The organism is uncultured Paracoccus sp. (assembly GCF_947496875.1).
GTDB lineage: Bacteria > Pseudomonadota > Alphaproteobacteria > Rhodobacterales > Rhodobacteraceae > Paracoccus.
The window spans coordinates 1-56146 of sequence record NZ_CANMEH010000011.1 but is presented as its reverse complement, the minus strand read 5'-3'; the positions used below and the strand labels follow the sequence as shown (position 1 = coordinate 56146).

Here is a 56146-nt window from a genome sequence, read left to right as displayed (position 1 = left end):
TGATCACATCCGTTGTGTGCGATCGTATGCTGAGGTGCGACTCAGGCTCGCAAACGGAAACGGGCGCCCCTCGCGAGACGCCCGATCTTCAAACTTCCGAGCGGATCAGTTCAGGGAACTGTCGATGCCCTTGCAGGCGTCCACCAGACCCTTCACCGCGTCGACGGACTTCTGCAGCATCGCCTGCTCGTCGGCGTTCAGGTCGATCTCGATGACCTTCTCGATGCCGCCTGCACCGATCACCGTCGGCACCCCGACATACATCCCGTCCAGCCCGTAGGCGCCCTTGACCCAGGCCGCGCAGGGCAGGACCCGCTTCTGGTCCTTCAGATAGGCCTCGGCCATCTCGATGGCGCTGGTGGCGGGGGCATAGAAGGCACTGCCGGTCTTGAGCAGGGCCACGATCTCGGCGCCGCCGTCGCGGGTGCGCTGGACGATCTGGTCGAGCTTGTCTTGCGTGGTCCAGCCCATCTTGACCAGGTCGGGCAGCGGGATACCGGCGACGGTGGAATACCGGGTCAGCGGCACCATCGTGTCGCCATGCCCGCCCAGGACGAACCCGGTCACGTCGCGCATCGACACGCCGAACTCCTCGGACAGGAAGTGGCGGAACCGCGCCGAGTCCAGGATGCCGGCCATGCCCACGACCTTTTCGTGCGGCAGGCCCGAAAATTCGCGCAGGGCCCAGACCATGGCGTCCAGCGGGTTGGTGATGCAGATGACAAAGGCGTCCGGGGCGTGCGCCTTGATGCCCTCGCCAACCGACTTCATGACCTTCAGGTTGATGCCCAGCAGGTCGTCCCGGCTCATCCCCGGCTTGCGCGGCACCCCGGCGGTGACGATGCACACATCGGCGCCGGCGATGTCGGCATAGTCGTTGGTGCCCTTGAACTCGCCGTCGAACCCTGCAGCCGGACCGGATTCCGCGATGTCCAGGGCCTTGCCCTGCGGAATCCCCTCGGAAATGTCGAACAGGACGACGTCGCCCAGTTCCTTGATGGCGGCGAGATGCGCCAGTGTGCCGCCGATCTGACCGGCACCGATCAGGGCGATCTTGGGACGAGCCATGGTAACCTCCGTCTCGAGTTGATCTTGGCCTGCGGGTTAGTCCTTTGCCCCTCGCCGCGCAAGGCGGATGCCACCGCGGGCCGCAGGACGCCGAGCCAGTCGTCCGAAACGCAGATGACCCGCCGGGAAGGGCGGGTCATCACGGGTCCGGTCAGGGCATCCCGGCCGCACGGCCGACGACGCGCGTGCCGATCAGGCGTCTTCGTCGTCGTCGGCAAGGGCGTCCTCGTTGACGTGGTCCTCTGCCAGTTCGGACAGGATCTCGTCGGCGGCGATTTCCTGTTCCAGGATCCCGTTCAGCAGGTCGGACACGTCATCCATCCCCAGCAGGTCGGCATAGGTGCGCAGGCTGCCATAACGGGCGATCTCGTAATGCTCGACGGCCTGCGAGGAAAAGATGATGGCCGCGTCACCGGCCGGGGTGCCGCCGAAATCCTTCAGCAGGGAATCGCCCTCCTTCAGGATACCCTCGATGGCCTCGCACTTCTCGCCTTCGGCCTTCTTGTCCATGGCCTTGAAGCACTTCTCCAGGTCCCTGATCTGACCTTCGGTCTGCTCACGGTGCTTTTCCAGGCCGTTGCGCAGCTCTTTGTCGGTGGCGCCCTCGATCATCTTGGGCAGCGCCTTCAAAATCGCGTTCTCGGCGTAATACATGTCCTTGAGACCGTGCTCGAGCAGGTCTTCCAGTCCCTTTTGCGACTGCGCCATGATGCTGTCCTTTCGCTGTGTTGCAGGATCGGCCCCGCAGATGCGGGATCGCTACCAAACAAGAGTCGACCGGCGTCGTTGCATCCCTAAACATTTGTTGCGTGACTGCCGGGCCGCAGGGTTGCCCACCGGCCGGATTTCGGCGAGTGATGCGGGACGTTTTCTGCCGCGAAGGATGCTTGATGAGCCTGTCCCGCCCGTTCCGTTCCGTCCTGTACCTGCCGGCCGCCAATGTCCGCGCGATGGAGAAGGCCCGCAACCTGCCGGCGGATGCCATCATCTTCGACCTCGAGGATGCGGTCGCGCCGGGTGAAAAGGCGACCGCGCGCGCGGCGCTGCGCGAGGCGTTGCAGGCGGATTACGGGCAGCGCACGCGCATCGTGCGGATCAACGGGCTGGACACCGAATGGGGGCGCGACGACGCGGCGGCCTTTGCGACGGGGGCCGATGCCGTGCTGATCCCCAAGGTGAACGCACCCGCCGATCTGGATGCCGTCGCCGCGATCGTGCCGGACACGCCGCTGTGGGCGATGCTTGAAACCGCGGCGGGCATGCTGAACGCCGCCGCGATCGCGGGACATCCGCGGCTGCAGGGCATGGTGATGGGCACGAACGACCTGGCCCGCGAACTGGGCAGCCGCCACCGCCCCGACCGGCTGCCGATGCAGACCGGCCTGGGCCTGTGCCTGCTGGCCGCCAAGGCGCACGGCCGGATCATCGTGGACGGCGTCTACAACGCCTTCAAGGATGATCAGGGTCTGCGCGCCGAATGCGAACAGGGCCGCGACATGGGTTTCGATGGCAAGACGCTGATCCACCCCGCGCAGCTCGAGGTCGCGAACAGCAGCTTCGCCCCGTCCACGGACGAGGTCGCGCTGGCGCGGCGCCAGATCGAGGCGTTCGACGAGGTGATGGCGCAGGGCAAGGGGGTGGCGGTCGTCGATGGTCGCATCGTCGAGAACCTGCATGTGGAAACCGCCCGCACCACGCTGGCGCGCGCCGACGCCATCGCGGCCATGGCGCAGGGGACGTGAACCGGTGTAACCGGGCGGACCGGAGCCGCCGTGGCCCCGACCGGCCCGGCCGGGGCAGAGAAGGGAACATGTCATGGCCTTGCTGATCCTTGGCGTCGCTTTGTGGTGGGCGGCGCATCTGTTCAAGCGCGTGGCGCCGTCCGCACGGGCGAGCATGGGCGCGTCCGGAAAGGGCGCCGTCGCCGCCGCCCTGATCCTTTCGATCCTGCTGATGGTGATCGGCTACCGCGCGGCGGACCAGACGATCTGGTGGGCCGCGACGCCGATGCTGAAGGGGATCAACAACCTTCTGGTGCTGGTCGCGTTCTACCTGTTTGCGGCGTCCGGGGCCAAGTCGCGGCTGGGCGTGCGGCTGCGCCATCCGCAGCTGATCGGCTTCTCGCTGTGGGCCGGCGCGCATCTGCTGACCAATGGCGACCTGCCGTCATTCGTCCTGTTCGGGGGGCTGCTGCTCTGGGCGCTGGTCGAGATCGTGGTGATCAACCGCACGACCGGGTGGACGCAGCCGGCGCATCCGATCCCCGTCCGCAAGGAGTGGACGACCGCGCTGTCCGCCCTGGTGGTCTATCTGGTGGTCGGGCTGATCCACGGCTGGGTCGGCCCCAACCCGTTCGGAGCGTGAGATGCCGGTGATCTATCGGCTGCTGACCGACGACGACACATCGGCGTTCTGCCACAAGATCAGCCTGGCGCTGTCGCGTGGCTGGGTGCTGCACGGCGCGCCGACCATGGCCTTTGACGCGGGCCGCGGGGTGATGCGCTGCGCCCAGGCGGTCACCAAGGAGATCGCCGCGCCCTACGCCGCGGACATGAAGCTGAGCGAGCAATGAGCATGACTGGCAAGACCAACCCCGGACGCTTTTTCGAGGATTACCGCGTCGGGCAGGTCATCCGCCACGCCGTGCCGCGCACGCTGTCTGGCGGCGAACGGGCACTGTACCACGCGCTGTACCCGGCCCGCCACGCGATCAGCTCCAGCGACGAATTCGCCCGGGCCTGCGGGCTGCGCGCCGCGCCGCTCGACGAGCTGATCGCCTTCCACACGGTGTTCGGCAAGACGGTGCCCGACGTGTCGCTGAACGCCGTGGCCAATCTGGGCTATGCGCAGGGCCGCTGGCTGGCGCCGGTGTGGCCTGGTGACACCATCCGGTCCGAATCCGAGGTGATCGGGGTTAAGCAGAATTCGAACGGCACGTCCGGCAACGTCTATGTCCGGACCCGTGGGCTGAACCAGGCCGGCACCGTGGTGCTGGACTATGTCCGCTGGGTGATGGTGCGCAAGCGCGACCGCGACGCGCCGGCGCCGCAGGAGGTCGTGCCGGAACTGGCCAAGGTCGTCCCGGCCGCGGATCTGGTCGTCCCCGAGGGGCTGGATTTCCGGAACTACGACTTCGACCTGGCCGGAGAGCCGCACCGCTGGGGCGATTACGCCGTGGGCGAGATCATCGACCATGCCGATGGCGTGACCGTCGAAGAGGCCGAGCACATGCTGGCAACCCGGCTGTGGCAGAACACGGCCAAGGTCCATTTTGACGCAACCTTCCGCGACGACGGGCGCCGGTTGATCTATGGCGGCCACGTCATCAGCCTGGCGCGGGCGCTGTCGTTCAACGGCTTGGCCAACGCGCAGATGATGGTGGCGCTGAACGGTGGCGCCCACGCGAATCCGTGCTTTGCCGGCGACACGGTGCGCGCCTGGTCCGAGGTGCTGGACAAGGCCGCGACATCTGCCCCGGGCGTGGGTGCCATCCGGCTGCGGACGGTCGCCCACAAGGGTCCCGCCTGCGACAGCGCCTGGCGCGGCGAGGACGGACGCTACGCGCCGCATGTGCTGCTGGATCTGGACTACTGGGCCCTGATGCCGGTCTGAGCTGCAGTCGTGATGCGATCTTTTTCAAGCCTGCCCAGGGTGGTCGCGGCGGTCTGTCTGGCCGCCCTCGCACTCAGCTACGCCGGACCGGTCCATCCGCTGGGCGACTCCCTGGCCGTGTTTCGCCCAATCTGGGCAGGGGCCCTGCTGCTCGCGGCACTGGGCCTGCGCGGGTTATCGCGGCTGGGCGCCGTGACGCTGTCCGCCGCGGCCCTGCTGTCGATGGGTCAGTCGCTGCTGGCGTCGGAACAAGGGCCTGATCGAGGGGCTCCGATCCGAATCTACCAGAAGAACCTGCGTTATGACGTTGCAGATACAAGCCGTTTTGCCGCGGACATCCGCACCAGCGACGCCGATCTGGTGATGCTGCAGGAGGTCAGCGCCCAGAACCGGTCGCTGCCGCAGGCGCTGTCGTCCAGTCATCCCTACCAGCTGGTCTGCGTGGCCAACGCGATCATCAGCGTGGCCGTCCTGTCGCGCTGGCCGTTTGCCGAGCCACCCGTCTGCCCCGATCATCGGGGCCTCACCGCGGTCCGGGTCAGCGCGCCGGGCGGCGACCTGACGGCCGCCGCGCTGCACATGCACTGGCCCTGGCCGTTCGGGCAGGGCGCCCAGGTCCCCGATCTGCTGCCGCAGCTGAAGGCGTTGCCGCAGCCAGTGGTGCTGGGGGGTGACTTCAACATGGTGCCGTGGGGGCACGCGGCACGTGCGATCCAGGAGGCAACCGGAACCCGGCGCGTCGGCCCCGTCCGCCCCAGCTTCATGCTGCTGTCGGTGTATCCGATCGCGATCGACCACGTGCTGGTTCCCGAGGGATGGCATGGCGAGGCGAGGATGCGGCCGCGGCTTGGCTCGGACCACAGAGGCATCGCCGTCGAGGCGTGGAGAGAGTAGCACCGCGTGATCACAACCACTCCAGCGAGCGGGGAACGCGTGGCTCGGAGTATAGGCACTCGCATCTGGGCGTGATCACAAGCGTCCTCCTTGTGATCGCATTTCCTCCGTTTCGGGCAGTTTCCGCCTTTCGTCTGGCGCCCGGCCGTGACACCCGGCATAAATCCGATACAGACACCGCAACCTCAGTCCGCCCGCGCCCGCTGTCGGCCGGGCGCCAATGACAGGAGCGTCCCATGGGTGACATTCCCCGCGGCAACCGGCCGCTGTCCCCGCATCTGCAGGTCTACCGGCTGCCGATCTCTGCCGTGACGTCGATCATGAACCGCGCGACCGGTCATGCGATGGTCGCGGGGATCCTGCTGCTGGTCTGGTGGCTTGTTGCGGCCGTGGCCGGTGACCGGGCCTTCGCCACTGCCGACTGGGTGCTGCGGTCATGGTTCGGTTTCCTGGTGCTGGCCGGGTCGCTGTGGTCGCTGTGGTTCCACTTTCTGGCCGGCATCCGGCATTTCTTCTATGACGCCGGGCACATGCTGGAAATCGATGCGGGGCAGAAGACCAGCTGGGCGATCATCTGGGGATCGGTCATCATGACCGTGCTGACCCTGATCCTGTTCTTCTTCGCCTGAGATCGGAGGGTATGATGCGCTATATCACGCCGCGCAAGGCCGCCATGGGGCTGGGTGCCGCCGGACCGTCCACCGGAACCCAGCATCACTGGACCATGACCGTCACCTCGGTCGCGCTGGTGGTGCTGACCCCGGCCTTTCTGCTGGTCATCGGGCGCGCCATCGGGCTGCCGCGCGAGGGTGTTCTGGTCTATTTCAGCCAGCCCTATCCGGCCATCGTCACCGCGCTTTTCCTGATCGTGGGGATGTACCATTTCGTGAAGGGCACCCGGATCATGATCGACGACTATCTGGATCACACCGAGCGCAAGGTCGCGATCATCTTTTCGGAAATGTTCGGCTGGGCGGTCATTGCCGCAGCCGTCTACGCGCTGGCGCGCATGGCGCTGAGCGCCGTCATCGTCTGAGAGGCCGTCCCATGTCCGCATCTGCCGCCTATCCCTATGAAACGCATGATTACGACGTGGTGGTCGTCGGTGCCGGCGGTGCCGGGCTGCGCGCGACCCTGGGCATGGCCGAACAGGGGCTGCGTACCGCCTGCGTGACCAAGCTGTTCCCGACCCGGTCGCACACCGTCGCGGCCCAGGGCGGGATTGCCGCCAGCCTCGGCAACATGGGGCCGGACAGCTGGCAGTGGCACATGTACGACACGGTCAAGGGATCGGACTGGCTGGGCGACACGGATGCGATGGAGTATCTGGCCCGCGAGGCGCCCAAGGCGGTCTACGAACTGGAACATTACGGCGTCCCCTTCAGCCGGACCGAGGCGGGCAAGATCTATCAGCGCCCGTTCGGCGGCCACACGACCGAGTACGGCGAGGGCCCGCCCGTGCAGCGCACCTGTGCCGCTGCCGACCGGACCGGCCACGCGATCCTGCACACGCTCTACGGCCAGTCGCTGAAGGAAAAGGCCGAGTTCTTCATCGAGTATTTCGCGCTGGACCTGATCATCACCGACGGGGCCTGCACCGGGGTCGTCTGCTGGAAGTTCGACGACGGCACGATCCACGTCTTCAACGCCAAGATGGTGGTGCTGGCGACCGGCGGTTATGGCCGCGCCTATTTCAGCGCCACGTCGGCCCACAGCTGCACCGGCGACGGCGGCGGCATGGTGGCCCGCGCCGGCCTAGCCTTGCAGGACATGGAATTCGTGCAGTTCCACCCCACGGGGATCTACGGTTCCGGCTGCCTGATCACCGAGGGAGCGCGCGGCGAGGGCGGGTATCTCACCAATTCCGAGGGCGAGCGGTTCATGGAACGCTATGCCCCGACCTACAAGGATCTGGCGTCCCGCGATGTGGTGAGCCGCTGCATGACGCTGGAAATCCGCGAGGGGCGGGGCGTGGGGCCCGACAACGACCACATCTTCCTGCACCTGTCGCATCTGCCGCCCGAGACGCTGGCCGAACGCCTTCCCGGCATCTCCGAATCGGCCCGGATCTTCGCCGGGGTCGACCTGACCCGCGAACCGATCCCGGTGCTGCCGACGGTCCATTACAACATGGGCGGGATCCCGACCAATTTCTGGGGCGAGGTCCTGGCGCCGTCGCCCGACGATCCGGACCGGATCTTTCCGGGTCTGATGGCCGTCGGCGAGGCCGGCTGCGCGTCGGTGCACGGGGCGAACCGTCTGGGATCGAACAGCCTGATCGACCTGGTGGTGTTCGGCCGCGCGGCGGCCATTCGGGCCGGCCAGGTGATCGACCGTCAAGGCAGCATCCCCGGCACCAACACCGCCGAGGTCGACCGTGCCCTGTCACGGTTCGACGCGCTGCGCCACGCGAACGGATCGACGCCGACGGCGCAGCTGCGCACCGACATGCAGCGCGCGATGCAGTCGGACGCGGCGGTGTTCCGCACCGACAAGACGCTGGCCGAGGGCGTCGACAAGATGACCGAGATCGCGGGCCGGATGGCCGATCTGCACGTCACCGACCGCACGATGATCTGGAACACGGATCTGGTCGAGACGCTGGAACTGACCAACCTGATGCCGAACGCCCTGGCCACGATCGTCGCCGCCGAGGCGCGCAAGGAATCGCGGGGCGCGCACGCGCATGAGGATTATCCCGATCGGGATGATGCAAACTGGCGCAAGCATTCTCTTGCATGGGTCGAAGGAAATGACGTCAAACTGGCATACCGCCCCGTACATCTGGAGCCGCTGACACCGGCCGAGGACGGCGGGATCGACCTTGGCAAGATTGCTCCCAAGAAAAGGGTTTACTGATGCGTCTGATTTTCCCCGCCGCGGCTGCTGCCGCCCTGCTCCTGTCCGGTTGCGTGGCGACTATTCCGCCGGGCATGACCATACCGGGCCCCAGCGCCCCCGTTATCATCGACCCGACGCCGGCGCCTGCCCCGGACGTCGGGTCGGCCCAGCGGTCGGCCGCGGCCCAGGTCGTGAATATCGAGATGGCCAAGCGCCTGCCCGGTCGCGACGTTGCGCCCTACACCGCCTGCGTGATGAACAACGCGACGATGGCGGAAATCGCCGACCTGGCGACTCTGTCGGGGAGTTCGGCCGCTGCCGACGCCGTGGCCGCGATCGTCCAGCGCCCGGGGGCAAGCCAGTGCATCTCGCGGATCGCCGTCGCCTGATACCGAACCTCCGGGTGATGGGGGTGGCCCTGCCGGTGCTGACGGGGCTCGCCGCCTGCGGTCCGGTGTCGGTCGCCCAGGCAGAGCGCAGTTGCCTTGACGACGCGCGGCTGGCGGCCGGACCCCGGACCCACATCGCGGTGGGGATCGGCAGCGACGGACATTCCGTGCGTCCCTCGGGCGGCGTTGCGGTCGAATTGTCAGGTGATTACGTCATGGGCCGCGATCCCGCCGAGGTGTTCGACCGCTGCGTGTTGCGGCGATCCGGTGAGATGCCCACCCGGCCGCTGGCCGAGCAGCCCGGATGGCGCGGCTGAAATCACATCCGATCGGCGCCTTGGCGCCGGTCTTGGCCGATCCCGGACCCGCAGCCGGGACCCTGCAGACCGAAGGACAGGATCATGGTCCAGTTTACGCTTCCCAAGAACAGCCGCATCACCGTGGGCAAGACCTGGCCCAAGCCCGAAGGGGCGAACCGCCTGAAGCGGTTCAACATCTATCGCTATGATCCGGAAAGCGGGCTGAACCCGCGGCTGGACACCTACTGGATCGACCTGGACAAATGCGGTCCGATGGTTCTCGACGCGCTGAACAAGATCAAGAACGAGATCGATCCGACCCTGACCTTCCGCAGGTCCTGCCGCGAGGGGATCTGCGGGTCCTGCGCGATGGTGATCGATGGCGGCAATCATCTCGCCTGCATCTACGGGATCGACGAGGTCGCGGGTGACATCAACATCTATCCGCTGCCGCACATGCCGGTGGTCAAGGACCTCGTGCCGGACCTGACGCATTTCTACGCCCAGCATGCGAGCGTGAATCCCTATCTGATCACCGAGACGCCGACCCCGCCGAAGGAATGGCGCCAGTCGATCGAGGACCGCAAGAAGCTGGACGGGCTGTACGAATGCATCCTTTGCGCGTGCTGTTCGACGTCCTGCCCGTCCTACTGGTGGAATGGCGACAAGTACCTAGGCCCGGCGGCGCTGCTGCACGCCTATCGGTGGATCATCGATTCCCGCGACGAGGCAACGGGCGAGCGGCTGGACCAGCTGGAGGATCCGTTCAAACTGTACCGCTGCCACACGATCATGAACTGCACGAACACCTGCCCAAAGGGGCTCAACCCCGCCAAGGCGATCGGGGCCATCAAGCACATGATGGTGGACCGCGTCGTCTGAGATCGCCTCACCGCACCGGAGAAGGGCCGTCCGGATGGGCGGCCCTTTCCCATTGTCATGCGGCCGAATCGCAATCTGACGTCGGGTCAGGTGCATTTGAAACGCTGCAATGCAGCATTAGATGATGGGGCAGGGAGGGATGAATGGAGACGAACGATGAACACGATCACCATCCGCCCGGCCAACCTGCCGCAGAATCCGATTGCCGCTGCCGGCATCGCCGTGCTGACCCAGATGTACGACTATTACGAGTACAAGGCACCGGCTGCCGTGGCTGAACCGATCACCTACGGCGTCGCGGCCTGACCTCTGACGGCCTCCTCCGCCCGGGCCTGCGGCCAATCGGTGTTCCGAATCGCGTCGCAGAAGGCCGGGTGGGGGTGGTTCGCCGGCATGCGTCAGCTCTGGTCTGTCCAGTTCCCCGGCAACTCCGCGCGCAGGAACCGCTCGAAATCGTCGAGATCGACCGGATCGATCTGGCCGAAGCCGCGCATCCAGATCGACGCGTGCCGCATCCCGTCGGGATCCAGCTTGCACCACGTGATCCGACCCCGGCGTTCCTGACGGATCAGCCCTGCCGCGGCCAAAGTGGCAAGGTGCTTTGATATCGCCGCAAGGCTGATCCCGAACGGTGCCGCCACGTCGGTCACCGCCATGTCGTCTTCCAGCAGCATCGTCAGAATGGCGCGCCGGGTCGGATCGGCCAGGGCGGCAAAGACGGCATCGAGCGTCGCGGGAGGATCCGGATTGGCGGGCAAGAATGTTCAACCTTTGCGTTGAATGTGACGAACGGCGCGGTGCGGACGAGCCCCCCGACCCCTCCGGACGGATCAGAGCCGGTCTATATCCTAGAATCAACCACTTGCGGCCATGTTATCACCCTGTCTGCTCAGGTTGACTCGGCTTCCACCAGACCCTATCAGCACCGCAACCGAACGGGGATGCCTCCTTGGCGCAGGACAGCCAGCATGACGCCGACCGGCGCCGCGACGCTGAACGGCTGCGTGCGCTGGAAGACAAGCTGAGCCGCGCCCGTGGCGATGGCCGGCAGGCAACGCCGGGGGCAGACAAGTTCCATCAGGCCAACCAGGCCTGGCGGATGGTGGTCGAACTGGTGGCCGGGTTGGGCATCGGCTTCGGCGTCGGATACGGACTCGACCGGCTGTTCGGCACCACGCCGATCCTGCTGGTGATCTTCATCCTGCTGGGCTTTGCCGCCGGGGTGAAGACGATGCTCCGGACCGCCGCAGAGATGGCGGCACCGGGGCACGACGGGGCCGCACCGGAACAGGGGCCGGACGATCCGGCAGGGCAACATCCGGCAGCGCCGGGGACGACGAAGGGGACAGAGCGTGGCGACTGAAGCGAGCGGCGAAGAAACGGGCCTGGTGTTCCACCCGATGGACCAGTTCATCGTCAGGCCGCTGTTCCGCGACATCGAGCCGGGCAGCTGCAACCCGGCCGCCGGGCTGACCGACGGCTGCGTCCGCTGGTTCGAACCCACCAACGTGACGCTCTGGCTGGCGCTGTCTGTCCTGGCGATCATCGGATTGTTCGTCCTGGGCACCCGGGGGCGTGCGCTGATCCCGTCGCGTGTCCAGTCCATGGCCGAACTGGCCTATGGCATGGTCCACAAGATGGTCGAGGACGTGGCGGGCAAGGACGGGCTGAAATACTTCCCCTATGTCTTCACCCTGTTCTGCTTCATCCTGTTCGCGAACATCCTGGGGTTGATCCCGACCTCGTTCTCGACCACGTCGCACATCGCCGTGACCGCCGTGCTGGCGCTTGCGGTGTTCCTGGGCGTGACGATCCTCGGCTTCGTCCTGAACGGATCGCATTTCCTGGAGCTGTTCTGGGTCAAGTCCGCGCCGCTGGCGTTGCGACCGGTGCTGGCGGTGATCGAGCTGATCTCCTACTTCGTGCGTCCGGTCAGCCATTCCATCCGACTTGCAGGCAACATCATGGCCGGCCACGCCGTCATCAAGGTGTTCGCGGCCTTTGCCGCGATCCTGTGGATCGCCCCGGTGTCGATCCTGGCGATCGTCGGCATGTACGGGCTGGAGGTGCTGGTCGCCGTGATCCAGGCCTATGTCTTCACCATCCTGACCTGCGTCTATCTGAAGGACGCGCTGCATCCGGTGCACTGACCGGTCAGGCCCCTCACCACCCTTTCCATACACCCAAGGAGTTCTTTCGCATGGAAAACGAAGTCGTCACCGCCGTCGCCACCGCCGACTGGGGCAAGTACATCGGCGCGGGTCTGGCCTGCATCGGCATGGCCGGTGCCGCGATGGGGGTGGGCAACGTTGCCGGCAACTACCTGTCGGGCGCCCTGCGCAATCCGTCGGCGGCCGCATCGCAGACCGCGACGCTGTTCATCGGCATGGCCTTTGCCGAAGCGCTCGGGATCTTCTCGTTCCTCGTCGCGCTGCTGCTGCTGTTCGCTGCCTGATCCTGACGGCCACTCCTTGCTTTTGGGTGGGGGCGTCAATTGACCCCTCACCCGATCGCCAACCGTACGCCAGGGACAGCACATGATCACGCTTTTGCAGCAGACCGCGCCTGTCGCGATCCAATCCACACCCTCGGGGACAGGCACGGCGACCACGGTGCCCCTGTCCAGCGAGCAGGCTGAAGCCGTTGTGGTGCCAGCGCAGGCAGGGACGGACACCATCGTCGTGGTCCCCGAACCTGCCGTGACTGCTGGAACGGGTGAGCCCGCGACCGTCGCGACGGACGCGATTGTCGTTCCGAACGCCACTGGCGCGGAACACGCCGCACCCGTCGCCGAGCCCGGGCTCGGCCATGCTCCGGTCGCCACCGACGGAACCCATGCCGTGGTCGCCGACGGGACCGCCGCCACTGCTGCCGGGGCGCATGACGCGGCCGCGTCGGCGGGCATGCCACAACTCGATTTCTCGACCTTCGGCAACCAGATCTTCTGGCTGCTGGTCGCACTTGCGGTGATCTACTTCGCCCTGTCGCGGGTGGCGCTGCCCCGGATCGGCCGCATCCTCGCGGACCGCCAGGGTCTGATGACCAACGACCTGATGGCCGCCGAGGACTTCAAGCAGAAGGCCAAGGACGCCGAGGCCGCCTATGACAAGGCGCTGTCCGAAGCGCGGACCGAGGCCCAGAAGATCGTGGCCGCCAACCGGGCCGAAATCCAGGGTGAACTGGACGCCGCGATTGCCCGTGCGGACGCCGAGATTTCGGCGCGGACGGTCGAGTCCGAGCGGCGGATCGGCGAAATTCGCGCAAGCGCCGTCGAGGACGCGCGCAGCGTGGCACGCGATGTCGCCGCCGAACTGGTCCGCACCTTTGGCGCGCAGCCCGACCCGGCCGCGATCGACGCCGCCGTCGAAGCCCGCATGAAGGGAGCCGTCCAATGATCGCCCGCCTGACCGCAGCTCTTGTCGTGGCGGGATCCCCCGCCTTCGCGGCGACGGGGCCGTTCTTCTCGCTGCGCAACACGGACTTCATCGTGCTGGTGGCGTTCCTCGTCTTTGTCGGGATCCTGCTGTATTACCGGGTGCCGGCGTTGATCGGCAAGCTGCTGGACCGGCGCGCCGAGGGCATCCGGGCGGATCTGGCCGAGGCGCGGCGCCTGCGCGATGAGGCGCAGGAAATCTATGCCGGCTATGAGCGTCGTCAGCGCGAGGTCAAGGGCCAGGCGGACGAGATCGTCGCCAACGCCAAGCGCGAGGCGCTGGCGCAGGCCGAAAAGGCAAAGGCAGATCTGGAACAGTCGATCAAGCGGCGTCTGAAGGCGGCCGAGGATCAGATCGCATCGGCCGAGGCGGATGCGATCCGGGCCGTCCGCAATCGCGCCGTTCAGGTCGCCGTCGCTGCCGCGACCGATGTCTTGATGCGCCAGACTTCCGAGTCCGACCGGCGGGCCGGGATCGATCGGGCGATCGACGACGTGGCGCGCCACCTCAACTGAACCGGTGCGATCCGCAGGGTACGCTGCAGTGATCGTCTGACAAGCGCCCGGTGATGACCGGGTGCTTTTTTCATCCATCGCCAATCGGCGCATGAAAAGGGCCGGGGCATGCCCCGGCCCTGTGTGGTTGATCGGAGCCGCCTCAGCCGTTGGGCAGGATGATGATCTCGACCCTGCGGTTCTGGGCGCGACCGGCTGCGGTGCTGTTCGAGGCGATCGGCTGCGCCTCGCCCCGGCCGACCGCGACGATCCGCGTGGGCGACACGCCGCCGGCGGCCAGGATGTTGGCGACCGACCGGGCGCGCTGCTGCGACAGCGTCTGGTTGTAGGCGGCAGAGCCGGTGTCATCGGTGTGGCCGACGACCTGCACGGTCGAGTTCGGATATTGCTGCAGGTTGCGCGCGACGGCATACAGGTCGGCCTGGGCGGGACCCGACACCGCGGCGCTGTCGACGGCGAACAGCACGCCTTCGGGCAGGATGACGTTCAGGCTGCTGCCGGTGTTGACCACCTGCACCCCGGGCGTGGTGACCTGCGCCTGCAGCGCGCGCGCCTGGGCGTCCAGGACGGCACCGACGGCGCCGCCTGCGATGCCGCCGGCGATCGCGCCCTTGACCACGTCCTTGCCGCGATCGCTGCTGTCGTCATCACGGACGGCGCCGTAGATCGCGCCCGCCGCGGCGCCGGCAAGCGCCCCCTGCTGGGTGCGCGACATCTCGGACGGCTGCATGGCGGTTTCCGTGCAGGCGCCAAGCGCCATCAGGCCGATACCGGCAAGCAGCAGCGTGATCCGTGTCTTCATGGGAAAGATCCTTATCTGGGCCGCACAGGCTGGCGGCGGTGTGGGAGGGACCGCGTCCCTTCGGCTACTCAACCATCCCGGGGCCGCTTGGTTGCGTGCAGCTGCAGGTGAATGGGGCGGAATACGTTGACAATGCGTCACAATAGGGCGATGGGCGCGATCGCTCGGCCCGCGCCTCATGTCATAACCTCGGGGGAAGCCCATGTCCAAGATCCCGGGGAGCGGATCGTCCGGCCCCGCCGAGAATCGCGCGCCGACGCGCGCGGCTGGTGAGGGCGAGCCGCCGGCGCGCCGCAGTCGTCGCACCGGCGGCTCGGCCGGCAGCAAGGGCCGCTTGCCTGCCGCCCTGCCGTATCACGCGCAAATGGCGGCATTTTCCCGGCTGCGCGATGCCGACCCTGATCCCGTGACCGAGCTCGTCTACCAGGATCCGTTCACGCTGCTGGTGGCCGTCGCGCTGTCGGCGCAGGCTACCGACGCGGGTGTGAACAAGGCAACCCCGGACCTGTTCGCCGCCGCGCCGACGCCACAGTCGATGGTCGAGCTGGGCGTCGAAGGGGTCACCGAACACATCAAGACGATCGGCCTGTTCCGGCAGAAGGCCAGGAACGTGGTGGCGCTGTCACAGCGGCTGGTGGATGAGCATGACGGGCAGGTGCCGTCGTCGCGCGCCGCCCTGATGTCGTTGCCGGGGGTCGGGCGCAAGACCGCGAACGTGGTGTTGAACTGCATCTGGGGCCTGCCGGCGCAGGCGGTCGACACGCATATCTTCCGCGTCGGCAACCGCACCCGGCTGGCCCCGGGCCGCGACGAAGCCGAGGTCGAACGCGCGATCGAGGACAACGTGCCCGCCGAGTTCCAGCGCAATGCCCATCACTGGCTGATCCTGCACGGGCGCTACATCTGCCAGGCGCGACGGCCGCGCTGTCCGATCTGCCCGATCCGCGACCTCTGTCCGTTCGAGCCGAAGACGACCGACCCCTGATCACCTGCCCCGACTTTGGGACCTTGCCGTCGCCGCGGTCAGAAGCCATTGACGAGCGGCACCAGCAGGAGACGGAGGGATTATGGGCCATCAGGTGATTGGCGTCGGCAACGCGATCATGGACGTGATCGCCCCCGTTCCGGACGAGGTGCTGGCCCGCCTGGGCGTCCACAAGGGGATCATGCAGCTGATCGACCGCGACCGTGCCGAGGCGCTGATGGCTGAGCAGGGGGCCGGTCATCACAGCGCGAGGCTGGTGCCTGGCGGATCGGTCGCGAACACGCTGGCCGGTCTCGGGCGGCTGGGCCTCACGACGGCGTTCATCGGTCGCGTGGCCGCCGACGACCTTGGCCATGCCTATGCCCACGAGATGGCGGCGGATGGAACCGAGTTCGTGACGCCTCCGGTGGGTGACGCAGGCCAGCCGACATCGCGGTCGATCATCTACGTGACCCCGGACGGCGAACGGTCGATGAACACCTATCTGGGCATTTCCGCCGAACTGGACGAAACGGATGTGGACAGCGGCCTGTTCGCACAGGGACCGTGGCTGTTCCTCGAGGGATATCTGTTCGACAAGGACGGCGGCAAGGCCGCGTTCCGCAAGGCTGCCGCCGCCTGCCGGGACGCGGGCGGGCAGGCCGGAATCGCCCTCAGCGATCCGTTCTGCGTCGACCGCCACCGCGACGATTTCCGCCAGCTGGTGGCGGGGCCGATGGATTACGTGATCGGCAATGTCCACGAATGGCAATCGCTGTACCAAGTCGATGACCTTCAGGCGGCGCTGTCGCTGGCGGCGGCGGATTGCGGAACGGTCATCTGCACCCGGTCGGGCGAGGACGCGATCCTGATCCGCGACGGCGAGCGCGTGACCGTGCCGGTTCACCGGATCAGGCCGGTCGATGCGACCGGCGCCGGCGACCAGTTCGCAGCCGGGCTGATCTTCGGTCTCGTGACCGGACGGCCCTTGGAGGTCGCGGGCCGCATGGGCTGCATCGCCGCGGCCGAGGTGATCAGCCATGTCGGCGCGCGCCCGGAGCGCGACGTCCGGGCGCTGTTCCAGGCCGAAGGGCTGCTGTGATAGATCCTGCCTGACGGAACGTCAGCGATGCGGACGGACGCTGTCCTCGACGATCCGCCCGTCCTCCATCGTCAGGATCCGGTCGGCCAGCCCGAGGATGCGATTGTCGTGGGTCACCATCACCGTGGTCGTGCCCCGCGCCTTGCCCATCCGCTTGAGCAGTTCGACGACGTTCATGCCGCTGTCGCGGTCCAGGGCCGCCGTCGGTTCGTCGGCAAACACCACCTCCGGGTCGCCGACCAGCGCGCGGGCGATGGCGACGCGCTGTTTCTGCCCGCCCGACAGGTTGGCGGGCAGGTAATCCATCCGCTCGCCGAGACCCAGCAGGCCCAGCACATGTGCGGCCGCGGCGTCGCGATCCCCGGCATGCACACGGCCCCCCTTGACCTGCAATCCCATCAGCACGTTCTGCCGCGCGGTCAGGCTTTCATGCAGGTTGTGGGCCTGGAAGATGAAGCCCAGCCGGCGCCGCAGTGCCACGAGCCGGCGTTCACTGGCATCCGCCAGTTCCTGGCCCAGCAGGCGGATCGATCCGTCCTGCACATCGCGCAGACAGCCCATCAGGGTCAGCAGGGTCGTCTTGCCCGACCCCGACGGGCCCATCAGCACCGTCAGGCTGCCCCGAGCCACCGTCAGGCTGACGTCGAAGATCGCCTGCTTCCTCGCCTCGCCATGGCCGAACCAGTGGTTGAGGCCGCTGGTCTCGATCGGCGGGGGCACGGGCGCCTCTGCCATCAGAACAGCTCGGCCGGGTCGGCCGAAGCCAGCCGTCGGGTTGCCAGCGCCCCCGACAGCGCGCAGGCCAGCACCGTGCCGACAAAGACGCCGAGCCCGGTCTGGAGGCTAAGCTCCAGCGGCAGGTTGGTGACCTTGCGCATCGCGCCGATCAGAACCCGCGCGACCAGATAGCCCGGCACCGCCCCCATCGCGGCAAGGATCAGCGCCTCTTCCAGCACGATCCCCAGCAGGAAGCGCTGGCGGTACCCCATCGCCTTGAATGTCGCGTATTCCCGGATGTGATCGGCGACGTCGGTCGACAGGACCTGATAGACGATGACCAGCCCCACCAGGATGCCGATCACGACGCCGAAGCCGAAGATCACCCCGGTGGGACGCCGCGTCTGCTGATAGGCGATGTCCTCGGCGCGGGCCTGGTCATAGGGTCTGATCCGCAGGGACTGATCCGAGATCATCCGCTGCAGATCGGCCGCCACGGTAGCCGGGTCGGCGCCGGGGGCGAGCGACAGCAGCACGTGGTCGGGCGCCGCGCTCTGGCGTCCCTGGACCAGTTTCATGAAGGTCTGGTCCGACACGATCAGGAACCCGTCCACCCCGAAGCCGCCGCCACCCACGAACGTGTCATAGATGGTCAGCGTGCGGCCCCGGATCTCGAAGCTCGCCGGCGAGGACGGCCCGATGGTCGCGGCCTCGTCGGCCCCCAAGCCCCGGGTCCGGCCGTCGAGGATACCGGAATCGGGCAGCGCGAGCAGCTCGGCGGCAGGCCTCACCGACGTGGACAGAAAGCCGGGTCGGGTCGGGTCCACGCCGAAGGTGGTCAGCGACATGGTGCTGCCGCCGCGCTGGATCGTGACATTGCCCACGAACAGCGGCATGCCGTCGGTCACAGCGGGGTGGGCCAGCGCCTGGAACAGCCACTGACGCGCCACGTTGCTGCCGTCGGTCAGCGATTCTGCATCGGAGGCCGAGATCATGACCCGCGCATCAAAGAACCCATAGGGCTGCCCGGTCGCGATCGACATCGACCCCATGATCGCCAGCTGGACAAAGACCAGCACGTTGGCGAACGCGACACCGGCAAGCGCGGCGATCAGCCTGGCCCGGTTATGGGTCAGTTGCAGCCATCCGATCGGCAGCCGTCCGAACAGCCGGGTCAGCAGCCAGGTCATCTGTCCGCCGGCATCCGCACGGGCGACACGGCCTGCGGGTCGCTGGCATTCTCACCCATGGCCCCGAAACCGGCTGCCGCCGTCTGGATGCGCGCCACGACCTCCAGATGAGTATAGCGGGCGGCGACGGCGCTGCTTTCGGGGTCGAGTTCCACCTCGACCTCGACGACGCGGGCATCCGTGTTGGCGGCGATGTCGTCGGGCAGCAGCCCCTGCCGGCCCACGGTCAGGCCGATCCGTGACACCCGGCCGTGCAGCGTCTGGCCGATCGCCATCGCCAGCAGCTCGACCGGCTGCCCCGGGGCGACGCGGGCGATCCGGTCCTGATAGACCTCGACCTCGGCCATCATCTGACCGGTATCGCCCATCGTCAGAATGCCGGCCGCGGGCGGGCGTTCGCCGGGCCGCGTATCCACCGACAGGATGGTCCCCGCGATCGGGGCACGCACCTCGGCCCGGGCCAGATCGGCCTCGGCCCGGGTCAGCGCCGCACGGGCTGCATCCAGGTTGCGGCTGGCGACGATAACGTCCGGCTGGGTTTCGGCGTCGCCCGCGGCAAAGCGGTTCAGGGTGGCCTCGGCCTTGGCGACCGCAAGGGTGGCCTGACTGCGGTTCGCCTCGGCCACGTCCAGGGCGGCCTGGGTCGCGACCCCCCGCTGGGACAGGGCCCGGGTCCGGTCGAACTCCGCCTGCGCCTCGACTGCGGCGGCGCGTGCCTGGTCCAGCGCCGCCTGCGCCTCGTCACGCGACGCCGCGACACCCGCGCGTGTCTGGACCAGTGCGGCCTCTCGCACCGCGACCTCGGCCCGGGCAGTCAGAAGCGCGCTTTCAAGGAAGGGCCGGTTGTCAAGCGTGGCAATGATCTGGCCCTGGTCGACGCGATCCCCCTCGGCCACCGGCAGCGTCGCGATCCGGGCATCCCCCGCGCCATAGGGCGGCGCCACCGTGATCACGTCGCCGCGCGGGATCAGACGGGCCAGGCCCATGACGTCGGTTGGAACGATGGTCTCGACGACCGCCGGCGGCAGATCTATCTCGGGCGGCAGGGCGATCGGTGCGCTGGACCCCGCGCCAGGAATCAGCCCGGTACGGTCAAACACCAGCCGCAGTCCCGGGGGCTGGAAATACATCCCGATCACGGCCCCGCTCAGCAGCAGCACCGGCACCGGCACCAGCGGCAGCAGCATCAGCCAGCGCCAGCGCCGCGGCGCGCGTCGTCCCCCGGCGGACGGCGGCACCGGTTCCGGGGTACGGGTGACGCGCAGGGGCAGGTCAGGGGTATCGCTCATCGTCGCCTCGTCCCTTCAGCCCACCGGACGATCACTGCCGTGGGCGCCCGCCATGTCGCCGCACCGACGGTGCGGTGGTGCAGCACATTTCTGCCGTCGCACGCATCCTATGGACAAGCTTGCGGATCCGGTCGTTCCCGGGGGGCGAGAGCAGCTTGCCCGCAGATGCGGGTGGCGGCAAGCTGGCCGGACGCGGCGCAGTGTCACGCCGACCAAAGGGGGCACCGCCCGCAGCGACCGCTCGAATGTGACGAAATCGTCACGGAACTGACATATGCACCCGCTAGGAGGGCGCAGGGACGAGACCCTTTCAATGCAGGAGCCTGCCATGACCAGGATGAAGATCACCGTTTCCGCGCTGGCGGTCGTCGCGCTGTCCGCGACCGCGGCGGCCGCCCGCGACCAGATCCGCATCGTCGGTTCGTCGACCGTGTTCCCCTATACCCAGGCGGTGGCCGAGGAGTTTTCCAACCAGACCGGGGCACCGGCCCCCATCGTCGAATCCACCGGCACCGGCGGCGGCATGCAGATCTTCTGCGGCGGCATCGGCGAACAGCACCCGGACCTGACCGGCGCGTCGCGTCGGATGAAGAAATCCGAGTACGACCTTTGCCAGCAGAACGGCGTGACGGACGTGTCCGAAGCGCTGATCGGCTATGACGGGCTGTCGATCGCCGGTTCGCGCGCGAACGAGACCGACTGGAATCTGACGCTGGCGCAGATCTTCCAGGCACTGGCGGCCGAGGTTCCGGTTGACGGTCAGATGGTGCCGAATCCCCATACGAAGTGGTCGGATATCGATCCGTCGCTGCCCGACACCGAGATCATCGTGCTGGGCCCGCCGCCCACCTCGGGCACCCGCGACGCTTTTGTGGAGCTGGCGATGCATGCCGGCTGCGAGCAGATCGACGAGATCGCGACGATCGCCGAAGAATCCGGCAACGAGGATTGGGTGGCCGAGAACTGTTCGCGGATGCGCACGGACGGGCCCTTCATCGAAGCCGGCGAGAACGACAACCTGATCGTGCAGCGGCTGGAATCGGACCCGAACGCGCTGGGCATCTTTGGCTACTCGTTCCTGTTCGAGAACATGGACAAGCTGAAGGGCGTCAAGATCGACGGCGTCGAGCCGCAGACCGAGACCATTGCCGACGGGTCCTATCCGTTGTCGCGGCCGCTGTATTTCTACGTCAAGAACGCGCATCGGGGGGTGATCCCGAATCTCGACGAGTTCGTGAACGCCTATGTCGCCGAAGACGCGCTGGCCAGCGACGGCTATCTGGCGGAACGTGGCCTCGTGGCGCTGGGCGACGACGAGCGCACCAAGCTGCAGGACGACATCCAGTCCGCCACCCCGGTAGAGATTACCGAGTGACCTCCGGCCCGCCCCGTCCCGTCCGGGCGGGGCGGCCCACATCCCGTTCGGACCCGACACGGAAGCTGCTTCGATGATCGCCATAGCCTTTCTGATGCTGTTTCTTGCGTCGATCACGGGATATCTCGTGAATCGGCAGGCCGCACTGGCGATCCGGTCCGGCGGAACCCGCCTGCATTCGCTGGCGGGCTTCCACGGGCTGTATTCGCTGCTGCTGATCATGGTCCCGGCGCTGCTGCTGATCCTGCTGTGGCTCGTCCTGCAGCCGGTTGTCATTGAGCGCATGGTCATGAACGGGCTGCCCGCAGGCACGCTGGAGGGGCTGGATTCCGGCGCCGTTCAGCTGATTCAGGCTGAGATCCGGTCGATTGCCGGCGGACGCGTGTTCGGCACCCCCGACCCGTGGAAGCTGGAGGCGGCCGAGCGGATGAACAGCCTGCAAGGCCGCGCCGGCTGGCTGCTGCTGACCGTGCTGACCGGCCTGATGGCTGCGGCGCTGGTGTTTTCGCGGTCGCGGGTATCGGCCGAGTTCCGGGCCCGCCAGGGCGTCGAGCGGATCGTACTGGGGCTGATGCTGTCCTGTGCGGTCGTGGCGATCTTCGTCACGGTGGGGATCGTCCTGTCGCTGGTCTTCGAATCGCTGCGTTTCTTCAGCATGGTGCCGGTGACCGAGTTCCTGTTCGGCACCCGGTGGGAGCCGCAGATGCCGATCCGTGCCGACCAGGTTGCGGCCGAGGGCGCGTTCGGCTGGATTCCCGTCCTGCTGGGCACGCTGGTCATCACCGTGGTTGCGATCACCATTTCCGTGCCCATCGGGCTGATGAGCGCGATCTATCTGAACGAGTTTGCCAGCACCCGGTTCAGGGCGGTGGCAAAGCCGATCCTCGAGATCCTGGCCGGCATCCCGACCGTGGTCTACGGCTTCTTCGCGATCCTCACCGTCGCGCCGGCGCTGCGGGCGGCCGGCGCCGCCCTGGGGATTCCGGTTGCGCCCAATACCGCCCTGGCGGCGGGCGGGGTGATGGCGATCATGCTGATCCCGTTCATTTCGTCCTTCGCCGACGATGCGCTGGCTGCCGTTCCCCGCAGCCTTCGCGACGGCAGCCTTGCGCTGGGCGCGACACGGTCGGAAACCGTGACGAAGGTCCTGTTCCCCGCCGCCATTCCCGGCATCGCGGGGGGCGTGTTGCTGGCTGTCAGCCGCGCGATAGGGGAAACGATGATCGTCGTCATGGCCGCGGGCCTGATGGCCAGCATGACCATCAACCCGCTGGACAGCGTGACGACGATCACGGTCCAGATCGTCACCCTGCTGGTCGGCGATACCGAGTTCGACAGTCCCAAGACGCTGGCGGCATTTGCCCTGGGGCTGATGCTGTTCCTCGTCACCCTCGCCATCAACATCCTCGCGCTGCGGATCGTCCGCAAATACCGCGAACTCTACGACTGAGGCGGACCCATGACCCAGACCGACCTTCCCGCCGACCTGCAGTCCCGTGGCCATGACTGGGCCAGCCCACGCGCCCGCGCCAACGTCGCCCGACGCCGCCGGTCCGAGACGGTGCTGCGCGTCGTCGGGCTGGGGGCGATCCTCCTGGCGTTCCTGATGCTGGGCATCCTGCTGTGGACGCTGATCTCGCAAGGCTCGCTGGCGTTCCGCCAGACCCACATCACGCTAAACGTTCCGGTGGCGGCCGAGCACGTGGATCCGGCCGATCCGGCCAAGGGCAATTATCGCCGGGTCATTGCGGCCGCCATGTCCGAGACGTTCCCCGAGGCGGACACCACGGAACAACGAGCGCTCTCCAAGATCCTGTCCAACCAGGCGCAGTTCGTGGTGCGCGACAAGGTCGTGGCCGACCCCGGGCTGATCGGGAACGAGGTGCGGATCCGAGTTCCTGTGTCCGACCCCTACGACCAGCTGGCCAAGGGTCAGGTGGACACGACGTCCGCCGCAGAGACGCGGCGCCTGTCCGATGTCGAGATCGCGAATTTCCGGGCGCTGGAGGAGCAGGGCCTGATCAGCAAGCCGCTGAACTGGGCCCTGGTGACGGCGAACGATTCGCGGTTTCCCGAACTCGCCGGCCTCAAGGGCGCGATCGTGGGATCGGCCTACGCGCTGCTGATCTGCTTCCTGATCAGCTTTCCCCTGGGGATCGGCGCGGCCATCTATCTCGAGGAATTCGCGCCCCGGAACCGCCTGTCCGACGTCATCGAGGTCAACATCAACAACCTCGCCGCGGTGCCCTCGATCGTGTTCGGCCTGCTGGCGCTTGCGGTGTTCCTGGGCTGGTTCGGGATGCCGCGCGGGGCGCCCTTCGTGGGCGGCCTGACCCTGGCGCTGATGACGCTGCCCACCATCATCATCGCGGCGCGCAACGCGCTGAAGGCGGTGCCGCCGTCGATCCGCGAGGCGGCGCTGGGGGTCGGGGCGTCGAAACAGCAGGTGGTCTTCGGCCATGTCCTGCCGCTGGCGATGCCGGGCATCCTCACGGGGACCATCATCGGCCTGGCGCAGGCACTGGGTGAAACCGCGCCGCTGCTGCTGATCGGCATGAACGCATTCGTCACCAGCACCCCCGCCACGCCGTTCGATGCCTCCACGGCGCTGCCGACCCAGATCTTCATCTGGGCCGACAGTCCCGAGCGGGGCTTTACCTCGCGCACATCGGCGGCGATCCTGGTGCTGCTGGGGTTCCTCGTGATGATGAACGCCCTGGCCATCTTCCTGCGCAACCGCTTCGAGCGGCGCTGGTGACGCGATAGGAGACAGCATGATGAACGTGATGACCCGCACGGAAGCCGAGGTGGGCGCCGGCGAACAGATCAAGGTCGAGGCCAGGGACGTCAATGTCTTCTACGGCGACAAGCAGGCGATCCGGGATGTCAGCGTCGACATCCTCGACCGCACCGTGACGGCCTTCATCGGGCCCTCGGGCTGCGGCAAGTCGACCTTCCTGCGCTGCATCAACCGGATGAACGACACGATCGACAGTTCCCGCGTCAGCGGGCTGATCACGCTGGACGGGCAGGACATCTATGCCCGCGACCTTGATCCCGTGCAGCTGCGCGCCCGTGTCGGAATGGTGTTCCAGAAGCCGAACCCGTTTCCGAAGTCGATCTATGACAATGTGGCCTACGGTCCGCGGATCCACGGTCTGGTGCGCGACAAGGCCGAAACCGACGCAGTGGTCGAGCGGGCGCTGCGCGATGCGGCGCTGTGGGACGAGGTCAGGGACCGCCTGCAGGAACCGGGCACCAGCCTGTCCGGCGGACAGCAGCAGCGGCTGTGCATCGCCCGCGCGGTTGCCACCCAGCCCGAGGTCCTGCTGATGGACGAGCCGTGCTCGGCGCTCGACCCGATCGCCACCGCGCAGGTCGAGGAACTGATCGATGCCCTGCGGCAGGAATTTTCCGTGGTGATCGTCACCCATTCCATGCAGCAGGCCGCGCGGGTCAGCCAGAAGACCGCGTTCTTCCACTTGGGGAACCTGGTCGAGTTCGGCGACACCGACGACATCTTCACCCGTCCGAAGGACCCGCGGACGGAAAGCTATATCAGCGGCCGGATCGGCTGACGCCACGGCAGCCCGGCAAGGAAGGAACACCATGAACCGCGGACGACACATTCTTTCTGCCTTCGATCGTGACCTGGAGACGGTGCAGGCGCTGGTCGTCAAGATGGGCGGCCTGGTCGAGGCGGCGATCACCGACGCGGGCACGGCCCTGGAAACCCGGGATGACGAGCTGGCCGAGGAGGTGCGTCGCCGCGACCGCGCCATCGACGCACTGGAAGCGCAGGTGAACGAGGAGGCCGCGCGCCTGATCGCCCTGCGCTCACCCACCGCCACCGATCTGCGGCTGGTGCTGTCGGTCATCAAGATCGCGGCCAGCCTCGAACGGGTGGGGGACTACGCGAAGAACATGGCCAAGCGCAGCAACGTCCTGGCGCAGATGCCGGTGATCGAGGGCGCCGGCATGGCGCTGCGGCGGATGGCCGGCACGGTCGACCAGATGCTGAAGGATGCGCTCGACAGCTATGTCCACCGGGACGCCGCGCTGGCCGCCGATGTGCGTCAGCGCGATCTGGAGGTCGACCAGATGTACAACGCGCTGTTCCGCGAGTTCCTGACCCACATGATGGAGGATCCGCGCAACATCACTGCCTGCATGCACCTGCACTTCATTGCCAAGAACATCGAGCGCATGGGCGATCACGCCACCTCGATCGCCGAGCAGGTCATCTATCTGGTGTCCGGCGAACTGCCCGAGGAATCCCGGCCCAAGCGGGACAGTGTCAGCCAGATCGGATTGGGCGAAGGCGACCAAGCATGACCGGCCAGCACCAACCCTGCGTCCTGGTGGTCGAGGATGAAAGCGCCCAGAGCGAGGTCCTGAAATACAATCTCGAGGCCGAGGGTTTCCAGGTCGTCATGGCCGAGACCGGCGACGAGGCGCTGATGCTGGTGCAGGAGGAGAACCCCGACCTGATCGTGCTGGACTGGATGCTGCCGAACGTGTCCGGGATCGAGATCTGCCGGCGGGTCAAGGCCGACCCCCAGACGCGGCAGATCCCGATCATCATGCTGTCGGCGCGGTCCGAGGAATCCGATCGGGTTCGCGGGCTGGAAACCGGCGCAGACGACTATGTGATCAAGCCCTATTCGGTCGTCGAACTGATGGCGCGCCTGCGCACGCAGCTGCGCCGCACCCGTCCGGCGACCATGGGCGAGCGGCTGTCGTTTCAGGACATCCTCCTGGACGCGGGCGAGCATCGCGTGTTCCGGGGCGGCCAGCAGGTGCATCTGGGCCCGACCGAATTCCGGTTGCTGTCCACCCTGATGGAACGGCCCGGCCGGGTCTGGACCCGCGAACAGCTGCTGGACCGGGTCTGGGGGCGCGATATCTATGTCGACATGCGCACCATCGACGTCCATGTCGGCCGGCTGCGCAAGGCGTTGATGGCGCATGGCGGGGCGAACCCGGTGCGGACGGTCCGGGGCACCGGCTACTCGCTCGGCTGACGCCGCGGGCGGATCCGGCGCCATCCACAACGACGTCGCACAACGACCGAGGGCGATCAGCGGCGCTGCCGCTGATGCCGGCGAAGCTCCTGTGCCAGGGGCAGGTGAACCTCGCGGCCGCCGGGCTGGGGCTGGTGCCCCAGCAGGCCGTTCGGGCACAGCCGGTCGTCGTCCCAACCGGGATGATTGGCGATCGGATAGAGGCATATGCCTTCGACCCGCGCGCCCCGGACCCGCGCCCGCTCGGCCTCGGCCGCCACGTAGCGGAACCACGCGGCGCGCCTGTCGCCCTCGGTCCCGGTCTCGGCGATCAGCAGCGGCCGGTCATAGCGGGCGGCAACCTCGACCAGCAGGTCGGACAGGGGGCGGTAGATGACGTCGTCGACGTCGACAGGCCGGCCACCGTGGATCCACTGATTGTTGAAGTAGTAGTTGAGTCCCACGAGGTCCAGAAAGCCCGGCTCGCCGCCGATCTGCGGCCAGATACGGCCCGACACTAGGTCGAACGCCTGGAACTGTGCGTCGTGCCAGCCCTGCGCCTCCCACAGCGGGCGCCCGGTCCAGTCGGCGTGGTGGATCGCGATCAGCGGCTCGGCCATCACCAGCCGTGCACGGGGATCGACGTCGCGCAGCTCGGCAGCGGCGGCGAGATAGGCGCGCGCCAGCTGGACCTTCAGCTCGTAGCCACGGCCGGCGGCGAACGGGTTCAGGTAGCGCGCGTCGCCCCCCGCCCAGGCGAAGAAGCTGATCTCGTTCACCGGACACCAGAACGGCACCGTGCCGGTCAGATCGCGCACATGCTGGCCCACCCCACGGGCAAAGGCTGCGAAGCGGTTCACGAAGGCGGGCGACCAGATGTCGATGTCGTCGGGCCAGCCGTAATGCAGCAGGTCCCAGATGACCTGGGTGCCGGTGTCCCGCGCCGCCTCGACCATGGGTGTGACGGTCGAGAAATCGTAGCGGCCCGGCGAGGTCTCGACCAGGTGCCAGCGCACGCCGTCGCGACAGGTGCGGATGCCCAGCCGTTCGAGCTGCCGGTAGTCCTCGGCCGCGTGGTAATCGTGGCCCGTCGCGGCCAGCAGATCCAGGCGCCGTCCATGGTGGAGCCGGTGGGTCGAGCTTTCCCAGCCGCCCAGCACGGGGCTGGCAAAGGTCTGCGGCGGCGGCGCGGTCGGGCGCTCGGCCAGCACATCGGCAATCAGCCGTTCCCACTGGGGCACCACCACCTGGGCCGAATAGCTGTCGCGGACGTGCCGGCGCAGCGCCGTGCCAAGTTGCCGGCGCAGGTCCTTGTCCCGGATCAGCCGCAGGATCGCGGCGGCGACGGCGTCGGGATCCTCGTGCGGGACGAACAGCCCGCTCTCCCCGTGCCGGATCTGCTGCTGCGCGCCATTGTCCGGGGTGGCGATCACGGGCAGGCCGGCGGCACCCGCCTCGGCGATGACATGCGGCATGCCCTCGTCGCGGCTGAGCCAGCAGAACACGTCCATCGCGGACAGTAGCGCCGGGACGTCGCCGCGGTCGCCGGTGAAGATCAGGCGCGATCCCAGGCCCAGCTCGGCGGCCAGCCGGTGCAGATCGCCCTGATACTCGGGCATGAAGGCGTCGGGGCCGCCGACCACGACGAACCGGGCGGCCGGTTCCTCGGTGACCACCCGGGCGGCCGCGCGGATGAAATCCTCGACCCGCTTCTTGCGGTCAAGCCGCCCGACCCAGCCAACCAGCACGTCGTCGTCGCCGATCCCCAGCGCGGCGCGGGTGGGGAGGCGCGCCGCCGGATCGAACTCGTCCAGGTCGACCATCGAGGGGATCTCGACGGCGTGCTGCGGCCGGTCGGGCAGCTTTGAGGCAGCCGCTTCGCGGATGGACCGGCACACCCCGACATAGCGGGCGGTGAAATGCTTGGGACCGGACAGGGCCTCGCGAACCAGACCGCCATGCTCGATCAGCGGCGGCCGTAACGCCAGCCGTTCGAGTGCCGGATAGATGTCGGCCACGTCCTGGGACGAGATGACGATGTCGGCGCCATTCAGCCGGCGCCGCAGGTAATCGACCGTGTCCTCGAAACTCAGCCCGTAGGCGGTCGTGTCGACCCGGACCCCCAGGGCGCGCAGTTGCTCGTGGCTCTGGTCGGGCATCCCGTCCTTGCGGAAGCAGGGCAGCACCTCGATGCGGTATTTCGACCGGTCGAGCGTCCGGGCGAGCAGCCGCACCTCGGTCTCCTCGCCCCCGACTACCAGCCAGGCGAACACCCACAGGATGCGGATCTTGCCCGCGTCAGGATGGGGTTCGGGAAAATGCCCCGAGGCCAGCGCGGCCGCCGCGGCCCGGTCGTCCAGTTCGCGCTGGCTTGGTCCGGTGGCGCCGTGGTGGGGCGGCTGGTCGTCGGATGCCAAGGGGGTGACGGTCAACGCCACGGCCTCGTCCTCGGAGTCGAACCGGTCAGTCATGCGCAAAGACGATCTGCAGGAATTCAGGCCGGTCCTGGACCAGATGGCGCAGAAAGCCGGGCGCCTCGTGGAAGGGAACGACATGGGTGATCATCTCGCGGCGGATCAGGTCGCCCTCGGTCGCCAGCAGGTCCAGCGTTTCGTGCGCCAGGCGGCGCTGATCCCAGTCATGAGCAAGCCGCCGCGGCATCCGGCTGATCTGCGCGCAGCGGATCGACAGGCCGTTGTGGTGGAACTCCTCGCCCAGCCGGCTGCCCTCCATGCCGCCCTGGTAGAACGCCAGATCGATCACCGTCCCCTGCGGCCGCAGGGCGCGCAGCGCCAGGTTCAGACTGTCCGATCGGGCGCGTGTCTGGAACACGAACTCGGCGCCCCGGCCGCCTGCCTTGTGATGCCAGCGCGCCTTGGCATACCGCCACGCCTCATCCTCGCCCATCGCATCGAATCCCATCCGACGGGCCAGATCCTGCCGCCACGGCGACGGATCGACGACGACGATCTCGGAGGCGCCGCCCTGACGCGCAAACAGCGCGCAGAACAGCCCGACTGTGCCACCGCCCCAGACCAGCACTGGCCGGCCCTCGACCCCCGCGCCCAGATGCGGGACCGCGGCACCGAACTGCTCGGCGTCGGCGTGCAGGATGCCGTTCGCGGCGATCGGCCCCATCTGCGCCGCAAAGATTCCCAGCATCGGGTCGATCGACTCGGGCATCCTCAGCAGCAGGTCGTGGTCCGGGTTCGCCGTGTGCCCGGTCTTGTGGCCGAATGTCGTGGCCACCACGTCGCCCCGGGCGAACCCGTGCGTGCGTGAATCGATGACACGCCCGACCTCCATGTAGCCCATGAAGTTGACCGGATAGCGTGCCGACGGGTCGCCTGGGATGAACACGCCCGCCTGATCGTCCCAGCGGCTGTGCAGATAGGGGTTCGTCCCCTTCATGAAGGTCAGCTCGGTGCCGGCCGACAGGCCGGTGTACATCAGGTCCAGCCGGACCTGGCCGTCGCCCGCCGGTCCCTCGTCATAGTCGAAGAAATAGGGCTCGTTCGGAAGCTCGATGCCCAGGCTGCGGACCCGGCGGTGCTCGTGCGGCATGGCGGGTACCCTACGCAGTGGCTTGACGAAAAAACGGCTGCGGGTTCGACCGCAGCACCTCCATCGTCACAAGAGCGCCGGTGGCCGCGGACCGCGATACGGCGAGCGCCACGCGGTGGGTTTCCAGCGCCTCGGCGTAGGGGCAGCGGATCCGGTTGTCATGGCCCTGCACTGCATCGATGAAGTCGCGGTCCTCGCGCCAGACCGGATCGCCTTCGGCGTGACGTACCGGCCGGCCGCGGCCCACGTCGACCATGAGATCATGGTCGGTGATCTCCATGGCCAGCGCGTCCGCAAAGACATGCAGCCCGACACGGTGGCTCCAGCGCAGCAGGCAGGTCGCGGCGAGGTTGGCGATGGTGCCCGACTCAAAGCGCAGCGTGGCCGTCGTGGCGGTCGGAACCGTAAGCCCCGAGAAATCGGCGCGATCGCGGCGGCTGGCCAGGCCGAACACCTCAGTTACATCGCCCGCCAGGAACCGGGCGAGATCGATGATGTGTGTCGCCTGTTCGACGATCTGACCGCCCGACCCGTCCTCGCGCCACCACCATTGCGGCGGCGGAGTCTGATCCAGCCAGTAGCCGGTCATCAGCTGGGCCGGGTTGTCGGCCAGGATCGCCCGCGCCTCGTCCACGGTGTCGAGATAGCGCCAGTGATAGCCGACGGCGGTGATCAGGCCGGTCCGGTCGACCTCGGCCGCGATCTCTTCGGCCAGCGACAGGTCCAGCGACAGCGGCTTTTCGACGAAGAACGGCAGGCCGCGGGCGATGCAGGCCCGCTCCGCGGCGCCATGCGCGAAGGGTGGGACGCAGATATAGACCGCATCCAGGTCCAGTGCGGCGAGCATCTCCTCGTGATCGGGAAAGCTGCGGGCGCCGAGACGCCGGGCAGCCTCGTCCGCGCGGGTCGTGTCGGGGTCGGCTATCCCGACGATCTGCACGTCCTCCATGTGCTCGAGGACGCCGAAATGACGGTGTGCGATCCCACCCGCGCCGATGAAGCCCAACCTCGTCTTGCTCATTCTGAAGTCCCCGGTCCTGCCGCTCAGCACGGCGGTATAAAGCCGGGCGGTGTCGTTGCCCATGCGGGTTGCGGTGTAATGATCGTCGAATCTCGCCCGCTGCGCGGCTGCCGTGCGGGTGCGGGACGCGCGGTCGTCCAGGGCATCCGCCATCGCCGACGCCAGCGCGAGCCTGTCGCCCGGCGGCACCAGCCACGGATGGTCCGGCCCCAGCGCCTCGACGACTCCGCCGATCCGGGTGGCAACCACCGGCAGTCCCGCCGCCATCGCCTCGAGCACGACCAGCGGAAGCCCCTCGAACGCCGAGGGCAGCACCAGCAGATCGGCTGCGGCCATCAAGTCGGGCACGTCGTCGCGGTGCCCCAGCAGATCGACGTTGCGCAGGCCAAGACGGTCGATCCGCGCCCGGATCGCGGCCTCGCCGGGGCCGGTGCCGACCAGCTGCAGGCGCGCGTCGGGATGGCTGCGGGCCAGCCGCGCCATCGCCCCGATCAGCACCGCATGGTTCTTTTGCGGCGTGAACCGGGCCACGCACAGAATGGTCGGCCGCCCGGTCGGCTGTCGAGGGCGCGGCACGGCGGCCACGCCGTTCGGGATGCAGACGACGGGGGGGCGGGGCGGCGGCAGATCCGCCAGCGCCGCGCGCCAACTGTTCGCGGCGGCCCGGCTGACGGCGATCACCGCGTCGACCCCCGCCGCCATGGCCGCGTATTCCGCACGCTGGGCCGGGCAGGTGATCAGCCAGGGCAGATGTTCGGTGCGGATCACCCGTGCGCCGCCCGCCCGCGCGGCCGCGACCAGGCCATGGCCCTCCCACCCGATGCCGGCATGGACATGCACCAGATCGGCCTTTCGCAGGGCGGCAGGCCAGCCGTCCCGCGGCACCGCACAAGCAGCCAGCCCGCGCTGCCGGGCCTCGGTCACAAGGCTCCTGCCGGCCGGATGGTCGGGAAACAGCAGCCGCACCTGCCAGCCGGATGGCAGCGCGGTTTCCAGCGCCGCGGCCAGCGTCAGCATGTGGCGACCGACCCCCGAGGGCTCGGGGCTGTCGGTCGCAAGGACCGCAGTAAATCCCACGGTCTTACTCTCCGGCGACCATGGTCGGGGTGGCGAGGCGGGCGTCGAGGCGGCGGTGGATAGACAGCGCCTGTCCGACCACCTGGTCCATGTTGTAGTAGCGATAGCTGCCCAGCCGGCCGGCGAAGATCACGTCCGGGCGCTCCAGCGCCAGCGCCTCGTAGCGCTTGAACAGCGCCTGGTTTTCCGGGCGCGGGATCGGGTAGTAGGGATCGCCGCGGTCGGACGGGTATTCGTAGGTGACCGAGGTCTTGCGGTGCACCTGACCGGTCAGGTGCTTGTACTCGGTGACCCGGGTCCAGTGCACGTCCTCGGCCGGGTAGTTGACGACGGCGACCTCCTGCAGGCGGCGCTGGTTCAGCGTCTCGTGGCGGAACTGCAGGCTGCGATAGGGCAGGTGCCCGAAGCGGTGCCCGAAGAAGGCGTCGATCGGGCCGGTGTAGATCGTCAGCGGGGCCAGGTCGCGGTCCGGCAGGTCATGGTAATCCTGCCCCAGCGCCAGGTCGATGCGCGGGTGGTCCAGCATCCGCTCGAACATCCGGGTGAAGCCGTCGCGCGGCATCGCCTGGAAGCTGTCGGTGAAGTAGCGGTCGTCGGCACTGGTCCGGGTCGGCACGCGGGCGGTCACCGACTTGTCCAGCTGCGACGGGTCCAGCCCCCACTGCTTGCGGGTGTAGCCCTGGAAGAACGTCTCGTAGAGCCGCCGGCCCACGGCGTTCACCACCACGTCGCGGCTGTTGCGGATGTCGGCCACCGGTTCGGCCTGCGCCGCCAGGAAGGCCGCGACCTCGGCCTCGGTGGTCAGCTCCAGCCCGTAGAGCGCGTTCACCGTGGTGCGGTTGATCGGCATCGGCACCCGCCGGTCGCCGACCTGCGCCAGCACCCGGTGCTCATAGGGCCGCCACGCGGTGAAGCGGGACAGGTAGTCGACCACGTCGTCGCTGTTGGTGTGGAAGATGTGCGGCCCGTAGCGGTGCACCAGGATCCCGGCCTTGTCGTGGTGGTCATAGGCATTGCCGGCGACATGGCCGCGCTTGTCCACGACAAGGACGCGGCGGTTCGACGCCTCGGCCAGCCGCTCGGCCAGCACCGCGCCGGCGAACCCCGCCCCGGCCACGACCACGTCGTAGGGGCGCGACCCGCCGCGGCGGATGCCCGGCGCCGGGAACCGGTCCGGCCCGCGCCGGGTGGCCCGCGCCTCCACCGCCTCGGCCACCAGCCCGTCCATCTGCCGGAAGGTGGCGTCCCAGCTGAGCGTCGCGAGCATCCGGTCCGCCTGGTCCCGCCAGGCGCCGGGCGCGCGGGCCATGTCCAGCGCCCCCCCGCAGGCGGCGATGAAGCCGGCGGTGTCGCCCGCGATCTGCACCGCGTCGAGGTCGCCGTAATGGCGGATGACGTCGCGGATCGGGGTCGACACGACCGGCCGGCCGCCGGCCAGGTATTCCGGGGTCTTGGTCGGGCTGATGAAGCGGGTGGCCTCGTTGATCGCGAACGGCATCAGCGCCGCGTCCCAGCCGGCCAGATAGGCCGGCAGCTCGGCATAGGTCTTTTGCCCCAGCCAGTGGATGTTCGGCGCCTGCGGCAGGTCGCCCGGCGCGATCTTGGCGACCGGCCCGACCATGACGATCTGCCAGTCGGGGCGGGCCGCGGCGGTGTCGCGGATCAGCTGCAGGTCCAGCCGCTCGTCGATGACGCCGTAATAGCCCAGGCGCGGATGCGGGATCCCCGCCTGGTCGCCGGGCGCGGGCAGCGCCGTGCGCGCGGCGGCGAAATGGCCCGCCTCGACGCTGGACGGGAACGGGTGGATGTTGTCGTGCTGCAGGCGCCTGGCCTCGAACAGGCTGTAGCCGCCGGTGAACACGACATCCGCCGCCGCCATCAGATCCGCCTCGTTCTGGCGCAGGTCGGGCGGGGCAAAGCGGAACTGCGCCAGCTCGTCCATGCAGTCGTAAACGATGGCGCTGGCATCCACATGCCGGGCAAAGGGCCACATCTGCGGCGTGTAGAACCACATTACCGGCTTCTCGATCCCGGTCAGCCGCAGCATCTGGTCGAGCAGCCCGGACAGCGCCCAGAGCGTCTCCTCCGGCGAGAAATGCCGCGGCACCCGGGGCCGGATCGCCTGCACGGTGGTCCGGGGGAAGGCGTGGAATTCCAGATAGGGCAGATGGTGATCGACCGGGATCATCTCCTCCCAGAACAGCACCCGGCGATCCGCGGCAAAGCGGTCCATCAGATGCTGCGGCCGCTGCAGGACGAAGTCCCAGCGCAGATGCGAGAAACAGATCAGCGGCGCCGGAACGGACGCAACGGGGACGGACGCAACGGGCCGGGCACGTACCGGCAGGATGTCGATGGTCATGCGGATACCTTTCCGGCACAGCCGCCGCGTGCCTTGTCAGTCAGGGCCGCCAGTCGGCGATCCGAGTGGGTCCAGGTCCAGTGCGACTGAAGCATCGCCCGGGGGGGCTGGACGCGATGGGGTTCGATCAGCTGCGGGACAGAATGATGGTAGAGATGGTCAGGGCCGAGCAGGCCGGTTCCGGGGCGGATGTCCTGTCGGCCGCCGACCAAGTGATCGCCGGCGAGGCGGACAGTCCAGCACAGGTCGGCCCCGCGCGACGCCGCTCCGAGCTGCTGAGCGTGATGAGAGGTGCGCGGCGGCAGCGCGGGATCGCAGACATCCGAACCAGCCACGATCCTGCTCATCCCGCTCCACGCTCCAGGTGTCCGTACGATGCGGACCGCAAAACGCTCGTTAGCCGCGCAACTTCTTCAAAGCAGCTTGATCTTTGTTATGAGCAAGTTCGTGCTGCAACAAGGCTGCAGGCAGAGGATCAACGCCGCTGTCGCGCGGACCGCAGGCTGGAGGCCAGCACGCTCAGCACGAACAGAATGGCAACGGCGCAGACGATCGTGGGGCCTGTCGGCGTGTCGGCGTGCCATGCTGCGGTCAGGCCGCCGAAGACCCCGACCGTGCCCAGCACCCCGGTCGCCAGCGCCATCCCCTCGGGTGTGCGGGCCAGCGGCCGGGCGGCGGCGGCCGGAATGATCAGCATGGCGCTGATCAGCAGTGCCCCGACGATCCGGATACCGGCGGCGACGACCAGCGCCAGGGCGATGTTCAACGCCCATTGTTCCAGCCGCGGGCGGATCCCCGCCGCGACCGCCATTTCCGGCGACACGGTGGCCATCAGCAGCCCCGACCAGCGCCAGGCAAGGAGCGCCAGGACGGCACCGGTGCCCAGCCAGATCGTCAGCAGGTCGCCCCGCGTCACCGCAAGGATATCGCCGAACAGATAGGCCATCAGATCCGCCCGCACGCCCTGCACGAACGACACGGCCACGAGCCCTGCGGCCAGGGTGCCATGCGCCAGAACGCCCAGCAGGGTGTCGGTGGCGTGGTGCCGGCCCGAGAGCCCGGTGACGAGCCCCGCGACCACCAGCGCCACGGCGATCACCGCCGGATAGAGCGGCAGAGCGAAGGCCAGCGACAGCGCGACCCCCAGCAGCGCCGCATGCGCGGTGGCATCCCCGTAATAGGCCATGCGCCGCCAGACCACGAAGCAGCCCAGCGGCGCACAGGCCAGCGCCAGTCCGATCCCGGCCAAGGCGGCACGGATCATGAAGTCTGCCGGCATCAGGCCGCGTCGTCCCTGGCAGGAGGCGCCGCGGAGCGTGTCGCGGGGTCCGGATCCGGGTGGTCGTGGCTGTGGGTGTGGTGATGGCGATAGACCGCCAGCGTGTCGGCCTGCCCGTCCCCGAACAGGCGGCGATATCCCGGCAGCGAACTGACGATTTCGGGGGCGCCCTCGCAGCAGACATGGCCGTTCAGGCAGACGACGTGGTCGGAGGCGCGCATGACGATCTGCAGGTCGTGGCTGACCATCAGAACGGCACAACCCTGGTCGGCGCGGACCTGCTCGATGCGGGCGTAGAACGCGGCGATGCCGGGCTGGTCCAGCCCGGCCGTCGCTTCGTCAAGGATCAGCAGGTCCGGCCCGTCCAGCAGCGCCCGGGCCAGCAGGACCCGCTGCAACTGGCCCCCGGACAGGTCGGTGATCTGGCGCCGGCCGACGTCCGGCAACCCGGCGTCGTGCAGGGCGGCGGCGATCTCTGCCCCCGGCCGCCGCCTGGGCAGGTTCATGAAGCGTGCGACGGTCATCGGCATGGACGGGTCGATCGCAAGCCGCTGGGGAACATAGCCGATCGTCAGACCGGGCCCTCGGCGCAGCGTCCCGGCCGTGGGCGCAACGGCGCCGATGATCGCGCGAACCAGCGTCGACTTGCCCGACCCGTTCGGGCCGACGATGGTGACGATCTGGCCGCGGCGGACGGTCAGGTCGACCCGGTCCAGCACGGGCTGACCGTCGAGATCGACGGACACCCCGACCAGTTCCACCAGCGGCGGCGCGTTGGCGGACGCTCTCATGCCGCACTCCGGCAATCGGCGCACCGGCCCGCAGCCTCGCGGATGGCGTGTTCGATCGCGAACCCGGCACCGGCGGCGGCCGTTTCCAGCCGCCCGCCGCCGGTGTCGACGCAGGTCTCGATCACCCTCCGGCAGGTGCGGCAGATCAGGAAACCGGGGACGTGGCTGTCCGCCGAGCCGGGTCGCTCGGTGCAGGCGACAAAGGCGTTCAGCGTCTCGATCCGGTGCACGAAGCCGTGCTTCATCAGGAAGTCCAGCGCCCGGTAGGCGACCGGCGGCTGGCTGCCCAGCCCCTCGGCCCGCAGCCGGTCCAGGATCTCGTAGGCGCCCATGGCGCGGTGTTCCTCCAGCAGGATCTCCAGCACGCGCCGGCGCACGGGCGTGAGGTGCAAGCCGTCGGCGCGGCAGCGTCGCTGGGCGCGGGCCATTGCCTCGGCAATGCAAAGATCGTGGTCATGCATCGGCATCTCCGCTCGACGGACGATATGTTATACAGTATCGGTCGCGGAGATTACAGCCGAGGTGTCCCCGTGTCACGCCCTTGCCTGACTGCCAGCCTGCTTTCGCTGCTTGCCCTGCTCCCAACTGCGCCAGTCGCTGCGGCTGTGCCCGGCGTGGTGACGGACATCGCGCCCGTTCAGGGCCTGGTGGCGCGGGTGATGCAGGGGCTGGGCACGCCCACATTGCTGGTCGACCCCGGCGCCTCGCCGCACGGCTATGCGCTGCGCCCGTCCCACGCCTCGGCGCTGTCGGACGCGCAGGTGGTGTTCTTCGTGGGACCTGAACTGACCCCCTGGCTGATGAAATCGGTCGAGACCCTTGCCCCCGATGCGCGGCGCATCGAATTGCTGGCTGTCGGCGGCACCACGACGCTGCCACTGCGCGAAGGCGTCACTTTCGATGCGCATGATCATGGGGCCGAGACCCCGTCGGGGGATCAGGACGGTGCGGAACAGGGCCATGATCATACGGGCATCGACCCGCATGCCTGGCTCGACCCCGACAATGGTGCGGCATGGATGACAGCCATTGCGGCCGAACTGTCACGCATCGACCCGGAGAACGCGCAGACCTACGGCGCCAACGCTGCCGACGGCATCGCCGAGGTCCAGGCCGCGGCGGCCGAGGTCCGCGCGCAACTGCAGCCACTGTCGGACCTGCGCTATATCGTGTTCCACGACGCGTTCCAGTACCTGGAGCGGCACTTCGATCTGCCGGCGGCGGGCGCGATCACCCTCGGCGATGCCTCGGCCCCCGGGCCCGGCCGCATCGTCGCGCTGAAGGACAGGGTTGCGGCGCTGCAGGTCACCTGCGCGCTGAGCGAGCCGCAATTCGATCCGGACCTGCTAGCCACGGTGTTCGAGGGCATGGAGGTCAAGACCGCGGTCATCGATCCGCTGGGCTCCGGCATCCCGCCCGGGCCGGGGTTCTATCCTGCCCTGATCCGCTCGATCGGCACCGCCCTGTCCGCCTGCCGGTGAGAACCTGACTGCAGCCCGGTGCTGCAGGGCAGCCGCCGCTCAGGCGCCGGTGAACAGGTGCTGGTATTCGGCGCGCAGCGCGGCCTTCTGCACCTTGCCCATGGTGTTGCGGGGCAGTGCGTCGATGACCACCACATGTTTCGGCTGCTTGAACTTCGCAAGCCGATCGGACAGTGCTGCGGTGATCGAGGTCGGGTTCGGGTCGGCCCCGGGCTGGCGCGCGATCACCGCCACGACGGCTTCGCCGAAATCGGGATGGGGCACGCCGATCACGGCGCTTTCCAGCACCCCCGGCAGGTCGTCGATCAGCAACTCAACCTCTTTCGGGTAGACGTTGAACCCGCCCGAGATGACCAGATCCTTGCCCCGCCCGACGATGGTGACATAGCCGTCGGCATCGCGCATCCCCAGGTCGCCGGTGATGAACCAGCCGTCCGGACGCAGCTCCTCCGCCGTCTTCTCGGGCATGCGCCAGTAGCCCTGAAAGACGTTCGGGCCGCGCACCTCGATCATCCCGATCTCGCCGTCCGCCAGCTCGCCCTTGTCGCCCATGATCCGCAACTCGACCCCGGGCAGCGGAAACCCGACCGTGCCGGCGCGGCGCTCGCCCTCGTACGGGTTCGAGGTGTTCATGTTGGTTTCGGTCATCCCGTAGCGTTCCAGGATGCGATGCCCGGTGCGCGCCTCGAACGCACGGTGCGTCTCGGCCAGCAGCGGGGCGGATCCGGAAATGAACACCCGCATGCCAGCGGCGGTCTCGCGGGTGAAATCGTCGCGGTCCAGCAGGCGGGTATAGAAGGTCGGGACACCCATCATCATCGTGGCGCGCGGCAGCAGGCCGACGACCTGCGCGGCATCGAACCGGGGCAGCCAGATCATCGACCCGCCCGCCAGCATCAGCGTGTTCGACGCGACGAACAGCCCGTGCGTGTGAAAGATCGGCAGGGCGTGCAGCAACACGTCGTCGGCCGTGACCCGCCAGTAATCCTGCAGCGTCCGGGCGTTCGACAGAAGGTTGTCATGCGACAGCATCGCCCCCTTGGACCGTCCCGTGGTGCCCGAGGTGTAGAGAATGGCGGCAAGGTCCCCGGCGTCGCGTGCGACCGGCTGCTGCGCGGCGGGCTGCTGGTCCGCGCCGTGGGCAAGTGTTCCGCGTCCCGCCCCGTCGAGGGTCAGCAGTCGGGCAGTCCCGCCGATCGCGCGCATCTCCTCCTCCCGCCTCGGATCGCAGACCATCAGCGCCGGTTCCGCGTCGCTGATGAAATACCCGACCTCTGCCCCGGTATAGGCAGTGTTCAGCGGCAGAAAGATCGCGCCGGCCCGCAGCGTTGCCAAGTAGAGGGCAAGGGCCTCGGGAGATTTTTCGACCTGCACCGCGACGCGGTCGCCGGGCTGCACGCCCGAACCGCTCAGCAGGTTCGCGATCTGGCCGGACCGTTCGTGCATCTGCGCGTAGCTGATCGTCCCGCCATCGGCCAGGATCAGCAAGGGACGCTGGTCGCCGGACCGCTGGCCCATCAGCGCCTCGTACAGATGGTTGGTCATCTCGGCTCTCCTTCCGGCTGGGCGGCGCTGCGGGCCAGTTCGGCCAAGGCACCCGGCGCTGCCACGATGCCTTTTTCGGTGAATGCGTCGTGCCGCGCATCGATGCGCGGCAGGTCGTACAGATAGTTCACCATCATGCCCAGCGACTGGGCGATGCCGCGGTCCGACCGGTCCGCGTCGGGGATGACGCGATGGGCCTCGGCGCCGTTCCCCAGGTGGAATCGCGCGACCGGGTCACGCGGCCGGCCGGCGCGATCCCGGGCCTTCAGCAGGTAATGCGCTGCCAACCCGGGCAGGGCGGGGTGGTTGCGCCGGTCCAGCACCTCGGCGGCCTGCCGGTTTCCGGCGGCCTGTTCCTCCAGCCAGCGGCGCAGCCCCGGCATCGGAGACAGCGTGACAAAGCGGGTCAGGTTCGGCAGTTCGCGCTGCAGTTCGGCGACCACGTTCTTGATCAGCAGATTGCCGAAGCTGATCCCGGCCAGCCCCTCCTGGCAGTTCGAGATGGAATAGAACGCGGCCGTGTCGGCCAGGGTCGCGGCCAGGTGCGGCCGGTCGACGGCGGTGATCGCCTGGATCGAGTTCGGCAGGCCGCGCATCAGCGCGATCTCCACGAATATCAGCGGATCGTCCGGCATGGCGGGATGCAGATACGCGTAGCAGCGCCGATCCGGTGGCAGGACGCGGCGGCGCAGGTCGGCAAAGCCCTGGATTTCGTGGACGGCTTCGTACTGGATCAGCTTTTCCAGCAGGCTGGCCGGACTGGTCCAGTCGATCCGCACCAGCATCAGGAAACCGCGGTTAAACCAACTGCGCAGCAGGTGGCGCAGATCGGCGTCCAGCCGGGCGAAATCCTCGCCGGTGTCGCGCAGCGCCAGCAGGTCGGCCCGCATCGCGACCAGTTGTGCGGTGCCCCCGGCGACGGCATTCAGGCGGCGCAGCACTTCCTGGCGCGGCGGTTCGGCCAGCGTGGTCAGCCGCTGCAGCGACGCATGATCGCGCGTGTCGGCATATTCGCGGGCGGCCGCGGCCAGCGCCTCCGGATCGGGGTCGAACCCGTCCCGCAGCAGGCGAAAGAACCACAGTCGCCCGTCCGCGTCGAGCGTGTCGTACCCGGTCAGGATCTGCGTCGCCGTGGCCAGCGCCCGTGTCTCGGACCGCATCGAGGGCAGGGCACGCAAAGCGGTTTCCAGCGCGCCGCGCGGATCCTCGGCGGTGCTGCGGCCGGGCCGGCGGATCACCCGGGCGGACAGGTCCACCAGAGAGGACAGCCGGTCGTACAGCCGGGCCGGGCGGATGACTTCCCCGATCATGCGGCCGGCCCCATGACCAGATCGGGCAGCACCGTCACGATCTGCGGAAAGATCGACAGGATCACGATCGCCAGGATCATCAGCATGACGAAGGGCAGGGAGCCCACCAGCACCTCGCGGAGCGTGATCTGCGGGGCGATGCTGTTGATGACATACAGGTTCAGGCCGACCGGCGGGGTGATCAGCCCGATTTCCATGTTGATCGTCAGGATGACCGCGAACCAGTAGGGGTCGAACCCTTGGCTGGAAAGCAGCGGGATCAGCACCGGCGCGGTCATCAGGATGATTGCCACCGGCGGCAGGAAGAACCCGGCGACCAGCAGAAAGACGTTGATGATGGCCAGCAGCACCCAGCGGTTCACGTCCAGCCCGGCGATCCAGTCCGCGATGGACTGGGTGATGAACATCGACGACAGGGCAAAGCTGAACAGCTCGGCGGCCCCGATGATGACCATGATCATCACGCTTTCACGGATCGTGTCGCGGAAGATGTCGACGATCGGCCGGACCCGCCACATCCGGTAGATGACGATCGCCAGCGCCAGGCAGATCAGCGCCCCGGCGCCCGCCGCCTCGGACGGGGTGGCGACGCCGCCATAGAGAACGAAGAGGATCAGCGCGACGATGAGAAGAAACGGCAAAACCCGGGGCAGGGCCTGCATCCGTTCGCGCAGGCTGTACCGGCGGGTGAGATCCGCCAGTCCCAGCCCGCGCCGCCAGCAATCGAACAGCGCCCAGGCCATGAACATCACGGTCAGCATGAGGCCGGGGATCATTCCAGCCAGGAACAGCCGCCCGATCGAGGTCTCGGTGGCAATCCCGTAAACGATCATGGTGACCGACGGCGGGATCAGGATCCCCAGCGTCCCGCCCGCGGCGATCGATCCGGCGGCGAGGGTGTTGGGATAGCCGCGGTTGGTCATCTCGGGGATACCCATCTTGCCGATGGCGGCGCAGGTCGCGGGCGACGATCCGGACAGCGCCGCGAACAGCGCACAGGCCCCGATGTTGGACAGCACCATCCCGCCCGGAACGCGATACAGCCAGCGGTCCAGCGCCTCGTACAGGTCCTTTCCGGCCGGCGACGACGCGACCGCGGCCCCCATCAGGATGAACATCGGCACCGACACCATGCCAAAGTTCGCGAGCCCGGCAAAGAACGTCTCCGCCACGCCTTCGACCGCGTCGAACCCGTCGGTCAGCACCAGTGCGCCGACCGCGATGGCGCCCAGGGTGAATCCCACGGGCGTGCCGACCGCCAGCAGGATCAGCAGCGCGGCAAGCACCATCAGGCCCGACATCATCACCGACATCTCAGTGTCCCTTTCGCGGCAGGTCGTCAGGCATTGACAGCAGCGCTTCGGCGCCGACCTCGCCCGGATGCAGCCCCGCGATGTCGGCGCGCAGCCGGTCGTCGAGGTCGGGGTTCAGGGCCGCCATGATCTCGACCACGTATTGCAGCAGCAGCACGCCGAACCCGAACGGCACCGGCCAGAACGGGATCCACAGCGGCAGTTTCCAAACCGTGTCGGTCGTCCAGCCGTTTTCGATCGTCTCCCACAGGAACAGTGCGCCGGACCAGAACACCGCTGCGATGAACACCATCGAGGCCAGCGCCGCGATGATCCGGCTGACGGTCCGCCCGCCGCGCCCCATGCGCTCGGTGACGACATCGACGCCCACATGACCCCCCAGCAGCGCGACGTACGGCGCCCCCAGCATGGTGGCGGCGGTCGCGGCGTAGATGACGTACTCGGTCTGCCAGACGGTCGAGGCGTTCAGGAAATAGCGGATCACCACCATCTGGCTGACGACCAGCACGGCCGACGCCAGCAGAACCATCGCCAGCGCACCGCAGAGTCGCGACAGCGCCGCGACGGCGTGGGCAAAGACGTACATCGACCCCCCCTGGTCAGACCGGATGGGCGGCCGCACGAACCGGCCGCCCTGTTCGGATCACTCGACCGCGCGTGCCGCGTCCAGCAGTTCCTGACCGCCTTCGACGTCCTTGGCGAAATTGGCGAAGGTCGTTTCCTCGGCGATCTTCATCCAGGCCTCGTAGTCTTCGGGGGACATCGAGGCGATCTCGACGCCGGCATCCTTGAACACCTGCTCCATCTCGGCGTCCAGCTTGGGGGCCTGCTCGGCGAACCAGTCTTCCGCCTTCTGTCCCGCTTCGGTCAGCGCCTGCTGCTGTTCGGGGCTGAGCTTTTCCCAGGTCCCCTTGGAGATCAGCACCGGCTCGTACATGAACCACAGCGCGTTCTCGCCCGGGATGGTCACGCATTTGGCCTGTTCCTGCAGGCGATAGCTGACCAGCGACCCCGATGAGGTCGAGGCCCCGTCCAGCACCCCGGTCTGCATGCCGGTGTAGATTTCCGACGACGGCATCGAACTGATCGAGGCCCCGGCGCCGACCAGCATCTGTTCGAACGCCGGTCCGGCGGCGCGGCTGACCTGTCCCTTGATGCTGTCCGGGCCGGTGATGCAGTTCTTCTTGCTGACAAAGCCGCCGGCCAGCCAGGCATCGGCCAGCACCATCGCGCCGTTCGCTTCGATCAACTCGTACATCTCCTCCATGAACGGGGAGTCGTTCAGCCGCGCCGCCCGTTCGTGGTTGCGCACCAGGCCCGGCATCAGCGTGATCGAGAATTGCGGGACCCGGCCCGAGGCGTAGTCCAGCGGAAAGCTGGTGATATCCAGCTGGCCCTTTTCCAGCGCGCCCCACTGCTCCTTGGCCTTGTAGAGCGACTCTCCGGGATAGACCCGGATCTCCAGATCGACATCGGCGGCGGCAACCTCGCGCGCGATCATCTGCACCATCTCGTCGCGCGCATCGCCCTTGCCGCCGGGGAACTGGTGGCTTGCCTTCAACGTCTCGGCCGTGGCGGGGACCGCCAGGCCCATCGCCAGTACGGCGGTCATCATTGCTTTCATCGATCTTTCCTCCCTTGCGTCGCGGACACCTTGCCGGCTCCTTCCGACCAGCGGATCGTGGCCGATGGCGGACCCGTGCACAAGAGAATTGGACGGGGGCGCCGCCCGGAACGCCTACTCGGCCGGGTGCAGGCGGGGCTGTCGCCGGCCCAGATACAGAGCCCGGTTCAGCCAGAGTTCGGCAACCAGCCACAGCGCGCCGATGGTCCACAGATCGACTGCCAGCCGGCGCGGCACGCTGCTTCCGGCGGGATTTGTCGCCAGCGCATCGCCCAGCAGCGACAGCAGAACGCAGGCGACGAACGACACCAGCCCGCCCCGCCCGATCGTTGCCATGGCGCGCCCTGGGGCGATGGCCGCAAGACGCCCGAGCGGCCCGCTCAGCGGCACCGACACCAGCCACGCCCAGGCGAGCACCGCCACAAAGCGCATCCCGTCCAGCGACCATTTGTCGACCTGGCCCACCGCGTGCCACATCAGATCGGCAATCCGCTTGGCATCCGGTCCGAAGCGCCACAGCAGGACCATGCCGGCACTGTACAGCGCCACCGCTGTGGCAATCATCGTCACCAGCCGCGACCAGCGGCTGAGCCACGCGAGGATTGCCTGCCGGAACAGCCCGATCGCGACACCCGCGAAGAACAGCATCTGCCACCCGAAGGGGTTGAACAGCATTCCCCCGTCCGACCGGTGGTTGGGCAGCAGGTCGTTCAGCGGCCCGCCGAGCAGCCACACCCCGGCGGACGCGGCCGCAAACGGCACCGGCCAGCGCAGCAGGGCCGGAACGGCCAGCGGGGCCGCGGCGAGCAGCAGCACATACAGCGCCAGTACGTCCACGAGGTTCGGCTGCAGCCACATCAGGGCAATGGCACCCACATAGCCCAAAGGATCGCGGGTGATCCACGCGGCGTATTCCGACCACACCGCGGTGTGGTGCAACCCCATGCCGAAGAGCAGCCGAGACAGCAGCGCCACCAGGACGCCGCCGATCACCAGGGCCAGCCAGACCTGCACGGTGCGGCGGGCAAACCGCCTCTGCGCGGCCCGCATCCCCTCGATGGCCTGGACCTTGCGCCAGACCAGTCCAACCAGGAATCCCGACAGCAGGACGAACAGCTCCGCCGCGTCGAAGATCGCAAAATTCGCCAGCGTGACCTCGCGCAGCACCCCGGCAGGCATGTGGTTCAGCATGATGCTGATCAGCGCGTAGCCGCGCAGCATGTCTAGGGCCAGGATGCGGTTCATCGTGGCAGCGCGGACCAGCAGGTCAGCAGATCGGCCTGGGAAAACAGCGCCGCCCGTTCGCTCGCCTCCAGGAAGGACAGCGCCTCGCGCTGGCTGGCGGCGCTTCGAATCTTGGCGTCCGCGGCGATCGCAGGCAGCCGCTCGGCGGCTGGACGGGCCACGGGATCGGGCAGCAGCTGCAGGTAGCGCGAGCGGAGGCGGCCGTCCCAGCCGAGCCGGGTCAGGACATCGGGCGGTGTGCGCAGCCGCCGCGCGTGACCGACCGACGCCGTCATGATAGCGGGCGGATGCCGTTCCTCGGGCGTGACCAGCAGCCCGGCCATGCGCGTCCAACGACCCAGCACGGCCGACGCGCTCCACCGCGACACGGCGGGGGCGAGGATCAGGCCGATCAGGATCGGCGACAGCCAGACCAGCTGGCCGGGCGACAGGTAGACGATCAGGACCGCGATCAGCAGCCCCCATCCGACATGATTCCAGTGACGCCGCAGGACGATCGGCCAGGGCGGCATCGAGCCCTTGCGCACCTGACTGTCCCATCCCGATGACCTGCCCAGCAGGATGTCCAGGATCTGCCGCGTCTGGATCAGCATCTGCACCGGCGCGATCAGGGCCGACATGACGATCTCGAACAGGGCGCTGGCAAAGAGGCGGCGCCGTCCCCCCGATGCAGCTGCCAGCGGCCGGCGCCAGGCCCGCGCCACGGCAACGAACTTGGGCAGCAACAGCAGCGCCATGGCCGCGGCGAACAGCCATTTCATCCGCGCCGGGTCAAAGGTCGGCCAGTCGGGAAACAGCTGGTAGCTCTGCGGAAAATACTGCGGCGTGGACAGGATGGTGTTGGCGGTAAGGACCAGCCCGACGACGATCATCGCCAGCCAGATCGGGCTCATCACGAAGCCCATCACCCCGATCACGAAATGCGCCCGGCTGATCCAGGTAAAGCCGCGCGCGCCGATCAGCCGCAGATGCTGCAGATTCCCCTGCGCCCAGCGGCGTTCCCGGACGGCCATGTCCAGCAGCGTGGGTGGGCTGCCCTCATAGCTGGCCCGCAGGTCCCAGTCCAGCCGCACCTTCCAGCCGGCGCGCCGCAGCAGCGCCGCCTCGACGAAGTCATGCGACATGATGGTGCCACCAAAGGGAGGCTGTCCCGGCAGTTCCGGCAGGCCGCAGGTTTCGGCAAAGGCCTGCACCCGGATCATCGCGTTGTGGCCCCAGAAATTGCCGTTGTCCCCCGACCACGCGGCGACGCCCCGTGCAATCGGCGGGCCATAGACACGCCCGGCGAACTGGATCACCCGCGAATAGATCGTTTGCCCGCCCACGAGGATGGGGATCGTCTGGATCAGCGCCAGCGCAGGGTCGGCGGACATGCGCGCGCTCATCTCGGCCACCACCCGCCCGGACACGACGCTGTCGGCATCCAGCACGACCATCTGGTCGTAGCGCCCGCCCCAGCGCCGGACGAATTCGGCGATGTTGCCGGCCTTGCGCCCCACATTGTCGTCGCGGCGGCGATACCAGACCGGAATCGGGCAGATTTCGCGCAGGGCCGCCACGGCCAGCGTCTCGGGCACGAAATAGGCGGGATCACGGCTGTCGGAGAGAACGAAGATCTCGGTCCGGTCCGCCAGCCCGTCGGCCGCGATGTCCTGGGCCAGAGCTGCCAGGAACGACAGGCTGGTGCGGGGATCCTCGTGGTACACCGGCATGACGATCGCGATGCGCGCGCAGCCCGGACCCGCGGGCGTGACGGGCGGACGCACCAGCAGGCCCGCGAGCATCGACGAAAAGCTGAAGCCGATCCAGCCGAAGGTCAGCGTGAAGAGCACCAGCAGCACGTATTGCAGCGGCTGGGTCGTGCCGAGCGCCTGCAGCATGTGCCAGAACCCGGCAATCGTGATCGCCGCGGCACCGCCGAACGCGATCAGCCGCGCCATGATCGTCCGGCGGTCCGGGCGCTGCCGGGCTGGACCGGGTGGCGGGGCGGCCCGGAAATCCTGCTCCGGCATCGCCACAGGCGCTTCGGGGGGCAGGGGGCCGGCGTGTTCCAGAACCGGATGTGGCTCCAGGCGGTCCAGAGGTGGCAGTGTCTCCACGGATCAGTCCCTGACCCAGCGGAACATCCAGGTCTCGGAATGCGGCCCGTCGGGACCGTCGAGCCGCGCGGTGAGATCGGCAAGTTCTGCCCCGTCGGGCAGGAACTCGAACGCCAGCCGGATCAGCCGCTCGGCCGAAAGCCGGATCAGATAGGGATGCTCGATCCGGCCTTCGCTGGCCGTGACGACGGGCTGCGGCTCGGTCTCCGAGTCGAACGCGGCGGCGTCGAAATCGACGACGAAGGTGTGGGCGCCCTTGGTGTTCACGGCCCGGCCAACCATCGTCTGCCGGACCTGCGCAAACGGACCTGCATCCGCCGGCGAGAAGCCGAAGCGGATGTCATAGTCGAAGCTGGCCTGTTCGCCGGCCAGCAGTGGCTGCGCGGGGGTCCAGAACGCCACGATGTTGTCGTGGAATTCGCTCTCCACCGGAATCTCGACCAGCGTGACGGATCCGTCGCCCCAGCTTCCGCGTGGGGTGACCCAGGCCGAGGGGCGCAGCTGATAGGCGGCCTCGGCATCCTGATAGATCCGGAAGTCACGGCCGCGCTGCATCAGACCGAAGGCGCGCGGGTCGGAATCGATGAAGGACGAGATCTGAAGGGTAGGGGGGTTGTTGAGGACCCGCCAAAGCCGCTGACCCGCACCGGTGATCATCTGCAGCCCGTCGCTGTCATGCACCGCAGGTCGATAATCGTCCTGGGCGGCATCGTCAGCCGGCCCGAACCAGAACATCGAGGTAAGCGGAGCGACGCCCACGTCTGCCAGGTCCCGGCGCGGGAACAGCGCGGTCCGGCACGCAAATACGGTATCGTCGCCGGGTGCGATCACGTATTCGAACGCACCGGCGACCGAGGGGCTGTCCAGCAGCGCGTGAACGGTCACGGTGCCCGCCGTCGGGTCGGGGGTGTGGATCCAGAACTCGCGAAAGCGGGGGAACTCCTCGCCCTCGGCCGTCCCGGTCCCCAGCGCCAGACCGCGCGCCGACAGCCCGTAGCGATTGCCCCGTCCCAGCGCCCGGAAATAGCTCGCCCCCTGAAACACGGCCAGTTCGTCCAGGGTGCCGGGGCGGTTCAGCACCGTCCGCAGGCGAAAGCCGGACCAGCCCATGTCACCTGGAGGCTGTTGCGCCGCGTCGGCGGGAAAGGCGTTCGCGTCGTAGGTAAGCACGGACGGGTCGAACGGCAGGGGGCGAACCACCCCTTGGTCGACTAGGCTGATCCGCACCGGATCAGTGTAGAGCATTCCGGGCGGCAGCAGGTCCAGACCCCAGCCGGGCAGGTCCTGCCACGGGTCAGCCTCGCGCCGGAACCGGATGCCCCGATAGGCATCATAGCCCAGGTCCTTGAACGGCACGTCCAGCGTCGATGTCAGCGGAACATGTTCCTGCTGCGCCAACTCGCGGGCGAAGCCGACGACCGTGTCGAACCCGAACCCAGGGAGCGGAAGATCCGGTGCGGGCTGATCCGCCGGGGGGGCCACCGACTGGGCGCCGAGCACGCCGGGGCGAAGCGCGGTCGTGCCGATTGCAGCGGCGGCCAGCGAGCCAACGAAAACGCGACGCTTCACGATTTACACCCGATACGAGGAATGGGACGCCATACGTCAGTCACGAACCCACGGCAATATTCTGGGTCCTCGGTTGCCGATCCTCAACAAAGACGCGCTCCGAAACGGCGCAAAGCGGCGATATTTCGCCAAATTTCCCGTCGGGCGAGATAGGTAAGGAAGTCATCACTCGCTGGGCGGGCAAACCTGGAAGCGGCTAACTCACGGCTTTGCGACTCATGGTGATCAGCCGGACGTGTCGCTGACCGGCGGTCTGGGGCATGCTGCACGCAACGGTCATCCATATCCAGAGAGAAATAAGCGCATGCCCCCTGTTCCATGTCTGACGCGTCGCCAGACGCTGTCCGGTGCCGCCGCGCTCGTGGGCGGCTCCGTGCTGGGGCTTAGTCCCGCCGCCGCCGCCCCGAGCAGCAATCCGATGCCCACGGAGCTGCGCAAGGCGCTGGAGCGCGATCCGCAGGCGCCGGTGCTCGGCAATCCCAGGGGCGACGTCACGCTGACCGAATTCTTCGACTACAACTGCCCGCATTGCCGGCCGATGTCGGCCGAGGTCGAGGCGCTGATCGGCGAGGACCCGAACCTGCGCGTCGTGTTCCGCGAACTGCCGGTGTTCGGCGTAGGGTCGGTCTTTGCCGCCAAGGCATCGCTCGCGTCACTGGAGCAGGGAAAGTACTGGCCGTTCCACCGGTCGCTGATGAGCATCCGGGGGCGCGCCGAGGAAGCTTCGGTGATCGCCACCGCGCGCAAGATCGGCCTGGACGAGACCCGGCTGCGGACCGACATGAACGCGCAGTGGGTCAAAGATCATCTGACGACCTCACTCGACCTTGCGGACCATATGGGGCTGATCGGGACGCCGACCTTCATCGCCGGGGACGAGGCGCTGTTCGGCCGGCAGACCCGTGCGGAACTATGGCGGCTGATCGCCACGGCCCGCAAGACCCTCGGGGAACGCTGAGCCTGAAGTGACGCAGGCAGAAGGTGCGGATGGTGGGCGGTGAGGGGCTCGAACCCCCGACATTTTCGGTGTAAACGAAACGCTCTACCAACTGAGCTAACCGCCCGCGAAGCGGCTTATGCCCGGACCCGGACCGCCTTGCAAGCGTGTGACGCCCGCCGTCGACCGGCAGGCGAGAAGGACTAGAACGCCAGCACGAAGTGCTCGCCCATGTCAGGCTTGGCGCCGGTCAGCTTGGCCTTGGCGATCTCGTACAGGAAACCTGCCGATCCTGTGGTGGCCCAGACCTCGGCGCCGGTCATCGACAGTTTGAGCAGGCGCACGTCCTCGTCGCGCTTGCCGTCCTCGAACCAGCTCGAGGCAACGGCGTTCCAGATCTCGTCGAGCTTCTGGCGATCGTTCGACAGCGACAGCTCGCCCTCGATCCGGGCATAAAGATGTTGGCCCGCTGACGAGACGCAGTGAACCGCCTTCTGCGGGCCTGCCGACACCGCCTGCACCCACTCGGTGCCGTCGGCCGTGATGAACCACAGGGCCGATGCGTCCGGGTCCGCGTAATGGGACATCGGCGCCAACTTCCAGTGGGGTGCGCACCCCAGCATGCCGGCGTTCACGTCCTTCAGCCGTTCCCAGAATGTCGCCTTGTCCGCCATCACACTCTCTCCACCGCAGGGTCGCCATCCAACGGCCGGCCGCCGCCCGGGTTCCACGGAAACCCGGACGGGGAAAGCATAAGTGTGGTCAGACCGCGATCTTGCGGTCGTCCGCCGGTCCGCCGCGGCGGGTATCGCCGACGACCTGGCCGCCACGCTGACGCTTGCGCCGCGGCGGTTCGTCGGGTTGCGGCGCGCTGGCCGAATGTTCGTCGATGAAGTCGAGGACCAAGGGCCGGATGTTGAGCCGCCAGCTCTTGCCCGCGAAGATTCCGTAGTGTCCCGCGTTCGGTTCCAGGTGCTCGGCCTTCCTGGACTCGGGGACGCCACTGCACAGCTGCAGTGCGGCGACGCACTGACCGGGGGCCGAGATGTCGTCGTTCCCGCCCTCGACCGTCATGACCGCAACGTCCTTGATCTTGCCGATATCGGCGAGCTGGCCATTCACGGTGAACCGGTTCTGCGCGATCTCAAGGTTCTTGAAGATGCGTTCGACGGTCGACAGGTAGAATTCGGCCGTCATGTCCATGACCGCCAGGTATTCGTCATAGAAGGTGTTGTGCTTGTCACCTTCCGATGCCTGGCCGCGCGCCTCGGCGAGGATCTTCTCGATGAAGGCCTTGCTGTGCGTCTCCGAGTTCATCGCGATGAACGAGCCCAACTGCGCCAGCCCGGGATAGACCATCCGCCCCGCGCCGCGATACTTGAACCCGACCTGCTGGATCATGAAGGCGTCCAGTTCGCCCATCGTGACCCGATTGCCGAAGTCGGTGACCTCGGTTGCGGCCGCGTCCGGATCGATCGGACCGCCGATCAGCGTCAGGGTGCGGGGCTGGGCGGCCGGATCGGTTTCAGCCAGAACGGCCGTTGCCGCCAGTGCCAGCGGGGCGGGCTGGCAGACGGCGATGACGTTCAGGTTCGGCCCGAGATGCTTGATGAAGTCGACCAGATAGGCGGTATAGTCCTCGACGTCGAACTTGCCCTCGCTCACCGGGATGTCGCGGGCGTTGTGCCAGTCGGTGACCCACACGTCACAATCGGGCAGCAGCGAGGTCACGGTGGACCGCAGCAGCGTGGCATAGTGGCCCGACATCGGGGCAACCAGCAGCACCCGGCGTTCCATCGGTTCGCGCCGCGCGACGCGGAACCGGAGCAGGCTCCCGAACGGCTTCTTCAGTTCGCTCTCGACATAGACCAGGTGGTCCTGGCCTTCGGCACCGGGGATCGGCGGAATTTCCCAGTCCGGCTTGATGACCATCCGCGCGAAGCTGCGTTCCGTCACCCGTCCCCAGGCGCTCATCATCTTGAATGCGGGATGAGGGATCATGGCAAAGATGGGATAGGACGCCAACGCCCGCGCCGAGGCGCCCAACCATTCGTTGGTGTTGCGCATCGTTTCCATCGCATCATACGACACGATGCCTCGCAGGCCCTTGTAAGCCATCTAAGCCCCCAGTGCTTGTTTGCGTGTAACCGTGCCTTTACGCTCTCGTCCGCGCATGTCAATCTGCTAAGAAGGGCAGGGTAGCGGGAGAATGCGACGTAATGGCAAGCGGACGGGATTCGGACGGCAACGACGAACCGAAGGCTGGCGCGGGACGGCGGGGGCGGTCCAAGGCTGGAAATCCAAAGAAATCATCGGGTGCGGGTAGTCCGGCGGAGGCCTCTTCCGGCTCGGTGGATCGCGGTCGCCCGGCAGACGCAGCACAGGACAGCACGTCTGGCGCGGGTGCTGCGAACGCTGATCAGAACGGTGCGTCACGGCCAGCCAAGCCGTCGCAGCCGCGCCGCGAACCTGCCACCCGTCCGACCGTTCCGGCCCGTGCCAGGACGCCCGATCGGTCAGACCTGCGTACCGGAACACGCCGGATGACACACCGAAAGAAGGGCGCCGTCACGGAGTCCAGCGAGGTTGCGATGGATCAGAAAGATCACGTGTCGGAGGCCGACGCACCGGCATCGGAGGACATGGTGCATGTCGCCGAGAACGGCGGGCGCGGTGAGACAAGCACTCCTCTGACGAGCGGTGACGAGCACGTGTCGGAAGCCGACGCGCCGGCATCCCACGCAATGCAGCAGGCCCCCCAAGGAGCGGGTGCTACGGGCGACAACGCCGGCGAGGGAGCCGATGATGGTCACGCCTCGGAGGCCGACGCGCCTGCATCCGACGACATGGTACATGCCGCCGAGAATGGCGGGCGCCTTGGCATGAGCACGCCTCTTTCCAGCGGCGACGAGCATGTATCGGAAGCCGACGCGCCCGCATCCGGGGCAATCAACCAGGCCGCACAGGCGATGGATGCCGCAGGCGAGGGCGACGGCAGCGAAGACGATGGTGGCCGCGCCTCGGAAGCCGATGCGCCTGCGTCCGGGGACATGGGTCCGGAGGGACATGACGGGCAAGTAGACGGTGGGGGCAGCCGTCCCGGCCCGGAACCTGCTTCACAAACGGACGCACCCGCTTCGGACGACATGACCAGGACCGCTGGCGTGGGGTCGACCGGTTCCTCGGGCCAGGCTGTGCCGGATGGTGGGCAGAGCGGTGCGACAGGCGAGGCGGCCGGCGATGTGCCGCTGCCCGGCCGTATAGCCGAGAACATCCAGCGTATCGAGGAACTGAGCCAGCGGCTGATGCAGGCCCTGGCCCGCCGTCCCTTGCACGTTCAAGGGATAGAGGGGCCGGGGACGGACTTCTACGCCGCGGCGGCGACCGGCTGGATGCGGCTGGCGACGCAGCAGCCCGCGCGGCTGATCGAGCACCAGGTCCGCTACTGGGGCGACACGCTGCGGAACCTTGCGGACACGCAATCGGCGTTCATGCAGCGCGGCATCGCGGCGCCGGCGGTCAGGAAGGACGACGAAAGCGACAAGCGGTTCAGCAACCCCTTGTGGCGGACCAATCCATTCTTCGCCTATGTGCGCGAGCAGTACCGGATCAACGCCGAAGCCCTGCGGCGTGCCGCGGCCGATCTGCCCATCGAGGACGCGGTCGAGCGCCGCCGCATCGAGTTCTTTACGCGGCAGATGATCGACATGATGGCGCCGACCAACTTCCTGGCCACGAACCCGGACGCGCTGGCCCGGGCGATCGAGACCGAAGGCGAAAGCCTGGTGCGGGGACTGGAAAACCTGGTCGCCGACATCGAGCATGGCGGCGGCGAACTGGTCGTGTCGCTGTCCGACCGTGACGCCTTCGCCGTGGGCCAGAACATCGGCGCCACCCCGGGAGCCGTGGTCCACCGCGAAGACCTGTTCGAGCTGATCCAGTACTCACCGACGACGGAACAGGTCCACGCCGTTCCGCTGGTGATCCTGCCGCCGTGGATCAACAAGTTCTACATCCTTGACCTCAAGCCGCAGAACAGCCTGATCCGCTGGCTTGTCGACAAGGGGTACACGCTTTTCGTCGTGTCGTGGAAGAATCCCACGCGGGAACATGCGAATGTCGGGATGGAGGACTATGTTGCCGCCTATCTGTCGGCGTTCCAGAAGATCCGCGACCTGACCGAGCAGCCGCAATTGAATGCCGTCGGCTACTGCATCGCCGGGACCACGCTGTCGATGACGCTCGGTCTGCTTGCCCAGCGGGGCGACGATCAGGTGCGGTCCGCGTCCTTCTTCACCACACTGACGGATTTCTCCGAAATGGGGGAGTTCACGACCTATCTGCAGGACGACTTTCTCAGCGGCATCGAGGAGGAGGTCCAGCGCGCCGGCTATCTCGCGTCGCGCATCATGCAGCGCACCTTCAGCTTTCTGCGCGCCAACGACCTGGTCTGGGGACCGGCGGTCCGCCACTACATGATGGGGGACTCGCCGCCGGCCTTCGACCTGCTCTACTGGAACGGCGATGGCACCAACCTGCCGGCGCGGATGGTCACGGATTATCTGCGCGGCGTCTGCCAGGAGAACAAGCTCGCCACCGAAGGCTTCGAGGTTCTGGGGCACAAGGTCCGGCTGTCAGAGGTGACGGTCCCGGTGTGCGCGGTCGCGTGCGAGGGCGATCACATCGCGCCCTGGGTCGACAGCTGGCGGGGCGTGTCGATGATGGGATCGCATGACAAGACGTTCCTGCTGTCCGAATCGGGCCACATCGCGGGGATCGTCAATCCGCCGGGCCGCGAGAAATACGGCCACTACATCGGAAGTGCCGACGACGACATCGACACGCCCGAGGACTGGAAGGCCAAGGCCGCGTTCCACAAGGGCAGCTGGTGGCCGGTGTGGGAAGCGTGGCTGGCAAGGCAATCCGGCGACATGGTGGCAGCGCGCCATCCGTCGCAGGTGATCGAGGCAGCGCCCGGCAGCTATGTGCGGGAACTGGCCTGAAATGCTGCGGTGCAGCAAAAAAAGGTTGAAATGCTGCACCGCAGCAAGTATATCGACTGGTGACCGAACTGGTCGCCCGGACCACTGACGGATATGCAGGAGCATCGAAATGGCAAAGACCCCCGACTTCACCAAGAACTTCCAGGACATGATGTCCAATCTGCCGATCGACAACTCGTCGATGACCGAGGCGTTTAAGACCCAGACCGCGCTTGGCGAAAAGATGAGCCGTGTCGCGCTGGAAGCCGCCGAGCGTTCGACCGAGATCTCGGCCCAGTGGGCCCGCGACGCGATCGCTCGTCTGGGCGAGCTGTCCGCCGCGCGTGAGCAGCCGGCCGAATACGCCAAGGCGATGAGCGACTTCGCCACCGCCGCCACCGAGATCGCTTCGCAGCACATGGCGGCGTATGCCGAAGTGGCCAAGAAGGTTCAGATGGAAACCGTCGACCTGATGCTGAACGCCGGCAAGGACGCGGCGTCGGACGCCCAGCGTGTTGCCCAGAACGTGACCCGCGACGTGCAGAGCGCCGCCCGCACGGCCAGCACCAACTTTGGTGGAACCACCGGCTCGACCGAAAACAAGGGCTGATCGCAGCTGCGCTGCAGCAGTCGCTGTGGCCTGAGTTGAAGGGGGCGGCCCACTGGCCGTCCCCTTTTTTCGCGTTCAGCGCGCCTGACGCCGGCGCGCGCCAGACATTTTCCCTTTGCAATCCGCCGAGGGCGCTCCCATCATTCGCACATGCAGAATGACCATTCGACCGCAGCCCGGCAGCCGGGCACCGCGCCCGCCGAGCCCCTGACGATCAAGCGCTATGCCAGCCGGCGGCTCTACAACACCGAGACGTCGGATTACGTGACGCTGGACGAGATCGCGCGGATCATCCGTTCCGGGCGCGAGGTGCGGATCATCGACCTGAAGTCCGGCGACGACCTGACGCGGCAATACCTGCTCCAGATCATCGCCGAGCACGAAAGCCGGGGCGAGAACGTGCTGCCCTTGGACGTGCTGACCGATCTGGTGCGCAGCTATACCACCCAAGCGCAGTCGGTTGTGCCGCAATTCCTAGCTGCGAGCTTCGAGATGCTGCGGGAAGGCCAGTCCAAGATGATGGAGCAGATGACGCAGCTCAAGTCGCCGATGGCGGCGATGCCGGGGTTCGAAGCCCTGCAGCGGCAGCAGAAGCTGTTCCTGCGCGCCATGATGGGCGGCTGGACGCTGCCCGCGGGGTCGAGCGGCACCGAACCCGACGGCGCGGACGCCGACACGGCCGCCCGAAAGGACGCGCCCGACGACATGGAGGCAATCCGCCGCCAGCTTGCCGACCTGCAGTCGAAGATTTCCAAGCTCTGACTTGCACGCAACCGATCTGCCGGCTACATCGCCGGGCAGGGACGGTTGGCCGAGTGGTCGAAGGCGCACGCCTGGAAAGTGTGTAGGCGGGGAACCGTCTCGAGGGTTCGAATCCCTCACCGTCCGCCACTTGCCCTCGCGAAAGCGTTCTCTCCATCCGGCTGCGGCCGGATTTTTCCGTTGTTTTCGAGGGTTATGT

General features: G+C 67.7%; 55 protein-coding genes and 2 tRNA genes. 31 read left to right on the top strand and 26 right to left on the bottom strand.

What is annotated here, in order from left to right; all coding sequences use genetic code 11:
• Nucleotides 1-105: 105 nt before the first annotated feature.
• Entirely contained in the window at nt 106-1068 is a 963-nt protein-coding gene (mdh, locus tag Q0938_RS13560) for a malate dehydrogenase (RefSeq protein WP_299363252.1), read from the bottom strand.
• 192 nt (nt 1069-1260) lie between these two features.
• On the bottom strand, nt 1261-1776 hold the full coding sequence (locus tag Q0938_RS13555; RefSeq protein ID WP_299363249.1) for a ferritin-like domain-containing protein: 516 nt from the start codon (nt 1774-1776) through the stop codon (nt 1261-1263).
• A gap of 179 nt (nt 1777-1955) precedes the next feature.
• Between Q0938_RS13555 and Q0938_RS13550 the strand changes: the two genes are divergently transcribed.
• The 12 genes from Q0938_RS13550 to Q0938_RS13495 all read left to right on the top strand — a co-directional run bounded on the left by Q0938_RS13550 (nt 1956) and on the right by Q0938_RS13495 (nt 10291).
• Nucleotides 1956-2810, top strand: a complete 855-nt coding sequence (locus Q0938_RS13550) for a CoA ester lyase (RefSeq protein WP_299363246.1) — start codon at nt 1956-1958, stop codon at nt 2808-2810.
• A gap of 73 nt (nt 2811-2883) precedes the next feature.
• Nucleotides 2884-3432: an NnrU family protein gene (locus Q0938_RS13545; RefSeq protein ID WP_299363244.1), complete on the top strand. Its 549-nt coding sequence runs from the start codon at nt 2884-2886 to the stop codon at nt 3430-3432.
• A 1-nt stretch (nt 3433) separates the two neighbouring features.
• Entirely contained in the window at nt 3434-3640 is a 207-nt protein-coding gene (locus Q0938_RS13540) for a DUF1737 domain-containing protein (RefSeq protein WP_299363241.1), read from the top strand.
• Nucleotides 3641-3642: 2 nt separating this feature from the next.
• Complete coding sequence (locus Q0938_RS13535; protein ID WP_299363239.1) at nt 3643-4680, top strand: MaoC family dehydratase; 1038 nt, start codon at nt 3643-3645, stop codon at nt 4678-4680.
• 12 nt (nt 4681-4692) lie between these two features.
• The gene (locus Q0938_RS13530) at nt 4693-5574 is read left to right on the top strand and encodes an endonuclease/exonuclease/phosphatase family protein (protein WP_299363236.1); all 882 of its coding nucleotides are present in this window, start codon (nt 4693-4695) and stop codon (nt 5572-5574) included.
• A gap of 236 nt (nt 5575-5810) precedes the next feature.
• Entirely contained in the window at nt 5811-6203 is a 393-nt protein-coding gene (sdhC, locus tag Q0938_RS13525; RefSeq protein ID WP_299363233.1) for a succinate dehydrogenase, cytochrome b556 subunit, read from the top strand.
• A gap of 14 nt (nt 6204-6217) precedes the next feature.
• A complete protein-coding gene (locus tag Q0938_RS13520) occupies nt 6218-6610 on the top strand; it encodes a succinate dehydrogenase, hydrophobic membrane anchor protein (RefSeq protein WP_299363230.1) in 393 nt (130 codons plus the stop codon).
• Nucleotides 6611-6621: 11 nt separating this feature from the next.
• On the top strand, nt 6622-8433 hold the full coding sequence (sdhA, locus tag Q0938_RS13515; RefSeq protein WP_299363227.1) for a succinate dehydrogenase flavoprotein subunit: 1812 nt from the start codon (nt 6622-6624) through the stop codon (nt 8431-8433).
• Entirely contained in the window at nt 8433-8804 is a 372-nt protein-coding gene (locus tag Q0938_RS13510; RefSeq protein WP_299363224.1) for a hypothetical protein, read from the top strand. Before sdhA ends, Q0938_RS13510 begins: the two co-directional genes overlap by 1 nt.
• A 17-nt stretch (nt 8805-8821) precedes the next feature.
• Nucleotides 8822-9121 (top strand): hypothetical protein, encoded by a 300-nt coding sequence (locus Q0938_RS13505; protein ID WP_299363222.1) that lies wholly within the window; start codon nt 8822-8824, stop codon nt 9119-9121.
• A gap of 84 nt (nt 9122-9205) precedes the next feature.
• Nucleotides 9206-9985: a succinate dehydrogenase iron-sulfur subunit gene (locus tag Q0938_RS13500; protein ID WP_299363220.1), complete on the top strand. Its 780-nt coding sequence runs from the start codon at nt 9206-9208 to the stop codon at nt 9983-9985.
• Nucleotides 9986-10141: 156 nt separating this feature from the next.
• A complete protein-coding gene (locus Q0938_RS13495; protein ID WP_299363218.1) occupies nt 10142-10291 on the top strand; it encodes a hypothetical protein in 150 nt (49 codons plus the stop codon).
• Nucleotides 10292-10383: 92 nt separating this feature from the next.
• On the opposite strand, the gene Q0938_RS13490 is transcribed toward Q0938_RS13495, so the two are convergent.
• Complete coding sequence (locus Q0938_RS13490; protein ID WP_299363216.1) at nt 10384-10743, bottom strand: metalloregulator ArsR/SmtB family transcription factor; 360 nt, start codon at nt 10741-10743, stop codon at nt 10384-10386.
• A gap of 191 nt (nt 10744-10934) precedes the next feature.
• Here Q0938_RS13490 and Q0938_RS13485 point away from each other — a divergent pair, with 191 nt between their 5' ends.
• The 5 genes from Q0938_RS13485 to Q0938_RS13465 all read left to right on the top strand — a co-directional run bounded on the left by Q0938_RS13485 (nt 10935) and on the right by Q0938_RS13465 (nt 13934).
• Nucleotides 10935-11348, top strand: a complete 414-nt coding sequence (locus tag Q0938_RS13485) for an AtpZ/AtpI family protein (RefSeq protein WP_299363214.1) — start codon at nt 10935-10937, stop codon at nt 11346-11348.
• Nucleotides 11338-12135 carry a F0F1 ATP synthase subunit A gene (locus Q0938_RS13480; protein ID WP_299363211.1) on the top strand — a complete coding sequence of 266 codons (798 nt, stop codon included), beginning with the start codon at nt 11338-11340 and terminating at the stop codon, nt 12133-12135. Before Q0938_RS13485 ends, Q0938_RS13480 begins: the two co-directional genes overlap by 11 nt.
• A 50-nt stretch (nt 12136-12185) precedes the next feature.
• A complete protein-coding gene (locus Q0938_RS13475; RefSeq protein ID WP_299363209.1) occupies nt 12186-12440 on the top strand; it encodes a F0F1 ATP synthase subunit C in 255 nt (84 codons plus the stop codon).
• A 385-nt stretch (nt 12441-12825) separates the two neighbouring features.
• Nucleotides 12826-13380 (top strand): F0F1 ATP synthase subunit B', encoded by a 555-nt coding sequence (locus tag Q0938_RS13470; RefSeq protein ID WP_299363332.1) that lies wholly within the window; start codon nt 12826-12828, stop codon nt 13378-13380.
• Nucleotides 13377-13934: a F0F1 ATP synthase subunit B gene (locus Q0938_RS13465; protein WP_299363206.1), complete on the top strand. Its 558-nt coding sequence runs from the start codon at nt 13377-13379 to the stop codon at nt 13932-13934. The genes Q0938_RS13470 and Q0938_RS13465 overlap by 4 nt, the downstream gene beginning before the upstream one ends.
• A 142-nt stretch (nt 13935-14076) precedes the next feature.
• Here the strand turns inward: Q0938_RS13465 and Q0938_RS13460 are convergent, their stop codons facing one another.
• Entirely contained in the window at nt 14077-14736 is a 660-nt protein-coding gene (locus Q0938_RS13460) for an OmpA family protein (RefSeq protein ID WP_299363203.1), read from the bottom strand.
• A 364-nt stretch (nt 14737-15100) separates the two neighbouring features.
• Between Q0938_RS13460 and nth the strand changes: the two genes are divergently transcribed.
• Nucleotides 15101-15721 (top strand): endonuclease III, encoded by a 621-nt coding sequence (gene nth, locus Q0938_RS13455; protein ID WP_299363331.1) that lies wholly within the window; start codon nt 15101-15103, stop codon nt 15719-15721.
• A gap of 82 nt (nt 15722-15803) precedes the next feature.
• Entirely contained in the window at nt 15804-16802 is a 999-nt protein-coding gene (locus Q0938_RS13450) for an adenosine kinase (RefSeq protein WP_299363200.1), read from the top strand.
• 21 nt (nt 16803-16823) lie between these two features.
• On the opposite strand, the gene Q0938_RS13445 is transcribed toward Q0938_RS13450, so the two are convergent.
• From Q0938_RS13445 to Q0938_RS13435, 3 genes are read right to left on the bottom strand one after another with little or no spacing between them, the layout of a single operon-like run.
• Nucleotides 16824-17537 carry an ATP-binding cassette domain-containing protein gene (locus Q0938_RS13445; protein WP_299363198.1) on the bottom strand — a complete coding sequence of 238 codons (714 nt, stop codon included), beginning with the start codon at nt 17535-17537 and terminating at the stop codon, nt 16824-16826.
• Entirely contained in the window at nt 17537-18709 is a 1173-nt protein-coding gene (locus Q0938_RS13440; protein ID WP_299363195.1) for an FtsX-like permease family protein, read from the bottom strand. Before Q0938_RS13440 ends, Q0938_RS13445 begins: the two co-directional genes overlap by 1 nt.
• Complete coding sequence (locus tag Q0938_RS13435) at nt 18706-19998, bottom strand: HlyD family efflux transporter periplasmic adaptor subunit (protein ID WP_299363192.1); 1293 nt, start codon at nt 19996-19998, stop codon at nt 18706-18708. Before Q0938_RS13435 ends, Q0938_RS13440 begins: the two co-directional genes overlap by 4 nt.
• Before the next feature lie 328 nt (nt 19999-20326).
• Between Q0938_RS13435 and Q0938_RS13430 the strand changes: the two genes are divergently transcribed.
• The 6 genes from Q0938_RS13430 (at nt 20327) to phoB (ending at nt 26397) form a co-directional block, all read left to right on the top strand.
• A complete protein-coding gene (locus tag Q0938_RS13430; RefSeq protein ID WP_299363190.1) occupies nt 20327-21373 on the top strand; it encodes a PstS family phosphate ABC transporter substrate-binding protein in 1047 nt (348 codons plus the stop codon).
• Nucleotides 21374-21446: 73 nt separating this feature from the next.
• Nucleotides 21447-22823, top strand: coding sequence for a phosphate ABC transporter permease subunit PstC (gene pstC / locus Q0938_RS13425; RefSeq protein ID WP_299363188.1), 1377 nt, complete (start codon nt 21447-21449; stop codon nt 22821-22823).
• A gap of 9 nt (nt 22824-22832) precedes the next feature.
• Nucleotides 22833-24131 carry a phosphate ABC transporter permease PstA gene (pstA, locus tag Q0938_RS13420; protein ID WP_299363186.1) on the top strand — a complete coding sequence of 433 codons (1299 nt, stop codon included), beginning with the start codon at nt 22833-22835 and terminating at the stop codon, nt 24129-24131.
• 28 nt (nt 24132-24159) lie between these two features.
• Nucleotides 24160-24951 (top strand): phosphate ABC transporter ATP-binding protein PstB, encoded by a 792-nt coding sequence (gene pstB / locus Q0938_RS13415; protein ID WP_299363184.1) that lies wholly within the window; start codon nt 24160-24162, stop codon nt 24949-24951.
• Between the two features lie 31 nt (nt 24952-24982).
• Nucleotides 24983-25708 (top strand): phosphate signaling complex protein PhoU, encoded by a 726-nt coding sequence (phoU, locus tag Q0938_RS13410; protein ID WP_299363182.1) that lies wholly within the window; start codon nt 24983-24985, stop codon nt 25706-25708.
• Nucleotides 25705-26397: a phosphate regulon transcriptional regulator PhoB gene (gene phoB, locus Q0938_RS13405; RefSeq protein ID WP_299363180.1), complete on the top strand. Its 693-nt coding sequence runs from the start codon at nt 25705-25707 to the stop codon at nt 26395-26397. Before phoU ends, phoB begins: the two co-directional genes overlap by 4 nt.
• 56 nt (nt 26398-26453) lie before the next feature.
• On the opposite strand, the gene Q0938_RS13400 is transcribed toward phoB, so the two are convergent.
• The 8 genes from Q0938_RS13400 to Q0938_RS13365 form a co-directional block, all read right to left on the bottom strand.
• The gene (locus Q0938_RS13400) at nt 26454-28847 is read right to left on the bottom strand and encodes a glycosyltransferase family 4 protein (protein WP_299363178.1); all 2394 of its coding nucleotides are present in this window, start codon (nt 28845-28847) and stop codon (nt 26454-26456) included.
• Complete coding sequence (locus tag Q0938_RS13395) at nt 28840-29940, bottom strand: zinc-binding alcohol dehydrogenase (protein WP_299363176.1); 1101 nt, start codon at nt 29938-29940, stop codon at nt 28840-28842. The genes Q0938_RS13400 and Q0938_RS13395 overlap by 8 nt, the downstream gene beginning before the upstream one ends.
• 10 nt (nt 29941-29950) lie before the next feature.
• On the bottom strand, nt 29951-32038 hold the full coding sequence (locus Q0938_RS13390) for a glycosyltransferase (protein WP_299363173.1): 2088 nt from the start codon (nt 32036-32038) through the stop codon (nt 29951-29953).
• 4 nt (nt 32039-32042) lie between these two features.
• Entirely contained in the window at nt 32043-34400 is a 2358-nt protein-coding gene (gene glf, locus Q0938_RS13385) for a UDP-galactopyranose mutase (protein WP_299363170.1), read from the bottom strand.
• A complete protein-coding gene (locus Q0938_RS13380; protein ID WP_299363167.1) occupies nt 34397-34747 on the bottom strand; it encodes a hypothetical protein in 351 nt (116 codons plus the stop codon). Before Q0938_RS13380 ends, glf begins: the two co-directional genes overlap by 4 nt.
• 128 nt (nt 34748-34875) lie before the next feature.
• Nucleotides 34876-35679, bottom strand: a complete 804-nt coding sequence (locus Q0938_RS13375) for a metal ABC transporter permease (protein WP_299363164.1) — start codon at nt 35677-35679, stop codon at nt 34876-34878.
• Nucleotides 35679-36470 carry a metal ABC transporter ATP-binding protein gene (locus Q0938_RS13370; RefSeq protein ID WP_299363161.1) on the bottom strand — a complete coding sequence of 264 codons (792 nt, stop codon included), beginning with the start codon at nt 36468-36470 and terminating at the stop codon, nt 35679-35681. Before Q0938_RS13370 ends, Q0938_RS13375 begins: the two co-directional genes overlap by 1 nt.
• The gene (locus tag Q0938_RS13365; protein WP_299363160.1) at nt 36467-36931 is read right to left on the bottom strand and encodes a transcriptional repressor; all 465 of its coding nucleotides are present in this window, start codon (nt 36929-36931) and stop codon (nt 36467-36469) included. Before Q0938_RS13365 ends, Q0938_RS13370 begins: the two co-directional genes overlap by 4 nt.
• A 69-nt stretch (nt 36932-37000) precedes the next feature.
• Between Q0938_RS13365 and Q0938_RS13360 the strand changes: the two genes are divergently transcribed.
• Entirely contained in the window at nt 37001-37951 is a 951-nt protein-coding gene (locus tag Q0938_RS13360; RefSeq protein ID WP_299363158.1) for a zinc ABC transporter substrate-binding protein, read from the top strand.
• 39 nt (nt 37952-37990) lie between these two features.
• On the opposite strand, the gene Q0938_RS13355 is transcribed toward Q0938_RS13360, so the two are convergent.
• The 8 genes from Q0938_RS13355 to Q0938_RS13320 all read right to left on the bottom strand — a co-directional run bounded on the left by Q0938_RS13355 (nt 37991) and on the right by Q0938_RS13320 (nt 48656).
• Nucleotides 37991-39496, bottom strand: a complete 1506-nt coding sequence (locus Q0938_RS13355) for a malonyl-CoA synthase (RefSeq protein ID WP_299363156.1) — start codon at nt 39494-39496, stop codon at nt 37991-37993.
• Nucleotides 39493-40806 (bottom strand): malonyl-CoA decarboxylase, encoded by a 1314-nt coding sequence (locus Q0938_RS13350; RefSeq protein WP_299363154.1) that lies wholly within the window; start codon nt 40804-40806, stop codon nt 39493-39495. The genes Q0938_RS13355 and Q0938_RS13350 overlap by 4 nt, the downstream gene beginning before the upstream one ends.
• A complete protein-coding gene (locus tag Q0938_RS13345) occupies nt 40803-42119 on the bottom strand; it encodes a TRAP transporter large permease (protein ID WP_299363152.1) in 1317 nt (438 codons plus the stop codon). Before Q0938_RS13345 ends, Q0938_RS13350 begins: the two co-directional genes overlap by 4 nt.
• A 1-nt stretch (nt 42120) precedes the next feature.
• Nucleotides 42121-42705 (bottom strand): TRAP transporter small permease subunit, encoded by a 585-nt coding sequence (locus Q0938_RS13340; RefSeq protein ID WP_299363150.1) that lies wholly within the window; start codon nt 42703-42705, stop codon nt 42121-42123.
• Between the two features lie 57 nt (nt 42706-42762).
• The gene (gene dctP / locus Q0938_RS13335) at nt 42763-43743 is read right to left on the bottom strand and encodes a TRAP transporter substrate-binding protein DctP (protein WP_299363148.1); all 981 of its coding nucleotides are present in this window, start codon (nt 43741-43743) and stop codon (nt 42763-42765) included.
• 114 nt (nt 43744-43857) lie between these two features.
• A complete protein-coding gene (opgC, locus tag Q0938_RS13330; protein WP_299363146.1) occupies nt 43858-44988 on the bottom strand; it encodes an OpgC domain-containing protein in 1131 nt (376 codons plus the stop codon).
• Nucleotides 44985-47087, bottom strand: a complete 2103-nt coding sequence (gene mdoH, locus Q0938_RS13325; protein WP_299363144.1) for a glucans biosynthesis glucosyltransferase MdoH — start codon at nt 47085-47087, stop codon at nt 44985-44987. The genes opgC and mdoH overlap by 4 nt, the downstream gene beginning before the upstream one ends.
• Before the next feature lie 3 nt (nt 47088-47090).
• On the bottom strand, nt 47091-48656 hold the full coding sequence (locus Q0938_RS13320; RefSeq protein WP_299363142.1) for a glucan biosynthesis protein: 1566 nt from the start codon (nt 48654-48656) through the stop codon (nt 47091-47093).
• Between the two features lie 304 nt (nt 48657-48960).
• On the opposite strand from Q0938_RS13320, the gene Q0938_RS13315 reads away from it, so the two are divergent.
• On the top strand, nt 48961-49614 hold the full coding sequence (locus Q0938_RS13315) for a DsbA family protein (RefSeq protein ID WP_299363140.1): 654 nt from the start codon (nt 48961-48963) through the stop codon (nt 49612-49614).
• 30 nt (nt 49615-49644) lie between these two features.
• Here the strand turns inward: Q0938_RS13315 and Q0938_RS13310 are convergent.
• The 3 genes from Q0938_RS13310 to phaZ all read right to left on the bottom strand — a co-directional run bounded on the left by Q0938_RS13310 (nt 49645) and on the right by phaZ (nt 51696).
• Nucleotides 49645-49720 (bottom strand) — tRNA-Val (locus Q0938_RS13310).
• A 76-nt stretch (nt 49721-49796) separates the two neighbouring features.
• On the bottom strand, nt 49797-50267 hold the full coding sequence (locus Q0938_RS13305; RefSeq protein ID WP_299363138.1) for a pyridoxamine 5'-phosphate oxidase family protein: 471 nt from the start codon (nt 50265-50267) through the stop codon (nt 49797-49799).
• Between the two features lie 88 nt (nt 50268-50355).
• Entirely contained in the window at nt 50356-51696 is a 1341-nt protein-coding gene (phaZ, locus tag Q0938_RS13300) for a polyhydroxyalkanoate depolymerase (protein WP_299363328.1), read from the bottom strand.
• Nucleotides 51697-52136: 440 nt separating this feature from the next.
• Between phaZ and phaC the strand changes: the two genes are divergently transcribed.
• The 4 genes from phaC (at nt 52137) to Q0938_RS13280 (ending at nt 56076) form a co-directional block, all read left to right on the top strand.
• On the top strand, nt 52137-54596 hold the full coding sequence (gene phaC / locus Q0938_RS13295; RefSeq protein WP_299363136.1) for a class I poly(R)-hydroxyalkanoic acid synthase: 2460 nt from the start codon (nt 52137-52139) through the stop codon (nt 54594-54596).
• 109 nt (nt 54597-54705) lie between these two features.
• Entirely contained in the window at nt 54706-55185 is a 480-nt protein-coding gene (locus Q0938_RS13290; RefSeq protein ID WP_299363135.1) for a Phasin, read from the top strand.
• Between the two features lie 150 nt (nt 55186-55335).
• Nucleotides 55336-55947, top strand: coding sequence for a polyhydroxyalkanoate synthesis repressor PhaR (gene phaR / locus Q0938_RS13285; RefSeq protein WP_299363134.1), 612 nt, complete (start codon nt 55336-55338; stop codon nt 55945-55947).
• 39 nt (nt 55948-55986) lie between these two features.
• Nucleotides 55987-56076 (top strand) — tRNA-Ser (locus Q0938_RS13280).
• Nucleotides 56077-56146 lie beyond the last annotated feature (70 nt).

Bases quoted from the DNA above. Each gene is read 5' to 3' on its own strand.
- Q0938_RS13305 (WP_299363138.1), bottom strand. From the start codon at position 50,267: ATGGCGGACAAGGCGACATTCTGGGAACGGCTGAAGGACGTGAACGCC.
- Q0938_RS13365 (WP_299363160.1), bottom strand. From the start codon at position 36,931: ATGCATGACCACGATCTTTGCATTGCCGAGGCAATGGCCCGCGCCCAG.
- Q0938_RS13450 (WP_299363200.1), top strand. From the start codon at position 15,804: ATGGGCCATCAGGTGATTGGCGTCGGCAACGCGATCATGGACGTGATC.
- Q0938_RS13375 (WP_299363164.1), bottom strand. From the start codon at position 35,679: ATGCCGGCAGACTTCATGATCCGTGCCGCCTTGGCCGGGATCGGACTG.
- phoU (WP_299363182.1), top strand. From the start codon at position 24,983: ATGAACCGCGGACGACACATTCTTTCTGCCTTCGATCGTGACCTGGAG.
- pstB (WP_299363184.1), top strand. From the start codon at position 24,160: ATGACCCGCACGGAAGCCGAGGTGGGCGCCGGCGAACAGATCAAGGTC.
- Q0938_RS13440 (WP_299363195.1), bottom strand. From the start codon at position 18,709: ATGACCTGGCTGCTGACCCGGCTGTTCGGACGGCTGCCGATCGGATGG.
- Q0938_RS13345 (WP_299363152.1), bottom strand. From the start codon at position 42,119: ATGTCGGTGATGATGTCGGGCCTGATGGTGCTTGCCGCGCTGCTGATC.
- opgC (WP_299363146.1), bottom strand. From the start codon at position 44,988: ATGAACCGCATCCTGGCCCTAGACATGCTGCGCGGCTACGCGCTGATC.
- sdhA (WP_299363227.1), top strand. From the start codon at position 6,622: ATGTCCGCATCTGCCGCCTATCCCTATGAAACGCATGATTACGACGTG.
- phaC (WP_299363136.1), top strand. From the start codon at position 52,137: ATGACACACCGAAAGAAGGGCGCCGTCACGGAGTCCAGCGAGGTTGCG.
- Q0938_RS13505 (WP_299363222.1), top strand. From the start codon at position 8,822: ATGGGGGTGGCCCTGCCGGTGCTGACGGGGCTCGCCGCCTGCGGTCCG.
- Q0938_RS13495 (WP_299363218.1), top strand. From the start codon at position 10,142: ATGAACACGATCACCATCCGCCCGGCCAACCTGCCGCAGAATCCGATT.
- Q0938_RS13465 (WP_299363206.1), top strand. From the start codon at position 13,377: ATGATCGCCCGCCTGACCGCAGCTCTTGTCGTGGCGGGATCCCCCGCC.
- Q0938_RS13510 (WP_299363224.1), top strand. From the start codon at position 8,433: ATGCGTCTGATTTTCCCCGCCGCGGCTGCTGCCGCCCTGCTCCTGTCC.
- Q0938_RS13355 (WP_299363156.1), bottom strand. From the start codon at position 39,496: ATGACCAACCATCTGTACGAGGCGCTGATGGGCCAGCGGTCCGGCGAC.
- Q0938_RS13555 (WP_299363249.1), bottom strand. From the start codon at position 1,776: ATGGCGCAGTCGCAAAAGGGACTGGAAGACCTGCTCGAGCACGGTCTC.
- Q0938_RS13435 (WP_299363192.1), bottom strand. From the start codon at position 19,998: ATGAGCGATACCCCTGACCTGCCCCTGCGCGTCACCCGTACCCCGGAA.
- Q0938_RS13370 (WP_299363161.1), bottom strand. From the start codon at position 36,470: ATGAGAGCGTCCGCCAACGCGCCGCCGCTGGTGGAACTGGTCGGGGTG.
- dctP (WP_299363148.1), bottom strand. From the start codon at position 43,743: ATGAAAGCAATGATGACCGCCGTACTGGCGATGGGCCTGGCGGTCCCC.
- Q0938_RS13520 (WP_299363230.1), top strand. From the start codon at position 6,218: ATGCGCTATATCACGCCGCGCAAGGCCGCCATGGGGCTGGGTGCCGCC.
- Q0938_RS13340 (WP_299363150.1), bottom strand. From the start codon at position 42,705: ATGTACGTCTTTGCCCACGCCGTCGCGGCGCTGTCGCGACTCTGCGGT.
- Q0938_RS13350 (WP_299363154.1), bottom strand. From the start codon at position 40,806: ATGATCGGGGAAGTCATCCGCCCGGCCCGGCTGTACGACCGGCTGTCC.
- phaR (WP_299363134.1), top strand. From the start codon at position 55,336: ATGCAGAATGACCATTCGACCGCAGCCCGGCAGCCGGGCACCGCGCCC.
- Q0938_RS13315 (WP_299363140.1), top strand. From the start codon at position 48,961: ATGCCCCCTGTTCCATGTCTGACGCGTCGCCAGACGCTGTCCGGTGCC.
- Q0938_RS13530 (WP_299363236.1), top strand. From the start codon at position 4,693: ATGCGATCTTTTTCAAGCCTGCCCAGGGTGGTCGCGGCGGTCTGTCTG.
- Q0938_RS13540 (WP_299363241.1), top strand. From the start codon at position 3,434: ATGCCGGTGATCTATCGGCTGCTGACCGACGACGACACATCGGCGTTC.
- Q0938_RS13290 (WP_299363135.1), top strand. From the start codon at position 54,706: ATGGCAAAGACCCCCGACTTCACCAAGAACTTCCAGGACATGATGTCC.
- Q0938_RS13395 (WP_299363176.1), bottom strand. From the start codon at position 29,940: ATGCCGCACGAGCACCGCCGGGTCCGCAGCCTGGGCATCGAGCTTCCG.
- phoB (WP_299363180.1), top strand. From the start codon at position 25,705: ATGACCGGCCAGCACCAACCCTGCGTCCTGGTGGTCGAGGATGAAAGC.
- pstC (WP_299363188.1), top strand. From the start codon at position 21,447: ATGATCGCCATAGCCTTTCTGATGCTGTTTCTTGCGTCGATCACGGGA.
- Q0938_RS13460 (WP_299363203.1), bottom strand. From the start codon at position 14,736: ATGAAGACACGGATCACGCTGCTGCTTGCCGGTATCGGCCTGATGGCG.
- Q0938_RS13430 (WP_299363190.1), top strand. From the start codon at position 20,327: ATGACCAGGATGAAGATCACCGTTTCCGCGCTGGCGGTCGTCGCGCTG.
- glf (WP_299363170.1), bottom strand. From the start codon at position 34,400: ATGACCATCGACATCCTGCCGGTACGTGCCCGGCCCGTTGCGTCCGTC.
- Q0938_RS13445 (WP_299363198.1), bottom strand. From the start codon at position 17,537: ATGGCAGAGGCGCCCGTGCCCCCGCCGATCGAGACCAGCGGCCTCAAC.
- Q0938_RS13380 (WP_299363167.1), bottom strand. From the start codon at position 34,747: ATGAGCAGGATCGTGGCTGGTTCGGATGTCTGCGATCCCGCGCTGCCG.
- Q0938_RS13535 (WP_299363239.1), top strand. From the start codon at position 3,643: ATGACTGGCAAGACCAACCCCGGACGCTTTTTCGAGGATTACCGCGTC.
- Q0938_RS13400 (WP_299363178.1), bottom strand. From the start codon at position 28,847: ATGACTGACCGGTTCGACTCCGAGGACGAGGCCGTGGCGTTGACCGTC.
- Q0938_RS13545 (WP_299363244.1), top strand. From the start codon at position 2,884: ATGGCCTTGCTGATCCTTGGCGTCGCTTTGTGGTGGGCGGCGCATCTG.
- Q0938_RS13475 (WP_299363209.1), top strand. From the start codon at position 12,186: ATGGAAAACGAAGTCGTCACCGCCGTCGCCACCGCCGACTGGGGCAAG.
- pstA (WP_299363186.1), top strand. From the start codon at position 22,833: ATGACCCAGACCGACCTTCCCGCCGACCTGCAGTCCCGTGGCCATGAC.
- mdh (WP_299363252.1), bottom strand. From the start codon at position 1,068: ATGGCTCGTCCCAAGATCGCCCTGATCGGTGCCGGTCAGATCGGCGGC.
- nth (WP_299363331.1), top strand. From the start codon at position 15,101: ATGGCGGCATTTTCCCGGCTGCGCGATGCCGACCCTGATCCCGTGACC.
- Q0938_RS13500 (WP_299363220.1), top strand. From the start codon at position 9,206: ATGGTCCAGTTTACGCTTCCCAAGAACAGCCGCATCACCGTGGGCAAG.
- sdhC (WP_299363233.1), top strand. From the start codon at position 5,811: ATGGGTGACATTCCCCGCGGCAACCGGCCGCTGTCCCCGCATCTGCAG.